The sequence below is a fragment of the Chryseobacterium sp. SIMBA_038 genome (assembly GCF_046535115.1).
Classification (GTDB): domain Bacteria; phylum Bacteroidota; class Bacteroidia; order Flavobacteriales; family Weeksellaceae; genus Chryseobacterium.
Genome location: NZ_JAWRXH010000012.1, coordinates 57,672 through 115,342 on the forward strand (window position 1 = coordinate 57,672; position 57,671 = coordinate 115,342).

Below are 57,671 nucleotides of genomic sequence, written 5' to 3' on the forward strand. Positions count from 1 at the left end.
TCAGCAGAACCTAGCCCTATATTATATTCATTCGGAAATCCTTTATTTTGTATCAGTTTAAGCAAGCTAGTAGACGCAATACTATCACCTTTAGTAAGTTCTTTTTTGTATGCCTGATAATTACCATTAGATAGTTTTCTGTAATATTGGTCTATTTCGACCAATGAATCTAAAGTCTTTTTATATTTTAAATCTATTGTATTTTGGCAAGGTATGACTTTATACTTTTCAGGATTTTTAAAATTTTCAATTAAAAAATCTTTACTGAAATTTTTTCCTAAGCATTTTAGCGTTTGATAATGAGTATATGCTGTTTCCAAATCCTTTATTTTCAAAGCAGTTTTCATACTATTATATAAATCTTTAGCATGTGGGTATTTAAATTCCTTGAAAGCCTCTTTATACAGGTTATTTGCATCCTTTAAATCATTATTGACGATTTTATTTTCAGCCCTATTAATAAAGTCATAATATTTAATAAGTTTTTCATTCTTTAATTCAAAACTTTGAGTTTTAGCAATTCCTGATAGAACTAAAAAGAAAATGAATATTATTTTCATATTTAAGTAAATATAAAGAGAGAAGTTTACACTTCTCTCCGATAATTAGAATTCTATTAACAAGGCTTATTTATAACTGTTACACCATGAAAAGCTATATTATTATTGCCAAAATCAGTATCACTAGTATATGAACTACATTGACAGCCCCACTCCGTAGGCATTGAAGTCTCTCCAGCACCTGTTGGACTACCGACACCAATACTAGTAGTCATGTGTGCAGGACCTCCTTGCCCTCCTAAAATACTCCCTAGTTTTTCATTTTGAATCTGGAAGCTTTGTAATTTTTCCAATTTTTTCATAATTTGATTTTTTATTTTGTTCTATGTCATTATTGACAATTCAAAAATATCAAACGTTATTGAAATAATTTCAAACTTTTTATGTGAATTTTATGTGAATTCAGCACATAAATAATATATTTGTCCCACACAAATAAGACACAAATGATAAACAAGAAATTAATTAAAGCCCGTAAGGCTATGTATACTCAGGAAAGTATAGCAAAGATTTTACATATGACCCAGTCTCAATATCAAAGAAGAGAAACGGGAGAAATAAAAATCTCTGACGAAGAATGGGAACGTATAGCAAAGGCATTAAATACTACTGTAGAAGAAATTAAGGAAGATCATCTATCATTAATTCACAATCATGATACTGTATCAAATAATTATTTAGAAAATAATCAACTTTATAATATTCCGGATTTTATTCTCAAAAATCAAAATGAATATATCGCGCTTCTAAAGGAAGAAATTGAAGAATTAAAAGAGGAAATTAAAAATTTAAAATCTCTAAATAATTTTTCCTAGCTAGAAATTCACTTTAATATTATTTACTGACAATAGTCTTTCTAAGGATTATTGTCAGTTTGCGTATGATAATTTGAATCCTCTTTTCTAAGCTCATCCGACAACAATTTCTCAACTCTTAATTTTCTAAGAGCCATATTGAGTTCGTTTCCAAACAGAAGAAGATAGACGTTTACATTTACCCAGACCATCAGTAAAATCATACTTCCGATTGATCCGTATAAAACGTTGTATCTGGCAATATTTTTAACATACAGCGCGAAAAAATAAGTCGTAACAACAAACAGGACAGTCGTCAGAATTGCACCCGGAACAGCTTGTCTGAATCTTGCAATTTTAACAGTTCCCAGCCAGTAAAATAATGCTAAAAGAATAAAATAAAACAATGGAAATGAGACAAATCCAATGATACTGGAAAGGTTTTCAACCAACCATGAAATGCTATCATCCGGAGCAAATAATTTCATTACAACTTCCACATAATACACCCCAAAAAGAGCCAGAAAAACGATTATTATAAAGCCTATTGTAATAAAAAATGACAGAATAAATTCCTTTACATCCGTTAATTTTTCATCGGAATTTTCGTTGAATCCATTGATAAGGGAAAAAGTTCCATTGGTAGCGAAAACTAAAGCTAAAACAATTGTCAAGTTACTGATTCCCTTCATATTAGGAATAATATTATTTTCAATATATCCTCTCACTTCATTTTCCATATGTGATGGAAAAACATTGTGAATCAATACTTCAAAAATATAAAACTGAAGTTTATCATAATGAGGCATATACGGTAAAACCGACAGCAAAAACAGAAGAAACGGAAATAAACTTAATGTAAAACTCCATGAAATGGATGCCGCTTTTCGTCCAATCTTACCTTTAAAAACTCCTGTAATATAGATCTGAAACATCTCCCAAAGCGATATTCCCAACACAGGAATATGTATATCATCAAAGAATTTTTGAATTTTTAGAATGAAGCTGGGAATTTTAAGATTCATAAAGTATATTTGCGCCTAGCAAATATAAGAAATGCGTATCAATTTACTCTGCATTGGCAAAACGGATGATAAAGAAATCACTTCTTTGATCAATTACTACCTTACTCGCCTCCCCAAACACTGGAATTTTGAAATTATAGAAATTCCTGATGTAAAAAATGCCAAAAACCTTTCTCCTGATCTTTTGAAAAAAGAAGAAGCAAAACTGTTTTCTAATCATATCGATAAAAATGATCTGGTTGTGATTTTAGATGAGAAAGGAAAACAATTTACAAGCAGAGAATTTTCACAAAAAATAGATACCTGGATGAATTCTTCGGTGAAAAAAATTCATATTTTGATTGGTGGAGCTTACGGTTTTTCAGAGGAAATTTACACGAGAGCAAACGAAAAAATGTCATTATCTAAAATGACATTTACGCACCAGATGATCCGGTTATTTATCGTTGAACAATTGTATCGCGCAGACCAGATTTTGCAGGGAAAACCTTATCATAACGATTAGATTTTAAATTTTAAACCAATCTGTCTTTTTGCTTCACCAACCACAAAGGCTACTGAATTTGCAATATTAAAACTTCTAATTAAATTTGACATCGGAATCGTTAAATGGTTATCAAAACGAGATAAAACATCTTTACTCAATCCAACACTTTCTTTTCCGAAAACGAGCCAGTCTCCGTCCTGAAAATCAGTTTCCAAATAAGATTTCTCAGCATGCGAACTCATTAAAAAAACACGGGATTTGTCCGGAATCTGTTGAATCCATTCATCAACATTTGCATATTCTGAAACATCAAGGTGAACCCAATAATCTAAGCCTGAACGTTTCAGATTTTTATCATTAATTATAAATCCAAAGGGATGAATTAAGTGTAATCTACTTTCTGTACCTACACATAATCGTCCGATATTTCCAGTGTTATTCGGTATTTCGGGTTCTACGAGAACAATGTTTAACATAATTATTTTTTACTGGTTTTTCAGAGAAAACCTTATCATAATGATTAATTATTTTGCAGGTGCTGTACATTTAGCATAATAATCTGCAAGAAGACCTTTTTCATATCCTAAACTTACGGCTTTATCCAACGTTGTACATGCTTCTTTTGGTTTTGCAGTATCAAACAAGATCAAAGCTTTTGTAACATAAGATTGAGAAAATTTCGGGTCTATTGAAATCGCTTTATTAACATCAACAAGAGCTTCTTTAGATTTTTTCATTTTAAGATAAACATCCGCTCTTCCGTTGTACAAAAGAGATTCGGGCTTTTCGGAAATTAATTGATTATAATCTTTTAAAGCACCTTCCAGATCACCGCTGTTCTTTTTTAGATTGGCTAATCCTGTTTTTGCGTAAATATTATCTCCCGCAAAACTTAAAATCTGATTTAAATCTTTTGAAGCCAGATCTTTTTTCCCTTGACTTTCATAAATTTTAGAACGTGTTAAATACATATCAACATTTTCAGGTTCTATCTGAAGACCTTTATCGATGTATTCCAAAGCTTTTGCCTTGCTTCCTCTCTGGCTGTTTAATGAAGCTAAATTTGCATAAACAGAAGCCGACATAGGATTTGCCCTCAAAGCAGCTTCATAGGATTTAAAGGCCAAAGCGGTCTTTCCTAATCTTCTCTGTGACGTTCCTAAGTTATTATAATAATCAGATTGAAATTTCTGAATCTGTTCTTTTTCAGCAAGTTTAGCATATTGCTCTTCTGCACATTTGTAGTCTGCTTTTTTAAAGCATTCTTCAGCTATTTTAGCATCCTGAGCGGAAAAATTTAATGAGGAAAAGGCTAAAGCCAGAATTAATAAATGTTTTTTCATGAGGTTATATTTTGTTTATTGATTACTTTTTTGGCAAGTGCACCAAATATCACTCCCAATAAAAGTCCAACAAACGCCCCCACCAAAATATCTATCGGGAAATGTACACCTAAATATATTCGACTGTATGCTACCACCACAGCCCACACAAATATAGCATAAGGAAACCAATTGAGTTTCTTTTTTAATAAAATACTTAAGTAAGTTGCTAAAAAGAAGGTGTTGGAGGCATGAGCAGAATAGAAACCGAACTGCCCTCCACATTTCACAATTCTCATGTGATGCTCTAAAGTTGGGTCATGACAAGGTCTTAATCTCGCCACCCCAAATTTGAAAACACTCGCTAACTGATCAGAAACCGTAGCCCCAATCGCTATAAATATGAGAATAAAAACTAAAGATCTTAGTTTGTAATTTTTATATAAAAAGTAAAGAAATATAATGTAAAGCGGAACCCAGATCCAAGTGCTGGAAATCAGCATCCAAAACTGATCAAAAGAAGAATTTCCCAAATTATTGAGAAACAAAAAGACCTTCTTATCTTCCTGAATAATTTCTTCCATGGATTATCTGCTTACCGGCCCTTCGTGAGTTTCGTCATCGGCAGGCTTTAGCTTAGGTGCTTCATTAGACTCATTTAGATTGGGTAAGAAGTCCTTTTCCATATCTTTCATTGGATTATACTCTTTTGCGGCATCTTTTACCTTCTCTATTTCACGTTTAATTTCAGAAACAGGGTTATCTGTTTCCTTCATTATCTCAGTTTTGATGTCTTCCACTGCGCCACGCATTTTTCTTATGCCCGAGCCTAAGTCACGTGCTATCGAAGGAAGTTTATCCGGTCCGAATAATACAACAATCGCAACTGCGATCAATGCCATTTCTCCAAAGCTTAATTCCATGATACAAAATTACAAAAGTTTATACATATCTGATACAGTTATATTATATTTTAAACAAATTTTAATTTTTCAGTAAGTGAAGTTCGAAATTAATGTTGATATAAATTTGATGAACTTCTACTCTATTTTTAATTTGAATATTGACTTTTATAATATTTTTTGATGATTAAACTATCATTTACACATTCGTTTTTAGTGTTTTATAATATTTAATAAATAATTAATTCTAATCAAAGAGAATTATATTACAATTTTAAGTAAATTTATTACACACAAAACATTTAAATATTTTATTATGAAAAAACTACTAACTACATGTAAGGTTTTTGCCGTTTTAGCGGTATTAACGCTTACCAGCTGTCAGGACGAAAACAATCAGGTCTTGCAGGAAAATCCATCAGAAAAAGTAAGTCTTTCTGATCTAAAAAGAGAAATTACACCTTCATCACAGGTAATTCCCGAGGCTGTTCAAATTCAACTTGATGAATCGAAAAAGAACATTGAAAAGTATCTTAAAAATGATCTTAAGATTGAAGGAATTGCTGTTTTGGGTAAGTTATCTACTGAAAAAGGAGTTTCTCTTTCACAAAATTTAATTTCTCAAAAAGACAATTTTGTTGCAACAGGAAATATTTTAGATCCTGAGTCTGTAAAGATCGGGAAATTAGAAAACTTAAATTCAGGTGAAGATTTATCGATCGCTCAAAAAGGATTAAAAGATATGGCGATTGAAGAAATTAAAGCAAAAGCAAATGTTCTTGAGATCAGCTGGAATCATAATGGAGAGAAATTCTCAACATTATGTTATTATAATGATTCGGGAATTATCTGGGACAACGTTCTTAGCGGATTGGTCATGATGGACAAAAGAGGAAACTCTGAAGTTTCAAATGACGCAGCTTCAAAAGTATCTTCCAAATGGTACAAACAATGGTGGACTGCCAATTGGCTTTGGGGATCTAAAAGAGGTGAAATCGGATACCAAATTACCATTTACTATACAGGTTCATCGGTTTCAAATGTTGATGTGAGCGATTGGGGGAACATAAGTTTAGGGAAGGCAAAAAGCGAAAGTAAAGTAACCAAAAAAACGGGAGCTTACGGACAGTGCAGATATGCTCTTGGACTTTGTACTCCTACGGGTTCTTTAAGCTTTAATTCAAGTAATTTTTCGGTATCATTCTCAGGATTGGGAAGCAATATCGTAAGCAACGGAACAAAATCACTTTATCCATAGTTACTAAATTCTTTCAAACGAAACAGGGAACCAAAATTTGGTTCCCTGTTTTTATTTATCTAAGTAGTTTTACTTTATTTTATTCTTTTTAAAAGCATAGTAAGTTGCAACTACACTCGCCGTCATCAATAGAAACGCTAAGAAAAATGGTGCTCCTGAGAACTTAAAAGGCGCTTCATCATGGGTAAAATAATAAAACAAATTCGTCATCATTGGAGGACCAACAATAGATGTCGCACTCATTAAACTCGTTAATGCTCCTTGAAGCTCACCCTGTTCATTTGCAGGAACACTTTTCGTGATCACGGACTGAAGAGCTGGACCGCAAATTCCACCTAAACAATAAGGTATTAAGAAAGCAAACATCATCCAGCCTTCTGTAGCAAAAGCAAATAACAACATTCCGAGTGCGTATAATGCTAATCCGTAATAAATACTTTTATGTTCACCTAATCTTGGGGTCGTCCATCGTATTAAAACTCCCTGAACCAATCCGACCAATAATCCGACTACACCAAGGGAAATTCCGACCATTCTTTCTGTCCAACTGAATTTGTACATGGTAAAGAAACTCCAGTTACTTTGTACGGCATGCCCTGCAATATAAATTAAAATTAAGGCAACAATTAATCCTGAAATTTCGGGGTGTTTTCCTAAAAATTTAAATGAACCTACGGGATTTGCACGCTTCCAATCAAATTCTCTACGTTTATCTTTATCTAAACTTTCGGGAAGAATGAAATATCCGTAAAGGAAATTAAGCAAACACAAGCCTGCAGCCGCATAGAAAGGCACTCTTGCTCCATAATGTCCTAAAACACCACCAAGAACAGGTCCGATAATGAAACCTAGTCCAAAAGCTGCTCCAATTAAACCAAAGTTTTTCGCTCGATCTTCATCTGTAGAAATATCCGCGATATAAGCACTTGCCGTTGTGACACTGGCTCCTGTAATCCCTGCAATAATCCGCCCTAAAAAGAGCCACCAAATTGTTGGCGCTAACGCAAGGAAAATATAATCCACTGCAAAGCCGAAAAGGGAGATCAAAATAATTGGTCTTCGTCCATACTTATCACTTAAATTTCCAACAACGGGTGAAAATATAAATTGAGTAAAAGCATATGCAAAACCCAGCCAACCACCATATTTGGCGGCTTCACTTATATCTGCATGAATAAGTTCCTCAATCAATTTGGGAACAACAGGAATGATGATTCCCCATCCTGTAATGTCAATCAACAGCGTTATAAATATAAAGCCTATGGCCGCTTTTTTCCTTGAATTTTCCATAATCCTGCAAAAATAATCAAATTGGGAAAAATAATGGTTCTAAATTATATTAATTAGATGTTAGATCTTAGAAGCTAGATATTAGTTTTAAAATAATAATCATTAAACTGACATATTAATCCACAAAAAAAGCCTTTCAAATTGAAAGGCTTTTTCTTATTTATTGTAGTAATACTTATTTTGAAGCAAGTACTTCTTTAGAAGTAGTCGTTTTTCCGTGTACTTCATCTTCTTTTCCAGATTTAAGGAAGTCATATGCAATTGCCGAAGCAATGAATATGGATGAATAAGTACCGAATCCAATACCGATCAACATTGCAAACATAAATCCTCTTAAGTTATCTCCACCAAAGATGAAGATCGCTAAAATTACAAGGATCGTTGTAAATGAAGTGTTGAACGTTCTACCTAATGTACTAGAAATAGAGTCATCGAATAATCCAGCTAATGTTAAAGCTTTCTTCTCTCTTAAATACTCTCTAATTCTATCGAAGATAATAACGGTATCGTTAATTGAATAACCCAATACTGTAAGAATCGCCGCAACGAAATCCTGATTGATCTCCATGTTGAAAGGCATGTACTTGTGAAGCAATGAATAAGCTCCTAAGATAATAACCGCATCATGGAACAATGCTGCAACAGCACCCAATGAGAATTGCCATTTTCTAAATCTTAATAAGATATATAAGAAAATACCTCCCAATGCAGCTACTACTGCAAGAATACCGTGAGTTTTGATATCATCTGCTACTGTAGGTCCTACTTTTTCAGAAGAAATAATTCCTGCATGTTCTTTATCTGCAGATTTGAAATCATGTAATGTTACATTAGCCGGTAAGCTTGATTTTAAACCTTCATATAATTTCTGTTCTACAGTCTGGTCAGCTTTTAAAGATTCGTCTTCGATAAGATAATCTGTAGAGATCTTTAATTGCATGTCGTTTCCAAAAGTTTTAGCTTCAACAGAAGAGTTTTTACCATCTTCAGTTTTGAAAACTTTTACTAAGTTCTGTTCAACCTCCTCAGCATTTACCGCTTTATCAAATCTTACAACGTAGTTTCTACCACCTGTAAAGTCGATTCCGTATTTAAATCCGTGGATTGCAATTGAAGCAATACAAACAACTGTTAATACAGCAGAAACGATATATGCATATTTTCTTTTCCCGATGAAATCGATCCAAGTATTTCTGAATAGATTTTTCGTTGGAGGAGTCCAAACAGAAAGGTGTTTTCCTTTATTCAATCTTGAGAAGATCATTACTCTTGAAAGTAATACTGAAGTAAAGAATGTCATTAAGATACCAATTCCTAGTGTTAAAGCAAATCCTTTAATAGGACCCGTTCCGAATAAGAATAGTACACCTGCCGTTAATAACGTCGTTAAGTGACCATCAACAATTGCACTTAATGCATGTTTGAAACCATCTTTATAAGCTTCTAAAATGCTCTTCCCTGCAAATAATTCTTCCTTCGTTCTTTCGTAGATAATTACGTTCGTATCCACGGCCATGGCCATTGTAAGAACGATACCCGCGATACCAGGAAGTGTTAATGTAAAGTCTCCAGAATCCATGATTCCGAAAATATAGAATAAGTTAATGATCATTGCAATTACCGCGTACACACCTGCACCACCGTAATAGAAAATGATATAAACGATAATAATCAAGAATGCAATAGCAAATGAAATAACCCCGGCATCAATAGACTCTTGTCCTAATGATGGTCCTACAACAGTAGCCTGAACCACTTTTGCACCTGCAGGTAATTTACCCGCTCCCAGAACGTCAACCAATTCTTTAGCTTCCTCCTGAGAGAAGTTACCAGAGATCTGAGTTCTACCGTTAGGAATTGCGCCTACAACGTTTGGTGCAGTATAAACTCTACCATCCAATGTTACAGCAACCGGTTTACCAACGTTTTTCTCAGTTAAAGTTTTCCATTCTTTAGCACCTTTAGAATCCATCTGCATGTCTACTACTACTCTGCTTAGCTCATCATAGCTAATGCTTGCAGTTTCAACAGCACCGTCTACAGGAGCTTTTTGGTTGATATTACCTCTGATAGCATACAATACTAAACTTTCAGTATCTGTAGCTTCAGGTTTGTACCCCCAAAGGAACTGTGTATATTTAATGTTTGAAGGACGTAAAGACTGTCCTACTTTGCTGTTTAAGATTTTGTTTACAGTAGCTGTATCAGATAATTTTACACTTCCAACAGCACTTTGACCCATAGATTTTCCACCCTGCATCAAATTCATGAAGTTGACATTCTTGGCAACTCCCATAGAATCACCTTTTGCAGCGATCATTGTAGCTAATGTTTGAAAATAAGGATAAACTTCCGGAGCTTGTTGTACTTCCCAGAACTGAAGTTTTGCAGAAGTCTGAAGCATTTTCTTCACTTTATCGATATCCTTCATACCAGGCATTTCAACAGAAATTCTTGCCGTACCAGGTACTCTCTGAACGTTTGGCTGCACTGCACCCATCTTATCGATTCTGGTTCTGATCACCTCAAAAGCTGTACCTACAGAAAGGTCAATTCTTCTCTTAATGATGCTTTTTACCTGCTCATCAGAAGTATTGTATTTAATCTCAGATAAGTTTGTATTTCCGAAAATTTCCGGATCTGCAAGTTTAAGATTTGTTCCTTTTGCTCTGTTTACAGCGTCAAACTGATCGAAGAAATTGTCGATGTAAGATTTTGTTGAACTCTTTTGAGCTTCATCAGTCTTGTTTAAAGCCTCGATAAGAACAGGATTTGTAGAGTAATTTGTAAGATCGTTCACCAAATCTCTTTGGTTGATCTCCAAAAGAACGTTAATCCCACCTTTCAAGTCAAGACCAAGTTTCATTTCCTTGTCTTTGGCTTTAGTGTAATAAAGTTTTGTGAATCCCAGGTTCAGTGTATCTTTAGAAAGCCTTGTAATTTCTTTCTGATACTTTTCCGGATTGTCTCCTGCAACAGCAGTTGCCTGCTTTTCAATTTTGCTGGCGTACCAAGTTGGTAATAGCTCATTTAAGCAAATTAACCCTAGTACAATAGCAACAATTGTAATAAGTCCTTTTCCTTGCATTTTGTTATAACTACGTTAAATTAAGTCGGCAAATATAATGATTTTCTTGATATTTTATGAATTTTTAAGAACAGAAATCGTTTATTTTCAGATATATCGGCTATTTCACTTCTATTTAAGATTTATCAATTTTTATGTTATATTATGATGATATTTTAAATTTGATTGGTACGGAATTTTCATTCACTTAATTCAACACACTAAATATCAAAATATTATGAAAAAACTACTTTTTACGGCAAGTATTTTTTCTTCCTTAATCCTTAATTCTCAAACAATTATTTTGGAAGAATTTGCCACCGGACTTACGGCTCCGGTAGAGATTACAAACGCTAACGACAGTAGGCTATTTGTCGTGCAACAGAACGGAATGATTAAAATTATTCAACCAAACGGGACAATTAATGCCACGAATTTCTTAAATATCAGTTCTAAAATTCTGTATGGCGGAGAAAGAGGACTTTTAGGTTTAGCATTCCACCCACAATACTCGACGAACGGGTATTTTTTTGTGTATTACAACAACACAGCCGGGAACATTATCGTTGCGAGATACACCGTAACTTCAGATGCCAATGTTGCTGATCCTAATTCTGAAAAGATTTTATTGAATATTCCAAAACCGTTTGATAATCACAATGGCGGAAGTATTCATTTTGCACCTGACGGAAATTTATGGATCGTCACGGGAGACGGAGGAAGTGGCGGAGATCCCAATAATAACGCTCAAAACAAAAATTCCTTACTCGGAAAAATGCTGAGAATTGATGTGAATGCAACAGGAGCTTACAATATCCCGACCGGAAATCCTTTTATTGGCTCAGCGGTTGATGGTTTAGACGAAATCTGGGCTTACGGACTTAGAAATGCCTGGAAATGGTCATTCGATCTTACAACAGGAAATGCGGTGATCGCAGATGTTGGACAGGGACAAATTGAAGAAATCAACAGAATACCGCTCACCCAAGCCGGAGTCAATTACGGATGGCGTTGTTATGAAGGAAACACAGCTTACAACACAGCAGGTTGTCAGGCTTCTTCGACAATGACTTTTCCAGTGGCGGTTTATGATCATTCCGGAGGAAGATGTTCTATAACAGGAGGTTACGTTTACAGAGGAACAACCTATCCCACTCTTCAAGGAAAATATATTTTCAGTGATTATTGTACTCCACAGATCGGAATTTTAGATTCTGGAAATTCAATTACGTGGACGACCTCATTTGCTGGAAATAATTTCTCAACTTTTGGAGAAGACAGTCAAAAAGAACTGTATGTTGCTGCAGTAAATAATGGGAAAATCTTTAAAATTAAAACAGATGCTTCTTTATCTACGAATGAAAATAATAATTTGAAGCAAATCAAAGTCTATCCGAATCCTGCTTCTAAAAAAGTTTTCATTGATGGCTTGAAAGATAAAAATATTTCTGCTGAAATTATAAGTTCAGAGGGAAGAAAAGTTCTTGAAAATGCGAAGATCAGCAGTGATAACAGCATTGATATTACTGGAATTCCTGCAGGGGTTTATTATATTAATTTAAAATCCGGTGAGTTGAAATCTTACAGCCAGAAATTGATTATTAAATAAAAATTTGGATAAAATCCAATTAATCCTAAAAATACATCAAAAAAAGCGATTCAAAATTGAATCGCTTTTCTTTTATATCGTCATTGAGAAAATTCTAGTCTCAGGTTTGTTTCTCATCATTCTAAGGTCAAAAACCATCGCTACGTTTCTCGTAAATGCTCTTCCTTTTTCGGTAATTTTTATTTGATTATCATGAATTTCAACCAGCTCGTCTTTTTCCATTTCTTTCAGCATTTCGAATGCATTTTCCAACTCAGGGAAAGAGTTTTGAACATCAAAAGTTGTTTCAAGCTGACACATTAAATTCAAAATATGTCTTCTTACAATCAGATCTTCTTCATTTAAAATATGACCTTTTACCACAGGAATTTCACCTTCTTCAACCTTCTTTTGATATTCTTCAACCGTTTTTACGTTTTGAGCAAAAGCATACCATGAATCAGAAATAGACGACATTCCAAGGCCAACCATCAATTGAGTGTTGCTTGAAGTATATCCCATGAAATTTCTGTGAAGTTTTTTCTGAATTAATGATTGGTATAAATCATCATGTTCCAAAGAAAAATGATCCATTCCCACCTCAATATATCCCAGATCTTCCAATAATTTTTTACCATCTTCGTACAAACGGCGTTTTTCTTCTCCGCTTGGCAGGTCATTTTCGTCGAAACCTCTTTGTCCGACACCCTTCACCCACGGAACGTGTGCGTAAGAATAAAATGCCAAACGATCCGGCTTCAATTCCATTGTTTTACGAATCGTGTATTCCATTGCTTCCCAACTTTGGTGCGGAAGCCCGAAAACCAAATCATGACTGATACCTCTGTAGCCAATTTCTTTAGCCCATTCCGTCACATTTTTCACATTTTCAAAAGGCTGAATTCTGTTGATCGCTTTCTGAACTTTAGGATCGTAATCCTGAACCCCAAAACTCACCCTTCTGAAACCTAGATCATACAAAGTTTGAAGATGATCTTTCGTTGTATTATTTGGGTGACCTTCGAAAGAAAATTCAGGATGTTCTGCAATTTCTACACTTTCAAAGATACCTTCCAATAAAGTTTTTAAATTTTTAGGAGAGAAAAATGTTGGTGTTCCGCCGCCTAAATGAAGTTCTTTTAATTTTGGTTTTTCATTAAAAAGTTCCAAATAAAGCTTCCATTCTTTTAAAACACTTTCTAAATAAGGTGTTTCTACGCTATGTTGTTTTGTAATACGCTTGTGGCACGCGCAAAATGTACACAAAGCCTCACAAAAAGGCAAATGAATGTAAATAGAAATTCCTTCCCCTTCATTACTTTCCTTAAATGACCTTACAACGCTTTCTTTCCATTTTTCAGGTGAAAAAGTGCTCTCGTCCCAATAAGGAACGGTAGGATAAGACGTATAACGAGGTCCCGGAATATTATATTTATCTATTAAAGAATTCATTGAAAATGTAAATTTTAAAATGGCACTCCAAAAGGAATTTCATATTGCAAAATTAAATATAACTTATGAATTTTAAATCATGAATTATATTAGGGTTTCTTTTCGAAATTTATAATGAGTCTAAATACCGCATCCGCAAAATTCTTTCCCAAATCGATGTAACCTGCACTGTCATAGTGCCAAGGATCATTTCCGTAATTATATTTTACCGTTGATCGGATGATCGCCGCATTTTTGTCATTCTTCACAAATTTTTCCTGAGCATATTGCACCAACTCCCCTGTCGGCCAAACTTTCCCGACTTCATTCTTTCCGGAATCTGAGATTTTTCCGATCACAACAGGCAGATCATCGATTAATAAAGTCGCTCTCATTTGATTCATCAATATTTTCAAGTGATCGTAATATTTATCGGCAATTTCTTCTGTGAAACCTGCGTCACTCTCGCCTTGCATCCAAAGAATTCCTGAAGGTATTAATTCATCTTTTTTGCCGTTTCCGTCGATATCTGTTTCTGATAAAGCATTTTTTACGGTTTTTAAAAAGTTATCGTATTGATTGATTCCATTCTTTCCGTTAAAATCTGCATCCCAGCATCCAAAATTGGCGGCTGCAAGACTGTCGATGGAAGTTCCTTCTCTTGCATATTTTATTAAAGCAATTTTATCATTCGGGAAAAGTTCCTTCATTCTTTTTGCAAAAGTAATTTCTAAACCGAATCTGTCTGACAATGTATTTGTTTTTCCATCTGTCTTAAATCCGGTTCCGTGTCCGGGCTTTAAAACATCCCATTGTCCGACTCCTCCATTCAAATCTCCATCCGGAACTGAGTTTCCCTGAAAAATATAAACGTCTTTAAAGTTTTTTAAATCATTCGGAAGATCTTTATTGTAACCGAAACCATTCATATTCGATTGTCCGGCAAGAATGAAAACTCTGATCTTTTGAGTATAAAATAAAGTCGGAATTAATAAAAGAAAGAATATTTTAAAATTTTTCATGCGGAAATTTTAACCAAAATTAAGTTGAAGAAAGTTTTAATGAAAAGTTTTTACAGAGATATGCTCTATATGAAAAATTTAAAATTTTAATTTCAGTAAAGATATTTTATCCTTACCAGCCAAAATAACGGTATTTTCATCAACCCATTTGCAGACAAAAAATCCTTTTTCATCTGAAATTTTATTCCAGGTTTTTCCAAAATCTGAAGAATAACTGATATGTTGATCTCCAATGGAAATAATTTCTTTTCCTTTTGAATTTGGTTTAATTTTTACGCAAGTTGTGTATCCGGCATTTTTTCCGGAAGCCTGAATTTGCCATGTTTTTCCACCATCAATAGTTGTTGCAATGTTATTGGCATTTGCATCTTGTTTTGTATAATCTCCACCAACTGCAACACCGAATTTTTTGCTGCCAAAATCTATCGAATAAATCCCTTGAGAAGACTCCCCTTGAATAAAAGGAGTTTCATAAACATCCCATTTACAAGATATCGCTCTCTTTTTATAAATTCTTGATTTTTTGCCACCAGTGGCAATCCATAACCTTCCTGCATAATTTGAAATATTGGTATTACTGGCAGCAAAAGCTGCTTCTCCTTTTTCTAATTTTGGCCAGTTTTTACAATCACAACTTGTCCATTTTGATCCCCCATCAACTGAAAATGCAAGGTTCAGTTTTTGGGTAGGATCAGGATCACCGAAAGCTATTCCGAATTTATTATAAACCAATAATGCATCATAAAATGCTGTTTTCGTAGTGTCGGTATGCACAATCTTGTATACCAAATCTTTTTTATCAATCTTAAAAAAATAAGCCGGGCTTTCAATATTAATTGCAAAAAATGACTCTTTATTCTGAGCCAAAGTTCTGAATTGAAGTTTCTTTTCTGATAATTTGATCTGTTTTTGATTATTAAAATTCTTTAAATCAACAAAACCAAACTTTGAATCTGTTCCGCTGTACCAGACTTTTCCATCGTAAAGTTCTAAAGCGCGAATGCTTATTTTATCATTTAAAATAGTTGTCAGACTTTCTACTTGTTGAGAAAATGTAAGTATTCCCAAGAATGAAAATAAAAATGGTAAAAGCTTTTTCATATTAGCAAAAATAAAAAATCCACAGAATTCTGTGGATTTTAAGTTGAATATTTTTTAATTAATCTAAGTCTGGTTTTTCTAAAGGCTCCTGTTCAGCTTTAAAAGTTTCTCCATAACCTCCGTTTTGAAGTTTTGAGTTTCTCTTACTGTATAGGAAATAAATAATGAAACCGATAATTAACCAAGCAAAAGAATATAATTTAGCTTCTCTACTCAAGTTAAAAATCAAATAAACATTAATTAAAATACCTAAACAAGCAATCAAAGGTAAAGCCGGAACTTTAAAGTTTCTCTGTAAGTTCGGTTCTTTCACTCTCAATACCCAAACAGCAACACAAACCATCGTGAACGCAAATAGAGTTCCGAAACTTGTCATGTGAGCAAGGTCATTAATTGGTGTTAAAGAAGCAACAACAGAAATTACACCTCCCAAAATAATAAGGTTTTTCGTTGGAACCCCCGTTTTAGGGTTTACTTTTGAGAAAGTAGCAGGGATAAGACCATCTTTAGACATTCCCAAGAAAATTCTTGACTGTCCCATGATCATTACCATTAATACTGAGATCAAACCAACTGTCGCTGCAATCGTAATGATGTAACCAGCCCAAGCATAGCCGGCAATATCAAATGCGTAAGCTACAGGAGCTTTGATAGCATCAGGATATTTACCAAGTGGATTGAAATCTGTATAATGCATCATTCCTGTCAAAACAAGAGATACTAATATGTATAAAAGTGTACAGATAATTAATGAAGTAATAATAGCAAAAGGAACGTCCTTTTTAGGATTAATAGCTTCTCCAGCCTGTGTAGAAACTGCATCAAATCCTACGTAAGCAAAGAAAATAGCAGATGCTCCCGCGACAACTCCGCCTATACCATATGCAGAATGCGAGACTCCGCCTTCCGTAATAGTTGTAGCTTCAGGGATAAAAGGAATCCAGTTTTTAAAAGGATCGGCTGAACCGAAAATAATAAATGCTCCAGCAATAATTACGAAAATAATAGCCGAAACTTTAAGGATAACGATAAAGTTGTTTGCTTTTGCCGCTCCTTTTGTTCCTCTAACTAAAATTGAGATTACAAATAAAACGATAAAAAATGCCGGTAAATTCATTGAAAAACCAGAGTTTCCTGCCGCCCAATACGTTTGTGGATCAGTTGTAAGCCATGCTGGCAAATGTAACCCAAACATTTTGAGAAGTTTTGCAAAATATCCCGACCAGGATACCGCAACGGTCATCGATCCCATTGCATATTCGAGAATCAGTCCCCAACCGATGATCCAGGCGAAGATCTCTCCTACTGTTCCATAAGCGTAAGCGTAAGCCGAACCTTCTACGGGGAGTATTGATGCAAATTCCGCATAACACAAAGCTGCAAATACACAGGCAATACCCGCGATCACGAAAGACAAAGCCAATGCAGGCCCTGCATTATAGTATGCTCCCGTTCCCGTCAGTACAAAAATTCCTCCTCCGATAATTGCTCCGATTCCAATAGCAGTAAGGCTCCATTTTCCAAGAACGCGTTTCAGCTCACTCTTTTTGATATCAGCTTCATAGGCGCTCATCGGTTTTTTAACCCAAATTTTAGACATATTTTATTATTTATTAAAGATTTACGAAAATATAAAAAATTTAGAAATAGTAACGTTTATTGACAAACTTTCGTCATTTATTTTAAATTTAAAAACTTAAAAATCTGATTCACATATAATTTAAGGCATTTTCAGGTGTCTGATTTTTTGTTTATTTTTGACCTCATGAATTTATACGATCTTTTCGTAAAACCGTATGAGAGCTATACTGATTTACAAATTCTGTTAGAAGCCGGCGGAACGGTCTTCGGAATTTTAAGTGTTTATTTTTCCATCAAGAAAAATATTTGGGTATATCCTACCGGTATAGTTTCTACATTAATTTATGTTTACATTCTTTTCAACTTCGGATTATTGGGAGATTGTATGATTAATGTTTATTATACGGCAATGAGTGTTTACGGTTGGGTCTTGTGGGCAAAGAATTCTAAAGATCATATTCATGTTGATGTAACGTGGGCTACCAAAAAAGAATGGATTTTTGCGACCTTTCTTTTCATCATAAGTCTACTTTTAGTTACCATCATATATTATTATAAACCTTACATCGATAATCAGTTTTCAATGGAGGGTACAAACCTAGGTTTATATCATCTTGATTGGGCAAATTGGCTTGATGTTATCACCACTTCAATATTTTTAGTTGGGATGTGGTTTATGGCCAAACAGCGCATTGAGAACTGGATTTTCTGGATCATCGGAGATTTTATTTGTATGCCTATGATGATTTTTAAGGGGCTTGGTATCACTTCGGTTCAATATTTGGTATTTACTATAATGGCGATCCTAGGATACGTCAGTTGGAAAAAAAGTTTTAAAGAAAAAAGTACAATAAAGTCATGAAAAATTTATTAAAAATAACATTCAGTATTTTCGCTATAGCAAGCTTAACATCTTGTCTTGCTTATTCAGACGGATACGCAAACAACGGATACGGAGACCCATACTATAACAACGGAAATTATTACGCTCCACAAGGATATTACGGCGGCGGCGGATATTATGGTAACGATGGATATTATTACAGAAATGATATCAATTATTACTACGACAGCGGTGTTCCTTATTATTATGGAAGTAACAGAAGAAAAGTGTATGTAGAAAGAAGAAATACGACTACTACTTCACAAAGACCTAATAACGGATTCCGAAATAACTCAAACGGTAACAATAACGGAGGCGGATTTAAGAATAACGGAAATAACAACGGAGGATTCCGAAACTCAAATTCCGGAAGCAACCAAAATAGCGGAGGTTTTAGAAATTCTACGCCACCAGCAAATAATGGTAATAATGGAGGTTTCAGAAATAGCACGCCATCAAATAATAATAGTGGCGGATTCAGAAATCAACAACCAACTACTCCGGCACCACAAAATAACAACAGTGGCGGATTTAGAAATGATAACAGCTCGTCAAACAGCAATAGTGGAGGATTTAGAAACAGCACTCCACAAACTACAACTCCAACCAGATCAACCGGAGGCGGATTTAGATAAAACGATTATAAATAAGAAAACGGACAGCTAACACTGTTCGTTTTTTGTTTTAAATATAGTAATTTTGCACGTTTATATTTTAGACAAGAAAAGTATGGAATTTTATAAATATCAAGGCACAGGAAATGATTTTGTAATGATCGATAATCGTGATCTACAGTTTCCTAAAGACAAAAATACAATCGAAAAATTGTGCGACAGACGTTTCGGAATCGGGGCTGACGGTCTTATTTTATTGGAAAATGAAGACGGTTATGATTTTAAAATGGTGTATTATAATTCTGACGGCGGAGAAAGCACCATGTGTGGAAACGGCGGAAGATGTCTTGTAGCCTTTGCTTTTTTCCTTGATATTTTTGAAGATAAGTGCAAATTCATCGCCATTGATGGTAATCATGAAGCTGAAATCCACAATGGAATCATTAAACTAAAAATGATTGATGTAGAAACTGTTTCCAATGACGGAGAAGACGCTGTGATGAATACCGGCTCACCTCATTATGTAAAATATGTGGAGGACTTGGTAAATTACAACGTTTTCGCACAAGGAAATGGCATCAGAAACTCCGAAAATTATAAAGAAAAAGGCATCAATGTAAATTTTGTTGAAAAAATTACCGATGATGAGATCTTTGTAAGAACCTATGAACGAGGCGTTGAGGACGAAACTTTCAGTTGCGGAACAGGAGTTACAGCTTCTGCTTTAACTTTTTTGCAAAAACATAATCTAATCTCTGTAAAAGTTAAAACTTTAGGCGGAAACCTTAAAGTTTATGCTGAAAAAAATGGAGACTCTTTCCAGAATATTTGGTTAGAGGGTCCTGCAAAACAGGTTTTTAGAGGAAAAGTAGATCTTATTTAAAAACAACGAAAACTTTTAATCAATTTTAATAATGAAAAAAGCTATTCTCATTATCATTCTGCTAATTATTGTGATTGCAGGATTTTTTGGTTTTAGATTTTATACTAAATATTACGGAAACAACGTAGAAAAAGACGGATATGTTTTGATCCCTCATAATGCGAGTTTTAAACAAGTATTAGATTCTATTGCTCCCTATATTAAAAATAAAGAATCTTTTGAAGATGTTGCAAAAGATAAAAATCTTGATAAATATTTAAAAGCCGGTCGTTACCACATCCAAAGCGGAACTGGGAACACGAACTTGGTGAATATGATCAAAGCCGGAAATCAGAGTGAGAATACATTTAGAATTGGTGATTTTGGAGATATTTATCAAATGGTTGGTAAAGTAACCAAGAAAACAGAGCTGGACTCTCTACAATTTGTGAATGATTTTAATAAGATCGCCACAGAAAAAGGATATAATAATGCAGAAGATTTGAAAAAATATTTTTTCATTGATACGTATAATTTTTTCTGGACGGTAACTCCAAAAGAGTTCTTTAACAAGTTTGACAGTCAGTATAACGAATTTTGGAACAGCGAAAGAAAAGCTAAAGAGCAACAATCAGGCTTAACAAGAGATCAGATTTATGCTTTGGCTTCTATTGTTTATAAAGAATCGGGAGGTAAGAAGGATGAAATGAAAACGATCGCAGGATTGTATTTAAACCGTTACAGAAAAGGAATGAAACTTCAATCTGATCCAACGGTAATTTATGCCATCAACAAGCAGACAAATTTTAAAGATCCGATAAAAAGAGTTTTATATAAACATTTAACGACCCCATCTCCTTATAATACGTATGCTAATAAAGGAATTCCGCCAGGACCAATTTGTGTTGTAGATAAAAGCTCTGTTGATGCTGTTTTGAATGCAGAAAACAACAACTTTATCTTCATGTGTGCAGATCCTAAAAGATTTGGATATCACAAATTTACAGCGAGTGCGGAAGAGCATGCAATTAATGCAAAAGCGTATCAGGATTGGCTAAATTCAAAAAATATAAAATAAGAAATAAATTTAACTTTATTTTAACAATCTAATAATTAACATTTAGGTTTAAAAAACGACATATACTTTATAAATAATAAACTAACCTTAATATATTGAAATGTATTCAATTAACAATTTCATAATATTAAGAAAGATTTTTCACGATTTTACACAAACAATACCTTATGAATCAGACGGAAATTATCAATATTTTCACAAAAAGAACTTTAGGGCTTACTTTTGTACTATCGGCGGCAGCGTTCGCCTTTGGACAGGAAAAAGCAGGTATTTCAGGAACGGTAGTTAATAAAAGTAACCAACCTGTTCCTTATGCTTCAGTGACTTTCAGTAATAAAGCAAATAAATTATTAAGTGATGCTACGCTTACCGACGAAAAAGGACAGTATAAACTAGACCTTACGCCGGGAAATTACGACATCACGATTGAGGCAATCGATTACAAGAAAAGCCTTATTAATAAGCAGATTTCAGCAGCCGGAAACATCGGAGCATTATCCATTGAACCTGAAAAAAGTGCTACAAATGTTAAAACTCAGGATATTGAAGGAATTGTTTTAACAGCTCCTACAACCAAAGCTTACAAAGTAGAATTAGACAAGAGAACTTATGATCCGTCTCAGGATATTGTGAGTAAGGGAGGGAATCTGCAGGATGTTCTCTCTAATGTACCTTCGGTTTCTGTGGATACTGACGGAACTGTTTCTATGAGAGGTAGTTCTAATGTAAGATTTTTGATTAACGGAAAACCTTCTGCCCTTCTTGGTATTGATGATGGTGCGAATGCTTTACAAAGTATACCGGCTGATCAGATCGAGAAAATTGAAGTAATTACCAATCCGTCTTCAAAATTTGAAGCTTCCGGAACTGCAGGTATTTTAAATATTATTTTAAAGAAAAGTAAGAAAACCGGTTTCAATGGTAGTGTTATAGGAACTTTAGGATATCTTCCTCAAACAAATCTTAACGCCAATCTTAACTGGAGAAAAGGAAACTTTACATGGTTTCTAAATGGTGGTGGAGGATATAGAGAATCAAAAAACACCAGTAGAAATAATGATTATTTCACCAATGCTATATTAGATAAGGATTTGGTACAAAGAAATACCAACTCTGAAACTAAAAGTAAAAATAACAACTATAATGCTTCTGCCGGAATAGTATATGATATAACTGAAAAAACATCGGTAAATGCATCAGGTACGGTAAGAACATTTGACAGTGAAAACTTCGGTAATATTGATTATGGTTACACTCCTTTAAAAAATCCTTTTTATACATCAAACAGAACTACGTTCGGCACAAACAACAATCTTGCTTTTCAGGGTGATTTTGGGTTAGATCATAAATTTGATGACAAAGGGCAAAATCTATCATTATCATTAAGTTTGCAGAGAAGCCGATCATACAATGATACCAATATTGATGATACTATTGATAATTTGAAAGATATCATAAATCAGAATACCATCAACAAATCTGTTATTGGTAAGATTGATTATGAGTTGCCTATTGGTGAAATTTCAAAATTAGAGGCAGGATACAGGATTGATATCAATACAAATGATTACAGCAATGATGTCCGTGAAAGCACTACAACAAAGCCTTTAGATTTCCTTAAGCCCTATACTTATGATGCGACATATAAAGAGACTTTCAATGCTTTTTATCTACAATTTAAAAGTAAAATTGGTAAACTAGCCTATCAAGTGGGAGTAAGAGATGAACTCTCTAATGTAGACATTAATTACCTAAGTCTTGATCCTAAAGTAGATCCTGTTGTTACTACTAAGAATTATAACAATTTATTTCCGAGCGTTTACTTAAGCTATGAATTTGCAAAAGACAATCAGTTTTTATTAAACTATACCAGAAGAATTGACCGCCCAAGATCATTCTTTATGATCCCTAACCCAAATTATAGTGATAATCAAAATATCTTTGACGGAAATATAAATCTAAATCCTTCTTACGTTGACTCTTTTGAATTTGGATATAGCATCTCTAAAAAGAAATTTACGCTAAATCCTACATTATACTACAGACATCAGACTGATGATACAAAAATGTTGGTTTACAACAAACTAGCTGTAGATGAAGATGGAATTCCCCTAGATCCTCAGCGTATAGAATCTCACACAAAACCTATCAATTTAGGTACTGACGACCGTTACGGTTTAGATTTAAACTTCAGCTGGGATGCAACAAGTTGGTTAAAATTCTTAGGAAACGTAGATGCATTTGGATACAACACGAAAGGAAGTAGTCTATATGATACTTTTGACGAAAAGGGAAATCCTATTCAGGCTGTTGCTAATTTTAATGGTAAAGGTTTCTCAACAAGAGCAAGACTTTCTACAACGGTTAAAGTAGATAAAACATTCAGCTTCCAAATACAGGGATCTTATAGAGGAGGTCAGAAAACGGCTTATCAGGATAGAAAAGATATGTATGGAATAAACTTTGGTGCTTCAAAAACAATTTGGAAAGGAGATGGAACTTTAGCATTTAATGTTCAGGATATTTTCAATACCAGAGCTATGAGATCTACAACTTATACAGCAAATAGTGTAAGAGATTCTTACATGCAATGGCAACCAAGACAGTTCTCAGTTTCTTTAACTTATAGATTTAAGCAAGGTGAAAAAGTAGAACAGCCTAAAAAGAAAAAGGATGTTAACGCAAACGCTACAGGCGGAGACGAACAAGGTCCAATGTAAGATAAAATATAATCACAAAAAATCCCGAAATAAAATTTATTTCGGGATTTTTTTATTTTGTAGCTTTTGCCATTTCGGCTTCAAAGATTCTTTTCCTTAAGTCGCTCGAGGAAAACCTGTGATCTCTTTTATTGTAAAAAATTTCGATGCCTTTTTCTTCGCAGTATTTTTTACCTGTGAAATCTTTATCCATATAATCATCACCGATGATTCTTACATCAATTACAAAAGATTTTAGAATATCTTCCAAATCCTGTTCTGTGTAATAAGGGATGATTTCGTCAACCGCATTTACAGCTTTCAACTGAATATAACGCTCAACAATAGTTTGTGTCGGCTTGTTTTTAGTCGGACGGTCGTGAGACGGGTCAATTTGAAGACCAACAATTAGATAATCGCAAACTGTTTTTGCTTCTTCCAGCATTTTGATGTGACCTGCGTGTAGTAAATCGAACGAGGAAAATGTAATGCCTATTCTTTCTGTTTTCATAATGTGTATTTAAAATTTCGCTGAATACGATATTCTAAGGGATTAAATCTAAATTCAGCAAAGTATTTTTAGTTATATATTAAATTAATTATTTCTTGATTCTAAATATTTCTGCCACTCCCAAGTGGTTCTTAAAGCTTCTTTCAAGCTCGTTTCAGACTTCCAGTTGAGTTCTTTTTCGGCTTTGTTCGGATTAGCGTAAGCGATCGTAATATCACCTTCTCTCCTATCACAAATTTTGTACGGTACCTCAACATTATTTGCGGTTTCAAAAGCTTTTACAACCTCCAAAACAGATGATCCTTTTCCTGTTCCTAAGTTATAAATATCAATTGTAGCTTTATCAGACTCTTTGCTCATTAAACTTTTTAAAGCCGCAACATGAGCTTTAGCCAAATCTACAACGTAAATATAATCACGAACCGCTGTTCCGTCTACCGTTGGATAATCATCCCCCCAAACACTTAGTTTTTCACGGATTCCGGCTGCCGTTTGCATAACATAAGGTACCAAATTATTAGGAACTCCAATTGGCAATTCTCCTAATTTTGCAGATGGATGCGCTCCGATTGGATTAAAATACCTCAACAAAGAGATTTTTCTGTTGTAAGCTTTAGCAAAATCGATCAGAATTTCCTCGCCCATTTGCTTGGTCTTGCCATAAACACTTTCAGGCATTTTCAACGGTGTATTTTCGTCAATTGGCATTTCATCCGCTTGGCCATAAACCGTACAAGATGAACTGAAAATAAAATTAGAAATTCCTCTGACTGTAAATTCCTGAAGAATATTAATTAAAGAAAATAAATTATTCTCATAATAATCCACAGGTCTTTCCTGACTTTCTCCAACTGCTTTATATGCCGCAAAATTGATACAACCCTCAATAGAATAAGCATCAAAAACTTGAGTTAAAAGTTCCTTTCTCTTTAAGTCAAAAGGATAAAAATCCGGTTTTTTACCCGTAATTTCCTCAATATTTTTCAAAATAAATTTTTCAGAATTGGATAAATCATCCACGATAACAACTTCAAAGTTATTATTCAAAAGTTCTACAACTGTGTGAGAACCAATATATCCAAGACCTCCCGTTACGAGTATCGCCATTTTTTTAGTAATTATTTTTTTTAATCATTGTGTTTTCCTATATTTTCTATCTCGTTCCCTATTGTACGAGTATGTTTAAAATAATTTATAAATACAACCGGACCTATAACAAATAATATGTTTGAAAATAGATATAAGAATAGATATAATGAATGATTTGTAGTTTTTTGATATTTAACATAAAAAATCAATGCATGAAAAATAATCATTAAGAATAAAGAAATGTTTAAACAAAAAAACATTTTTCCAGATTCTTTAAATATACTTACAAATGTAACAGTTAGTAATGGAAGTATTAAAAAATATAAAACATAAATAGGTACTTTAATTGCAATATACTCTTCTGCTAATCCATAACCTCTTAAAAAAATATTAAACATATTGTATGCGAAAAATATCATCCAGCAAAGGACAAAAATAATTGCAAGAAAATAAGCAAACTTATTTTTAAGTATTCTTTCGTCGTGAAGCATACATTATCCCATAAATTCCAACACAGCATCCGTAATATACTTCAACTGCTCTTCATCCAATTCTGTATGCATCGGAAGAGAAATTACCTGATCCAAAAGTTTATCTGTATTCACAAAATCAGCATCATTACTTTCCTGATAGTAGGCTTTTTGTTTTCTCAAAGCTACAGGATAATAGATCATTGCAGGAATTTCTTTTTCAGTTAAGAATTTTTGAAGATCGTTACGTTTTCCGTTCAAAATTCTCAATGTATATTGGTGAAATACATGAGTAGAGTTTTCTGCTCTTTTCGGAGTTAAAATATTTTCGTTTCCAGCGAAAGCTTCATCATAATAATCAGCAGCTTTTCTTCTTGACTCGTTGTAAGTATCCAAATGAGGAAGTTTTTTTCTTAAAACTGCCGCCTGAATACTGTCCAAACGAGAATTAACTCCAACCTCATCGTGGTAGTATCTTTCGTACATTCCGTGGTTAACGATTCCTCTTAAACGGTGCGCCAAATCATCATTATTAGTGCAAATTGCACCACCATCTCCGTAACATCCAAGGTTTTTCGAAGGGAAGAATGAAGTTGTTCCAACCGTAGACATTGTTCCTGCTTGCTTTACTGTTCCGTCTGAGAAAGTAAATTCTGCACCGATTGCCTGTGCGTTGTCTTCAATGACATATAAATTATGCTCTTCAGCAATTTTTAAAATCTCCTCCATATTCGCACACTGTCCGAAAATATGTACAGGAATGATCGCTTTTGTTTTTGGAGTGATCGCTTTTCTGATCGCTTCTGTTGAAATCGTGAATGTATCGTAATCTACATCTACCAAAACAGATTTAAGTTTAAGCAAATGAATAACTTCCACAGTTGCTGCAAAAGTAAAATCAGCAGTGATAATCTCATCCCCTTCTTTTAGGTCTAAGGCCATCAAAGCAATCTGTAAAGCATCTGTTCCGTTTGCACAAGGAATCACATGATTTACTTCTAAATAAGACTCCAATTCATTCTGGAAAGACTTTACCTCAGGGCCGTTGATGAAGGCCGCCGAATCCATTACATTTAAAACTGCATTATCTACATCATTCTTTATTTTGTAATACTGACTTTGTAAGTCAACCATCTGAATTCTTTTCATAAATAAATATTTGTGTAAAAATAAGGAATTTAAAATCCTGTCAAAAATTTTATTGATTTTGTTTTATCTTTATACAAAATAAATACATGAAAAAATTTTTACTCTTTTGTATCTTAACGGGTTACTCGACCGTTTCTGCACAAACACAGCTTGTTTTTGTTTATTTTAATGATAAACCGAACAAGACTGCATTTTACGCCAATCCGCTATCAGAACTGTCCCAAAAGTCTCTCAACAGACGTACAGCATTAGGAATTTCACTGAATGATCAGGATGCTCCGATTGAACAATCTTACATTCAAAACATTCAGAATCTGGGATTTACCGTTACCGATTATTCGAAATGGCTGAATGGAGTTGCCGTAAATGCTACTCCGGCACAAATCATTACGCTTCAGGCTCAGCCTTATGTTGGCTCGGTGGAAAGTTTTGCCAGAAATTCGTCCGGCGTTCCCAAAACTTCGAATGTTGATAAATGGGCAGATTTTAATTCCAATTATTCAACCAGCAAAACATTAACAACTTTTGATTATGGTTCTGGTTCAGACCAAATTGATCAAATCAATTTAAGGCAGCTTCACCTTGCGGGTTATACAGGAACGGGAGTTACCATTGCCGTGATCGACAGTGGTTTTCCGACAGTGGATACAGGTTCGGCTTACGCAAGATTATGGACCAATAATCAGATCAAAGGCGGATATGATTTTGCTGCAAAAAGTACAGATATTTATAATCCTTCATTAAATCCGCATGGAACCGTAGTTCTTGGAGCAATTGGTGGGTTTATCCAAAATACATTTGTTGGCTCTGCTCCGGATGCTGATTTTTATTTGTACCGAAGTGAAAATGCAACGGTTGAAATTCCTGAGGAGGAAATATACTGGATCGAAGCGGCCGAAGAAGCCGACAGAAAAGGAGTTGATGTTATTACAACTTCATTGGGATATAACGTATTCGACGATTCGAAGTACAATTATACCTATGCCAATATGAACGGAACCACTTCTTTTATCGCAAGAGGTTCTGAAATTGCCGTTAACAAAGGTATTTTTCTTATTACAGCTGCCGGAAACTCCGGGCAAGCGGCGTGGCATTATATCACAACGCCTGCTGACAACGCTAAAGTTTTTTCCATTGGATCAGTTGATTCTGCAGGAGTCTCTTCCGGGTTTTCATCTTATGGCCCCAATTCTGTTGGCGTCGTAAAACCAGATGGAAGTACAAGAGGAAGCGGATCTTTTACTGTTAATAATAATTCGACAACTACGGTTTCCGGAACTTCTATTGCAACGCCTATTGCTGCGGGAGGAGTTGCTTGTTTGGTTCAGGCTTTTCCTACGATGAACAGAGATCTGATGAGAAATAAATTAAGACAAACCGCTTCATTATCTCCAAGTCACACCGATCAAATGGGATTTGGAATTCTAAATTTTGGAAGTTTTTATAACGGAACATTGAATACCTCAGAAATTGTAAAACAAAAACATGTTGCCATTTTCCCAAATCCTGTGAAAAACATCTTGAATATTGCTACAGAAAGCAATGTTCTATCTTTGGAAGTGTATGATAATTTAGGAAGATTGATTACCAAAAATAACAATCAAAAATCTATTAAAGTTGAAGATTTTGCAAAAGGAACTTATTATCTGAAAATTCAGACTAAGGATAAGGTTTATTATGAGAAATTTATAAAAGAATAATTTAAAAAGAGCTGCCTAAGAAATTAAGCAGCTCTTTTTTATTTTTTTAAATGTTTTAAAATCCAATCCAGACATTCCTCGGAATCCATGATGCTCCAGGAGTGTGGATGTCTAAAACCTTCAGGTCGTATTCCTCTGTCATTGACAATCACTAAATCTGCATTTTTATGCCCTTTAAGTTTTAACAAATTGATCATCGCAGTAATGCTGATACAGTTGGTGTCGTACAAATCTCTTCCTCGGTTATTCATCTGCCACATAATTCCAGGCTCGGTATAAATGAGCAACGGAATATTCATTAAATATTTTGCATTTCCACCATCTTTTTCACTGTATAAAAACATAGACTCTTTGATATAATTTTCTTTATTTTTATCAGGATATCCAATGGCGTCGACCATTTCTTTACTGAAATATTTAGCTTCATTAACTGCTGCCTCAGAAAAATTCCTTTCTATATCTCTGTTAAGTTGATAATACATTTTTTCGTAATCAAGTGGCGGGTCTAATGCAAAAACAGCACTTGGTGTAAAATAGGTATTTTTATCTCTTATCGCTATTTCAGCATATTTTATTCCCAACATTCCACCGTAAGAAAGTCCTCCGATTGCAATGTTATCCTTTGAAATTTTATGCTTTTCAACAACGTCTTTTGCAATTCTGTCCAAGAACTTCTGTTCAATAGTCATTGTAAAATTACCGTCTTCAAATCCGGGAAATAAGACGATCAAATTTTTCTCAAAAGCCAGCTCATCCAAATATATCTGATTCATCACTCTTTCCGGTGTTTCTCCTCCACCCGGTAAAACAATGATCATTCCGACAGGTTTTCCTTCGGGTAGAATTTTATAATAAAAATTTTCAGTGTCTTTAAAGGTTATTTTTTCAGGTTTCTGAGAAAATACTTTGGAAAAGAGAAAAATAAAAAGGGTAAGAAAGAATTTACACTTCATCTGTTATTAGTTTTAATTGATAAAAAACTACCCGAAAAATGAGTAGTTGAAATAGGAAACGACGAATCTTATTTTTTATTTTATACTATTTTTTTTTATTTTAAAGGCTTCGACACTGCTCAGCCTGACATTTCTAATACTAAACATTTAGTTTATAGCGTTGTCAGGCTGAGCGGAGCCGAAACCTCTTAAGTATAATTTTGAATCCAATATTTGTCATTCCAGAGGAATCTAAACTCTTATAAAAAAGTATGCGTAGAGATTCCACGCTGCACTTCGTTCCGCTCTGAATGACAAACTTTATGTTTAAACTTAATATTCTTAACTTCTTAAAACAAACCTTAATGGTTCAAAATTTAATTTAAGCCGAGTTTCTACTCGCATTAATATTACCAAATAGAGAACGCGTTACCAATTTTTCATACGCTTCTTTATTGCCTTCTCCCTTTTGAATTTTCATTAAAGCATATTGTTGAATACTCAATAATGGTAGAACAATTTTCTCACGAATTTTTACCGATTTTCTTGACAAAGGGTCTTCTTCCTGAAGTAATTTAAAACCTGTTAATTCTAGCATAATATCTTTTGAAAGGTTGTATTCATCAAATAAAACATTCCAAAACGCTCCGAATTTTGGATTGCTTTTAATGTAATAGGTTAATGGAAAATAAGATTTATTCATACTCATCATCGAGTTCAAAACTAAAGTTTTAAAGAAGTCCGAACCTTTGTATAGATCTCTCACTTCTTCAAATCTTCCCTGCTTTTTCATTTCTTCCATCGCAAAACCGAAACCGAAGAATCCGGGAACGTTTTGTTTTAATTGAGACCATGATCCAACAAACGGAATAGCCCTAAGATCTTCAAACTTCAACTCACTGTCACCACCGCGTTTTGATGGACGGCTTCCGATATTGGTTTTACCGTAATATTCCAACGTACTCATTTCCTGCAAATATAGAACGAACATTGGATGAGCCTTTAGATCTGAATATTTTTTATAACTAATATCTGCCAGTTCAATGATTAGTTTTCTTTCTTTTTCGGTTAAATCTTTTTTAGAATTTTTGAAAACATCATTTTCAACTCCAGCCGTTAAAAGTTGTTCGAAGTTATATTTTGCCTGTTCTTTATTTCCAAAAATACTTGTGATCGTCTGTCCTTGAATCGTTAATTCAATTTTATTATTCGCAATTGTATTTCCTTGAGAAGCATAGAAATCGTGGGTTTTTCCGCCACCTCTTGCAGGAGGTCCGCCTCTACCGTCGAAGAACACTACTTTAATTCCGCTTTCTTCGGAAAGTTTGGTTAAAATTTCTTTGGCTTTATAAATTTCCCAGTTGGCTTTTAAATATCCACCGTCTTTTGTTCCGTCAGAGAAACCAAGCATGATCGTTTGCTGATTTCCTCTTTTTTCAAGATGCTTTTTATAGATTGGGTTTTGGTACAACTCACTCATCACATTTTCAGCGTTGGCAAGACCTTCCATTGTTTCAAAAAGCGGAACAATATCCATGTTGATCTCTTCATCTTTGTAGCCACAAACTTTGAAAAAAGCATAGACATTCATCACATCTTTTACGGCATCAGAATTAGAAATAATATAGCGGTTCATTCCTCTAAATCCGTTCGCTTGTTGGATTCCTGTGATTTGAGAAACCGTCAGTAAAGTATCCTGAACAATTCCTTCAAAATCATCCGTATTTACTTTATCTGAAATTTGAATTAACTGATTGAATTTCTCATCATTTGTTGCTTCAATATTTCCAAAAACCTTAGCATGAACTTCATTAATTACCTGTTGATGAATTCTGCTGTCCTGTCGAACATCCAAAGTCGCAAAATGCGTCCCGAAAATCTTTACACGATCTCTGAAATTCAACAATAGCTCTAGAAATAAAGAATTATGATGTTCAACCAAGATTTTTTCTGCTTCATTGGCTCTTTTTAAAATATCTTCTGTGGTGATTTTCTCATTATTAAAAATCGCACCGTATAACTCATCATTCAGTTTTTGTAAAACCTCTGAAACTCCTCTGAAACTCAATCTTCTTCGGATAAATTTCAAATGGCTGTAATATGATTTTAAAATAGCTGAACGAAGTTCTTCCGACACTCTTTTTGTAACATCAGCCGTCACAAAAGGGTTTCCGTCTCTGTCACCGCCCGGCCAGAAACCAAGCTGAATAATATCTTCATGAAGGTGAAAATGACCGTTTCCAAAAGTGTTTCTGATCTTCGTAAACAGTTCACCAATCGTATCATAATACACATATCTCAAATATGAAATAATGCTCAATGCCTCATCGATTGGCGTCGGTTTTTCTTTATTAACGAAAGGTGTTTTTCCTAATTGTTGAAGTAAAGTATCGATATTAGTAACAGAATCAGTCGTAATTGCCGTTCTCAAATCCTGAATAATTCTCTGAACCGAACTTGGATAAAACTGCGTTGGATGCGCTGTAAAAACAATTTTTACCGTAAAATCTTTCAATTTTTCACGTACTTTTTCTAATTTATGATCCAGAAGTGAACGTTCGAAAAGATTAGTCACCGTTCCGCTGTCACTTTCTGAATGCAGACTTGGGAAGGCAGCATCTTCAATACTGTCGAACAAAACGACCTGTCTTTCTATATATTGAATGATCTTGAAAAGGAGTTCGAGTTTTTGCTCTTCCGACTGTAAATCTGTATGACTTGTAAAGAATTCTTCGACGATCTGTTCAGGAGTTTTTCCTGCTTCATAGCCGTTCTTACTTTCTTCATACAAAAACGGAAGCAACATCCCGATATTCGTCATTTTATCATAAGGCAGGCTCATAAATAATGAATTGTAGATCTGGAATTTATTTTCAACGATCTGCCTGAATTTTTCTGCGCGTTGGTCGTGTATCATATAACAAATGTAGGGGATTTTGGTTTGAATTCAAATGGTGTTTCTTTTAAAAATTTATTAATTATACATTTAATATCCTTTCTTGGAATTAATTCAATAACTTTATTTGAAACTATTTACCATGAAAGAAGACTCTATAATTGATCCTTTTTATCTTCAGATACAAAAGGAAATTAACCGAATTGAAAGAAAAGCTGATAGTTATATTTGGCTGTTTTACATTATCCGAATTACTCAAATTATTTTTGCAGGAATAATTACTGTTTTGGCAGGAATGTCAGAAATTAATGATCTCAGTGAAGCTAAAATTATTTTGATTTTAGGAGCTGTAACAACCGCCATTACGGCATTTGACACGTTGTTTCAAGTTGACAATAAGAAAAATACTTATAAGCTTGTTTTATTTGAGCTCAGAACAATCAGAGCCGAAATTGTTTATGAGTTTATGAAAGAAGGAAAAATTAATGATGAATTTAAAGCAACATTTTTGGGGAAATATCAAAAGGCTACTTCTTATGCCAGAGACCTTATTAGTACTGATATTGATAAAACGAAAGAAGTTAAAAAATAATTTTTTTTCTATGAGTTTCTGTTAATTGTGTTTAAAATATATCTTTGCAAAAATTTAAAAACACAATGATAAAACAAAAATTTGGCACTGCTTTATTTTCAATTTTGGCAATTTTATGCTTTGGAATTTCCATATTTTGCTTAAAAGAAGAACTATTTTTCTCTATAATTTTATCTGCTGCTGCGGTGATATGTACATTATGTGCAATATCAGAATATTTGTATCACAAAAATAAAGACATTATAATAGATAAAAATAAACTCTCTCATGAAATAAATATTAATTACTCAAAACTGCTATCAGTCATTAGCTTAATTGGTTACTTAATATTTATAATCTTAGGAACCTATTTCATAAATATGATAGGATTTGATTATAAAAAATATGATAGAGGCCACTTCCTTATGATGGGTATAGGACTGTATCTAATCATTGCCTATTCCATTAAAATTGTAAAAATACTTAAGAAAATTTTAGAAATAGATGTTTTAGTTATCAGTGATAACGGGATTATTCTAAATTCCGATAAAATGATTTGGGCTGATATCAAAAAAGAAAAAATAATTGTTAAGCAAGAAACCACAGAGTTTTCAAAATATCAAAGCGATGTAAAATACCTCACCTTTAACTATAAAAATAAAAAAATTGAATTTAAAATTGATGATTTAGATGCTCCGGATTATTTTATTGAACAGTATTTAAAAATATATAGAAGTCGTACCGAAAAAAATAACTTTCGATCTATTTCCAGCCATCAAATAGAATTAGTTTCAATTTTTGAAGATATCATAAATACTGATGATTTATTTCTATTAGAAGAACAAGAACTTAACAAACAGCTTGAAGAAATAAAAAGCATTGCTAAAAGTAATCCACAAGAATTAAAAACATACTGTGCGAGTATCATAGATTTTAAACAAAATAACTTAGGATCTATTTTCTATGCTCTATCTGAAGAATCTGAAATTTGGGGAGATTTTCTTTCCAGTGAATTCATACGATTATTTGAACTTGCTAAGACAAGTGATGAATCTAAAGAAATTTTCAATGTTCTGGATGAGATATTATACGATTTTGAACCTAATCAAACTTCACAAAAGGTTGTTGATTATTTATATCAGGAATTAAGCAATAAAAATGATAAAATTAGATTAAAAGCATTATCACTTATTGATTTGTGGTTAGATGAAAACCATATGCAAAAAAGTAATGTCGTACTTCAAAAAATGGTAAAAATGACAAAAGATGAAAACTGGAAAATCAGGTGGGTAGCCAATGATACCCTTTCAAACTATGGAATTTTTAATGAAGATGAAATTGCAATTCCTTATAAAGATAAAATGAAAGCAAAATTTAATAATCAATATGAAATTGATTAAATAATGCAATGAAACTTAGTATTATTTTTCAGTTACTGTAGGAATAAAAGCTTTAATTACAGGAGTTTATTTATCACAATATTTTGAACACAACACATTAATGATTAATTTTACAAATCACAGAAATTAATCCAATGAAAAAAATATTCATATTCCTTGTAATGGCTTTTATTTTTACAGCCTGTGGTGACGATTGCTATAATGCTCCTCAGCCGATAGCTTTTGAATTCGTTAATGCTGATGGTGAAAATCTGATCACGAATGGAACTCTTAACCCTTTTTCAATTAGTGACGAAAATCACATCGGCGTACAGTTGACTAAAACATCTGACGACAGGATCATTTTGGAAAATGTGGGCGCTTATAATGGCACAAAAAACTATACTTTTTATTCTAATCTTAAAGTTTTTACTTTTTCAATACAATCGTCTGAATTTAAAGGAGGTTGTGATGGTTTTCAGATCAATAAATTAACGTTTACTGGCGTTGGTATTGATGTAACAGATGAAAAAGGATATTATAAAATTGTTTTGGAATAAAAATAGCTAATAGTAAAATTATCTCTGAGCATGGGAAAAATCTCATCCAGGAAAATAACAAGCATGAAAATTATTTTAATCATTTCTTTTCTAATACCGGGTTTATTCCTTTCCCAAAAAACGGTTTCCGAGGATTACAAAAAAATCCCCGAAATCCTCGACAACACTGAATTCCTCTACCCTTTCATCAAACCTGATACAAAATATCAATATTGGTCGGTTCTTCGCAACATTCAAGATCCTGATCCTGATAAATCCATCATTTACGAAAGTCAAATGCCAGACTTTATGACGCTCAATGATCCAGCACCGGAAAAAGGTTTCTTTCAGCAATGCACAACAAGCGATTGCTTTTCCTATATTTTAGCCTGTAAAAACGGCAAGACAGAATATTTTAATAATGAACAACAATTGAGAAATTTCATTGGATTTGTTGACAATTTACCGGAAGCGATTTTAGTTGCAGAAACGTATGGTTTTAAAGTTGATACAAGTAACAGATCAGCAAGTTCTTATAAAATTGATGATCAATATATTTCGATGTGTATTTCAAAACTGAAGAATGATACTCAAAAAGAGTCTTTTTTAGTGAAAATCAATAGAAAAACGGGGAAATTGGAAGCGAAAAGTAATGGTTTTTACTAATTTAGACTGCGTTTGTCATTCTGACAAAGGAAGAATCTATTGTTATTTAAATCAAACCATTAAGGTTGGATTAAGTAAGAATATTATGTTAGATTCTTCACTACACTTCGTTTCGTTCTGAATGACAATTCGTATATAATTCATAGTCCCGAAATTTCAATAGTTTTAATTAAACACAATCATAAGAATTTTAAAACTTCCTTAACTCAATTTTCACTTTGCATTGCGTAAATTTGGCTTAAATAAATTTAAGAACAATGCTTAATTTCGAGTTTAAAAATCCAACAAAAATACTTTTCGGGAAAGGCGAAATCGCTAAGATTTCAAAAGAAATTCCTAAAGATGCTAAAATATTAATGATTTACGGTGGCGGAAGCATCAAAAGCAATGGTGTTTACGATCAGGTACAAGAAGCTTTAAAAGGTTATGATGTGCATGAATTCGGTGGAGTTCCTGCCAATCCTGAATATGAGGTTTTAGTGGAAGCTTTAAAAGTTATCAAAGAAAAAAATATCACTTATCTTCTTGCTGTTGGCGGTGGTTCTGTGATTGATGGAACAAAATTCCTTTCTGCTGCGGCAAATTACGCAGGTGAACCTTGGGAAATACTGAAAAAACCTGTGAGAACTTTTGAAGGCGAAGGAATGCCTTTCGGTTCTATTTTGACATTGCCTGCAACAGGTTCTGAAATGAATTCGGGATACGTAATTTCAAGGAGAGAAACAAACGAAAAATTATCATCAGGAGGTCCAGGACTTTTCCCTGAATTTTCTGTTTTAGATCCGGAAGTGGTAAGATCAATTCCAAAAAGACAAATCGTTAACGGATTGACAGATGCTTACACTCATGTTTTAGAACAATACATGACCGCTCCGTCTTCTGCAGATTTACAGGAAAGAATTGCAGAAAGTATCCTTATCAGTTTACAGGAAACCGCTCCAAAAGTTTTGGCTGATGATTTCAATTATGAAGCAGCAGGAAACTTTATGTGGTGTTGTACAATGGCTTTGAACGGATTAATTCAGAAAGGAGTTATTACAGACTGGGCAGTTCATGCGATGGGACACGAATTAACAGCTTATTATGGAATTGATCATGCAAGAACATTGGCTGTAATCGCACCATCTCATTACCGTTATAATTTTGATTCTAAAAAAGGAAAATTAGCTCAATACGCAGAAAGAGTTTGGGGAATCAAAGACGGAACTGTTGAAGAAAAAGCTGAATTAGGAATTAAAAAAATGGAAGAATTCTTCCACAGCCTTGATATTAAAACTAAGCTTTCAGAATATACAGAAGACTATAAAGGAACCGCAGAAAGAGTGGAAAAAGCCTTTACAGAAAGGAATTGGGTAGGTTTAGGTGAACACAAAAAACTGACTCCTCAGGATGCCTACAAAATTGTAGAAATGAGTTATTAATAAGGCTGGAAGCTGGGAGTTTAAAGAAAGGAAGAGTTTAACTCTTCCGGCTTCTGACTTCCAGCTCCCAATTAAAATTCATTTATTTACAAACATTCGTTTAAAAAACCTTAATTTCATTATAAATATTTCAAATTTATTTATATTTTAGCATATTCTTAAATTTGTGATAATGAAAAAACAGCTACTTTTATTTGCCTTTTCCGCTTTGGCGCTTACTTCGCTTGCTTCTTGTGAAGATGATGATGTTCAAGCTTACGACTTAGACACCCTTCAAGGTGAATGGAAAGTCAGTAAATCAGAGATTATTTCAGGGAAAGACGGTAAAACTGTACTTGATACTTACAATCCTGCAGGATGTGAATTAAAAAATGTGACTTCGTTCAGTACTGATTATTCCACATCGTATACTTATTATGGTGGTGTAGGAGCTAATTGCCAGATCAGCGCACAAGAGCAGGGTAAATATACCTATGATGCGGAAACTAAGGATATGGTAATAACGTATGACGACAATGTTAAAGTAAAATATAAAGTAATCATCCTTTCAAGCTCGGAACTGAAACTAATGGACGTTCCTGGTGGTGGAGATTATAACGGAGATACAGTCAACGATCTTTATTATACTACTTTTAAAAGATAAAACAAAAACTCTCGATTTTATCGGGAGTTTTTTATTAGAATGAATTTTAATTAACTAAAAATTATTAAAAAATGAAGAAGATGTTATCAGCATTTTTATTGCTGACCTTTGCCCTTTTCTTTTCACAGGAAAAAAAACCGATGTATTGGCAGGACATTCAAAATTTCAAAAAATTAGATCAGGAAAATGCACCTCCGAAAGATGCTATTCTTTTAGTCGGAAGTTCATCTTTTACAAAATGGACTGATGTTGCCAATTATTTTCCCGATAAAACGATCATCAACAGAGGATTTGGAGGATCAAGATTAACGGATCTTAATTATTATGCTAATGATTTGCTTTCTCCTTATCAGCCAAAGCAGATTATTGTTTATTGTGGTGAAAATGATTTTGCAGACAATCATAAATTAAAAGCGAAAGAAGTTGTTAACCGTTACAAAACGTTCTACAAAAAGATTCGAGAGAAATTCCCGAATATTGAAGTTGATTATATCTCTATAAAATACTCGCCAAGCAGAGAAAGTCTTTGGCCTCAAATGAAGGAAGCCAACAAAAAAATTGCTGCTTTTATGAAGAAAGAACCGAATGCAGAATTCATTGATATCACAAAAGCAATGGAAGACGCCAACGGAAATGTAAGGAAAGAGCTTTTTGTAGAAGATATGCTTCACATGACTCCGGAAGGCTATCAGATCTGGACGAAGGTGATGAATCCTTATATCAAATAATTTTCAACCATGATAAAAAAACGACTAACCATTTTAATTCCTATTTTTCTTTGTTCTTTGATGTTTGCCCAGAAAGACACCAAAAAGCAAGTATTGAAGGAACTTTCAGAAAAAGCTTGTCAATGTACAGATTCAATCAGATTACTTAATCGGAATAAAAAAGATATTCTGAAAGATGTGCACGGCTGTATCGACAAATATACAGGAGCATTACAAATTTCTACTCTTCTTTCAAGCGCAGAAGATGTAGCAAAGACCGCTCCTGAAGTGAATGGAAAAAAGCAAATAAATCTAAATTTCAATACCAGCAAAGACTCCAAGCAATATATAGACAGCTACAATGATATTGAACGATATCTGATGGGTAACTGCCAAAGTGTTAAAAATATTACAGAAACTTCTGAAACTAATGATGACGGATTTTCTAAAGATAAAGAAGCTATGGATTTTTATCATGAAGGACGAGAGCTAACGGAAAAAAAAGATTGGAAAGGAGCTATTGATAACTATGAAAAAGCAGTTAAAAAAGATCCTGAATTCCTTTATGCTTGGGATGCTCTAGGAATCAATTACAGAAGAAACGAGGAATTTGATAAAGCAATTTCGGCATATGAAAAATCGCTGAAACTAAATCCTAAAGGAAAAATGGCTTTACAGAATATCCCTGTGGTATATATTTATAAAAAAGAATATCAAAAAGCAATTGATTCTTATATGAATCTTGATAAGGTATATCCCGGAGATCCTGAAGTTTATTACGGAATTGGTAATGTATATTTTAACGCATTAAAAGATGATGAAAAGGCATTAGATTATATCTGTAAAGCTTACAGAATTTATAATGATCAAAAATCTCCTTACAGAACAGATGCAGAATCCATAATGTCATCTATTCATAAAAGCATGAAAGAAAAAGGCCAAACTGAAAAATTTAAAGAAATTCTGAAAAAGAATAACATGCAGTTTGATTAAACTAAAAGCTCCTAAACAAGGGGCTTTTTCTATTTTAAACAATCAAGAAAATATTTTGAAGCAATAGAAAATTTTTCATTTCTTTGTGAACTTTAAAAAAAATTAAACTAACCATGAAGAAAATCTTATTTCTAGCTGTTTCGGCGGCCTTTGTATTCAGTTCGTGTAGTAACAATGATGATGATGACAACTTAGTAAATATTGTCGGAGTATGGAAACCATCAAAAACTTTAAAAATTTCAGGAAGTAACGGGAATCTAATTTCTACTGAAAATTCATCTACATGCAACAAAAAAAGTACTTATGATTTTAATGCAAACAATCAGTTAACGAGTCATATTTTTGAAGATGATTCAAATACCTGTACAGATTTCGGTTCGCAGACAGCACCTTATTCTTATGATATGAACACCAAAAAGATCGTTATTGATGGAGATAGCTATGACGTAGCAAAACATACTTCAAACGAAATTCAAATTGTTGTAGATTACGGACAATTTAATAGTGACAATATTGAAGATCAAATGATACTTGTTCTTACAAAATAAAAAAGCTCCCAAAATTGGGAGCTTTTTCGTTTATTTCTTTCTTTTGGATTTTGAGATCGCTTTTTGTTGCGCTCTGTTGGCTCCAAATTTCTTAGGTTCTTTTCTTTTTGAAGGCCCACCCCAGTTTTCTTTTTTGTTTTTATCCTTTTTCTCGTGGAAAGCTCCTCCTCCATCAAACAGTTTCGCTTGTGCAGGATTTTTCATTAAGATTACATCTTCTTCTGAAATGATCTTTTTAGGATTAATTTTAACTCCTTCAGGGAAATCAACGAATTTTAATTCTCTGTCCATCAATAATTCGATGTCTAGAACAGGACGTTCTTCTTTTTTAGCAACAAAAGAAACAGCCTTACCGTCTTTATCTGCTCTACCCGTTCTACCTATTCTGTGAATATATTGTTCCGGAACCTCTGGAATTTCAAAGTTAATTACATGAGTAATATTTGAAATATCCAAACCTCTCGCCATAACGTCTGTCGTGATCAAACCTCTGATTTCTTCATTTTCAAAGCGTTTCATCGCCTTCAATCTGTAGTTTTGAGATTTATTTGAGTGAATTACATCAAACTGTTCAGGGAAAAGCTCATCAATTTTAGTAAATAATAAATCTGAATGCTTTTTATTATTAGCAAAAATCAAGACCTTAGACATATCTGCGTCTGATTTCAATAAATGCTCCAATAAGTTGATCTTCGTATTGAAGTTTTCAACTTTATAGGCAGTCTGTTCAATTTTTTCAAGTGGAGTTCCTGATTTCGCTAATGAGATTTCGATTGGGCCAGCAAAATACTGAGCCAACATTTCATCCACAGCATCTGTCATGGTTGCAGAGAAAAGAATGTTTTGTCTCTTGTCTCTCATCATTTCGAAAATATGCGTTAACTGTGGTCTGAAACCTAAGTTAAGCATTTCATCAAATTCATCAATGATCAGTTTCTGAACTTCTTTCAGAGAAATAGCGTTATCAATCGCTAAATCCATAATCCTTCCCGGCGTTCCTACTAAAATATCACAGCCATTGTTAAATAAAAGCTTCTGCGTATTGATATTTTTTCCACCGTAAATTCCGATAACTCTTGCAGTAATATTTTCCGTTAATTTTTCAACAATTTCAGTTACCTGAACCACTAATTCTCTTGTAGGAACCAAAACAACAACCGTTGGATTTCCGGTTTTGTTGTATTTCCAAGTTTTAAGAACAGGCAGCAGATAAGCTAATGTTTTTCCGGTACCTGTTTGTGCAATTCCCATCACGTCTCTTCCGGAAAGTATAGGTCCTATACTCTTTTCCTGAATAGGCGTTGGTTCAAACAATTCCAGGTCTGCTAAAACATCTAGAACTTTAACCGGTAAATCAAAATCTGCAAAAGTTATTTTATCCATTTTGCAAAGATAGGCAATTAATTTATTTATGTATTAGAATGGGAGTCGGAAGATGGAGGTCGGAAGTTTAAAGCTTAATGTTAAAAATTTACATATTTACTAACTTCACTCTTCATGCTTCTAGCTTCAAGCCAAAAATTACTAAAGCTTAATACTTTTACTGATCACTTTAATATCATCATCCTTCCAGACGCTTGTTGTGATAATTACATTTCCTTTCTTTTTGGGATCTTTCTTAATTGGGAATTTTTCGTCTTCCCATTGTGAACAATGTGTAGAAATAGGCGATACCAAAGGTTTCCAAATATTTTTGCTTAAAGTGTAGACATATAATGGATGCCAGCAGCTTGTACACCAATTCGGGTAAAATCCGATGTCGTCTTTTCCGTCATTGTTTAAATCTTTGAGATTGTATAAAGTTCCGTCCTTAGCGGGTGAAATCGTAAATGGTTTTATCTTTTTATCACTAAAATAAATGATGGTTTCGCATTTTCCGTCGCACTCATCACTGCAGTCGCTGACTTTGGTGTAGGCGTATTCTTTTGTTCCGTTTCCGTCGTAGTCGCCTAGAATGCCTTCGCTTTTTTGTGCGGAGATTAAGGAACTGAAGAATGTGAGGAGGAATAAGGTTACTGTTTTCATGATTAGTTTTTAATTTTTTCTGTCATTCTGAACGAAACGAATGTGTAGTGAAGAATCTATTTTGAGATTGCTTCGTCACTTCGTTCCTCGCAATGACAAAATTGTGTTTTATTTTCGAGTTATTCTTAACAAAATGATGATAACCAATAAAATAGAAAAGATAAATCCAAGCAAAGCAACTAATGATATCTCCCCGATTCTAGGGCCGGATTCGGAGACAAAAACAATCGCTGTTGCAATGATATTTGCGCCCAAAACCATGGCTAAAATCAAATTGACAATACTTGATTTGATGATTTGATTGGTTTTTTCAATATTCTTAATTTCACTTGAAATGGTGAATTTATTTTCATCTAATTTTTGAAGAACAGAACGAAGCTCTTTCGGAATTTCATCGATATTATCTGTGAAATTCATCATTTTATCCATCCCATTTTTGAGGATCGTTTTTGGACTGATCTTTTTGGTGAGAATTTTTTTGGTATACGGATTAAGACTTTTAACGATATCCAGATCAGGGTTGATGGTGCGTCCTACCCCTTCGATCAAACCAATTCCTTTGAATAAAAGATAGAAATAATCCGGCATATAGAGACGGTTATCTTTTAAGACATCTTTCATTTTATTAATGATCGCCTGAGGATCGATCTCTTTTAAAGAAGTACTGTGAACGAAATTAAGAATATCGTCCACATCATTTTCGAATCTTCTTTCATCGGGAATCTCATAGCTTATCGCCATCTTTTTTAGAGATCTTACGATTTTATGTGCATTTTTTGCGACAAAACTTACAATTAAACTTTCAAGGATTTCTTTATCATTCGGTTGAATTTTTCCTACGGCACCAAAATCAATGAAAACAACTTTTCCATCTTTTTTAACTAAAATATTTCCTGCATGAGGATCGGCATGGAAAAATCCATAATCCAGGATTTGAGATACAAATAGGCGCAACCCAACTTCGGATACTTTTACAGGATTTATATTGTTGGCTAAAAGTCCGGCTTTATCGGTTACTTTTATTCCGTCAATGAATTCCATACAAAGGACGTTGTTGTTACAAAATTCTTCGTAGATCTTCGGAACATATGTCTCTTTATTATTTTTAAAGTTTCGGGCGAATTGTAGGATATTATTCTTTTCATTAATTAAAGAAACTTCCTCTAATAATGATCTTTCAAATGTTGAAATTGCCTGTTTCAGATTCAGTTTTTCTCCTATTTCAGAGTAAGATGAAATCAGTTTTTCGAGATCTTTGATTAAAAGAAGATCATCTTCAATAACAGTTTGGACATCGGCTTTTTTTATTTTTAAAATAACTTCATCACCATTCAATAAAGTAGCTTTATAAACCTGTGCGATTGAAGCTGTTGCCAATGGGTGTTTCTGAACTTCAAGGAAATGATCATTAACTGAAATATTAAACTCATTTTCAAGAATTTCATGTACATTCATTTCGACTGTATCTACCTTGTCCTGCAGTTTTTGAAGTTCCTGCACCAATTCCGGCGGAAGAAGGTCTTCCCTGTTGCTGAATGTCTGTCCAAGCTTCACAAAAGTGGGTCCAAGTTCTTCTAAAACGAATCTTATTCTTTCATACACTGTTCCTTTTGAGATGATCTCGTCTGAATTTGAGGAGTATTCTTCCTGTTTGTTGTTCCCGTTCATTCTTGCGAGCATGTCTTTAAATCCATATTTACTTAATACGGAAATTAATCTCGCGGATCTCTTAAACTTTCTTTGTTGCTTGTCGAACATAATCTATTTTCAATAAAAAATGGAGTTGCAAAGTAACTCCAAAAATTATTCCTATTCTATATTTTTATAGGTCTTTATGAATATTGTATAAGTCATCTGCAATTTTACTATTGCCAGTGCCATTATTGAAACTACCATTGATAATATTATATTCGTCGTTGCTTATTTTGAAACCACCAACGCTTATACTGTAATCGCCTACACTAATATTAAACCCGACATTGCTTATACTGAATCTGCCAACGGTTATATTGTAATTGACAGCAGCAATTTTGAATTTGCCATCGCTATAATTAAACCCGCCAACGCTTATATTTAAATAGACCTTGGTTCATTATTTATCTCCTTTACGAACTTTGAATTCTATCCCGCTAATTTGTTTGTATTGCGGACTGGATGCTCCGAAAACACTTTTCACATATAGTTTAACTTCTTTCGCTGTCTGCAAAAGCCCTGACAGCGGATTGTACATTAACTGATTTCTTTCCAACATCGCATTGCTATACTGGGTGTATGAATCTATAAGTTCTGTATTTTTTGTTTTCAGATCTGAGAGCTTATTCTGTAAAGCTGTAATCTTCAAGTCATTTTCATTGGGGCTGTAAGATGGATTCTGAACCAGAATTTCTATGATCCCTGAAAAATGATCTACCATTTTGTCATATGACTGCTGAGAGTTGGAAATCTGTTTGGTTTCAGGTTGTTGCTCTTCTGCCTGTACATTGCTTTTCTTTGAAGGTGAACCCTGTATTTTTCTATTAACAGACTTCATGTTATTTATCCCAAGCTGGTCTGCACCGGACACAGAATAGGCATTTACTATTTTGGTGGAAAGAGATCTTAAATCTGTAAAAGCATTTCTGCGGTTATTGGTCGCATTGTCAAAGCCTGTTTTTTTGGTTTTCGTATTATCGAGCTTACTTTGTACGCTTAGTAAAAGATCCTGAAGCATTTCTACTTTAAGGCTGTCTTTTATAGGATTGTAAGCCGCTCCGAATCCTATGCAAAAAGAAATGAGACTTTGAAAATTAGCTGCATTTTTGGCATGTCCTGTTTCACTTACAGCGCTTTTAACAGCTTAGAATTTGTGTTTTGATTTTTTGACTCCATATTATATAAATAATTATGATTAATACAAACAAATTTACAAATCACAACACATATACCAAATAAAAATACAATAATTTATCACATTGAAAAATTTAAACAAACATAAATTAAAAATATTAATTTGTTAATATTCAAGCTTTAATTCTATGAATAAATTTAATTAAATATATAATTTACCTTAAAAAGGCCATTGCTCAGACTTTTATTCACAAGTAAATTCTTTAACAATTTTTAAAAAATATATTTATCTTCGCAGCAGATTTTAACAAAAACAAAAGCGTAAGCTATCATTAGGTTAAAGAAAACTCGGAATCTTCTAATACAACCACAAAATGATAGACTTACGCCCGTGTATCCTATATGGGCACGGGCGGAGTCTTTCTGGTTGTAGGGCATCCGAGTGCCTCTTTAACGGATTGACTTTTGCTCGTGCCTTTTGTTTTATAAATTAATTTCCAACCTATTGATAAAAAAATGCATCCCTATATAATACGACATAGTTTGTCGTGTCTGAGGATTAATTTTGAAAATAGATAATAAAAAAGTAAAGTAAGGAAATCCACATTTTCCGAAACATAACAGTTTATAAATTTGAACACAATTAAAAAGCTAATGCTTATGAAAAAAAACTATTCGGGCGCACTTCTGGTGTGTGCATTATTTAATTTTTCGGCTCAGGAAGTAGTCTGGCAGAAAGATATAAAATCTAATACTCAGGATTTTCTGAGTCAGGTTACTACGACGATTGATCAGCAATATTTAATTACAGGAAGCAGCATTCAGGGCGATAAGCTTCAGGCTGGAAGCAGTAAGCAGAATAATGGTTACGATTTCCACTTGGTTAAACTTAATCAACAGGGAGAAGAAGTTTGGGAAAAGTATTTCTCCGGACAAAATCATGATTTCTTATCTGCGACTGTAGCTACTCAGGAAGGAGGTTTTCTTCTCGCTGGAACTTCTTATTCTGGAAAAGGTTTAGACAAAAAAGAGGATTCTAAAGGTGGATCTGATATCTGGCTGATTCGTTTGAATGAATTTGGGGACGAGCTATGGCAAAAAACTATTGGAACAAGTTCTGATGAGGAAGCAAGATCTGTAATTCAAACTACAGATTTAGGATTTTTTGTAGCCGGAAATGTTCAGAATTCAGCTAAAGGATATGGATCTAAAGATGTTGTTATCATAAGACTTGATAAAAACGGAAAAGAATTATCACAATTAATTTTAGGAGGAAAAGGTCTTGATGAAGTTGAAAAGATGATTCCAACAAAAGATGGCGGCGCTTTGTTAGGAATGTATTCAAGAAGTGGAAAGATAGCTGGAAGTGGGAAGATGGATGCTGGAAGTAAACAAACTGAAAACTTTGGAGAAGGAGATTATTGGATCATCAAACTTAATAAAGAAGGAAAAGTTGAATGGGAAAAAAATTTCGGTGGAAAAGGTGATGATCATTTGAGAACACTCGCTTTAACTTCTACCGGATTTTTAATTGGTGGAGAATCCAGATCTGAGAGATCAGGAAATAAAACCGTTGGAATTGAAGAAGGAACCGATGTCTGGTTAATTTCTTTGAATGAAAAAGGAGATGAAGTTTGGCAAAAGTCTTACAACTTCAAAAACAGAGACGTTTTGATGGGAATGAGTGTGATTAACAGGGAGTCGGAAGATGGAAGCGGGAAGTCTACAAAAGGAGTGCTGATCGGCGGATATACTCAAGCTGAGGGAAGAATTGAAAGTGATGATGAGAAATTTTGGATGCTGTATTTAGATGAAAATGGAAATGAACAGTGGAGAAAGCATGTAAAAGGAGAATCCAGTAAGAAAGAGGAAAGATTATCTGATATAAAATTAAACCGTGACGGTTCAATCATTTTAGCAGGAACAAGTGCTGAGGAACTTGGAAAAGAAAACTGGAAAATCGTTAAGCTTGGTGATAAGCAAATTGATCAGTTGATTGTAAAACAAGACATTAAGATTTATCCGAATCCGGTTTCAGATTATGCTTACGTGGAGATTGGGTTTGAGGGCCTGAGAGAGGGAGCGTTTGAGGCGGAGATCAACCTTTATGACATGAGTGGGCGTCAATTGCAAAGTTTGAAAACGAAGAATAAAGTAACTAAAATCAATACTCAGAGTTTAATTCAGGGAGTTTATCTGGTGACTGTAAAAACCAATACGAATAAAACGGCTAATGCTAAATTGATTAAAAAATAAACACAACTTATGAAGAAAACAATTAAAATGATGAGTATTGGTTTGGGAATTGTCTCCTCAACTCTTTATGCTCAAAACGATATAAACTTTGGAGATTTTTCAAATCCGGTGCCTTCCGTTTCATCTTTGGCAACGTACTCCAATGCTCCCCAATCCAACGCTTCAGGCATTCCGAGCATTACTTTACCTTTATTAACATTGCCTACCAGCAATAGTAGCGTAAGTTTAAATACAGGCTTATCCTATAATCCTATGAATACTTCTGAATCTGAACCTGCGAGCCAGGTTGGTAATGGATGGTCGCTGTTTGCAGGAGGCGTTATTTCTAGAAGTATTGTTGGAGATATTGATGAAGTATTTGATAATGCCGGTTCAAGTAATTATACTAAAAATGATTATAATGATATTTATTATTACAGTCTGCCCGGAGCTTCAGGAAAATTAAAGTTTAAAAGAAATATCCAGAATAATACTTTTGAACTCGTTAACCTGTCTTCAAATAAAGTTAGAATTAATTATGTCCCTGAGAGTAATAATGCAACACTTATCATAAAATCATTTACTATAACAGATACTAAGGGGATACAGTATATTTTTAATGATTACACAAGAAGCAATAAGAATACAACAAATTATATCCCGGGTGGTAAAATTTATAAATCGGCTTTCTTTTTAACACAAATAAAAGATGCCAACAATATTGAACTGGCCAATTTTTCTTATCAGAAAGATATAAAATACAAGAGTAATGGGTCTACTCTCTTATATGAAACCTGCAAGCTAAAGACCATTACTTCTCCGGGATATGGAAAAATAGAGTTTGATAATGTATATGAATCTTCGATGGAAGGTACTATGAATGATCCTTATAAAGTAAATAAAGTTATTTTAAAAGATAATTACAATCATATTATTTCAGGGTATTCTTTTGAATATGTTAATGCTTTTAACAGAACATTAGACAAACTGAAAAAACTCAATAGAAATTCTATTGCCACTGAAACTACTGCATTTGAATATAGTACCGTTTCTTATGACAGCCCTTCTTATTATGGAATCGACTTAAGTTCTTTGTGCCCCGGTTATGCCACTACATTACCAAATAATCCCGGAGTTTTAAAAAGAGTGATCAACCCTTCGGGAGGAGTTGTTGAATATAACTTCGAACACCATCAGGTATATTTTAACAGAGCAGATCCTGCTTATCTTAATTCCATTATGGATGGGGATAATTATGTAGATTCGGCCGTGCAATATCTGGAACCAATAAGCGATATATTATATGATACCAATCATGCAACGGAATACTCATTTACCGTTTCCGGAACCAAACCAAGAAAAATATTTATAGCATTTGGTTATGACGAGTTATTTACCCCTCCTCTATATTGGGACACCAATACCCCTCCTTATGTTGACTATCTTGTTAATGATGGAGGGCAGTTTCTTTTTGGAACAACATGCGGAGCCAATACTATTACAAGAGAGTTTTTCTTATCTCCGGGAACTTATAAGTTAAGAATTACAGGTTCAGGAGGAAGAGGGCTGGCACATGTATTTCAAATTGCCCACCTTCCGCTCCCTCTTAAAAACACTGCTCAAATTGGAGGAGTAAGAATTGCCAATATAAAATACTATAATAGTAAAACAGACACTACTCCTATAAAAACCACTAAATTCGAGTATAACAGTTTTTCAGACAGCAACACCTCTTCCGGATATGCTTTTTCTCCTGAAATAGATATGAATGGCAGCACTTATATACTTTATAAAAATGTTAAGATTACTAATACTGATGATGGGAACGGGTACGTGAAATATTATTATAAAACCCCTGATGATTATCCTCAGGTTCCCTATACTGTAGACGGAGTCAGTAAAATGTACTGGCCTTATTACGCCTTTACAAGCGGAGGACTATTAGATAAAAAAGAAGTTTATGATGCTCAGAATAAGCTGCTGGCATTAGAAAAAAGCGAATATACATTTGCGGATATTCCCGGAACCGCAGACTACTCTGCTTTTGAAGATATCTATTCTAAATTGGGATGGCTGAAAAAAATTGTGAATACTTCAACTTCTTACTTTGAAAACAACCAAAGCTTAGAAGAGCAGGCTGAAACTAATTTCAGTGAATATAATTTCGAAATGTCATCTACTAAAAAAATATCGGATGGCAGTATTATAGAACAGTTTTATACTTATCCGGAAACCGGATATTCTAATCTCTCCAGTGCTCATATTATGAGTGTTCCTGTAGTAATTCAGGAAAAAAATGATGGAAAACTGGTTTCTAAAACAGAAACGAAATTTGATAATCCAAGCTCTACTTTTCCGACCTCTGTAGTTACTTCCAATATCGATGATAACTCAACAAAAGCCATTACTATTAACCAATATGATGATAGAGGGAATATTGTTCAGTTTACATCTGCTGTAGGCATTCCTTCGGCGGTTGTATATGGTTATGACAAAACAAAGCCTCTTGCTAAAATTGAAGGTGCAACCTATGCACAGGTTTCATCGCTGATACAACCAATCATTGATGCCTCCAATGCAGATGCAGCAGATCCGTCAAAGGAAGGCTTACTTCTTATAGCGTTAGATAATTTCAGAAAACTGGATCCGTTAAAAAGTTTCCAAATTACTACTTATACTTATGATCCGCTGATCGGAAGTACCACTGCAACCCAACCCAACGGAATAAGAGAAATTTATAAATATGACACCAGCAACAGGCTTGAAAGAGTGATTGACATGAATGGAGTTACATTAAAAGAATACAAGTATAATTACAAAAACTAACACACGATGAAAAAAATACTATTAATAACTAATTTTCTGTTAGTTGGTTTTACCTATGCACAATCCGGGCTTACCACAACAGAAAACTATGTATACGAAAAAAACTGTTTAACGGAAGACTGCTCCAGGAAAGTAGAAAATGTAAAATACTTTGATGGTCTTGGAAGACTGAAACAAAACATATCTTTAAAAGCAACACCCGCCGGAAAAGACATTGCTCTACCTGTAGAATATGACAGTTACGGAAGACAGATAAAGGAATATCTTGCAGTTCCTCAGACAGGAACGCAGGATGGGGCAATATATCCTGATCCGCTTTCCAATGCTACTGCTGTATATGGCAATGAGAAGATCTATACTGAAAAAACGTTTGAGACTTCACCATTAGATAAGGTTTTACAACAAAAGCAATTGGGAAATGCATGGTCTGCTCACCCTGTGAACTTCTCATACTCTGCCAATACTGCCAATGAAGTAAAAAAATATACTGTTGAAACTACATGGCAGGATGGCAGAACAAACAGTGAACTGAGTATTTCAGGAAATTATCCTGCCAATTCATTGTTCAAATCTACCGTTATCGATGAAGACGGAAACAGCAGTATTGAATTTAAAAACAAAAAAGGGCAGACTGTCTTAATCAGAAAAAAAGACGGGACTCAAAATGTTGACACCTATTATGTGTATAATGAATATAATCAGTTGGCATATACCATTCCTCCACTGGCTTCTCAGTCTGGATTAGTAGATGACATAACGCTTAATAATCTTTGTTATCAATACAGATATGACGGTTGGAACCGTGCTGTAGAAAAGAAACTTCCCGGAAAAGGCTGGGAATATATGCTGTATGATAAACAAAACAGATTGGTTGGAAGTCAGGATAGTGTTTTAAAAGCCAAAGGACAGTGGATTTATACCAAGTATGACCAATTCGGAAGAGTGGCTATATCCGGAATCTCAACGGGATATGATAGAAGTGTAGAGCAGGCAGAAATAGATGGATTGGGAGCTAATAACGTCAACAGATTAACGATTCCACCATTTAACAGACAAGGGGTAGATGTTTATTATGGAAATCAAGATATAACCTATCCTAATTCTACTAAATGGGTGACATTATTATCTTTGAATTATTATGACACCTATCCGTCTTACAGTTTTAATCCGTCATTTCCTCCTAATGCTTTAACAGATAATTCTACAGGAAATAATACAAGCACAAAAAGTCTTCCTGTAATGAGTCTGATAAAGAATATTGAAGATGATAACTGGACAAAAAATTATAATTATTATGATGCCAAAGGAAGGGTTTTAGAAACCTATTCTATCAACCATTTGGGAGGATATACTAAAACAGACCTTACAGTGGATTTTGCGGGAGTACCGCAAAAAACAGAAATGTATCATGTAAGAAAACAAGGAGAAGTGGGAGTAACGATTAAAGAACGTTTTGATTATGACCTTCAAAACAGACTGTTGAAACATTGGCATCAGGTAGGCAGTAAACCTGAGCAGCTCTTGGTTGAAAATTCATATAATGAATTATCACAGCTTACCAATAAAAAAGTAGGAAACAATCTTCAAAGTATAGATTATGCTTACAATATAAGAGGTTTAGTAACGGATGTTAACAAAAACCAGATGGGGTTAGCCGATCTGGGAGGAAAACTGTTTTCATATAGAATTAATTACAACCAAAAAGAAGGAATTACCAATCCTGATTCGGCATTATTTCCTAATAAAAATGTAAGTCCTAAATATAATGGGAATATTACAGAGGTAGACTGGAGGGCAGTTGAAACGATAGGCACCAATCCATCTCTTACTCCAAAAAGATATGGTTATGCTTATGATGGTTTGAATAGAGTTACCGCAGGATATTATCAGAATCCCAATAATCCGTATAGTAAAGAAAATATAGAATCTATTGATTATGATCTTAACGGAAATATCTCAAAGCTCTACAGAACTGCCGTACTGGAAAGCGGAACCAATACTGCAACAGTAATTGATAGATTATCTTACAGTTATACAGGAAATCAAGTGACAAATATTATTGATGCCTCTCAAAACTCTACTGGATATGAAGGTGGAGGAAACATGATCTCTTATGATGTCAACGGGAATATGACAACAATGCCTGACAAAGGTATTTCTTCTATAAAATATAACTATCTGAATCTTCCTAATTACTTACATGTCAATAAGAACAGCATTGAAGATGTTACTATTAATACCAAATATAGAGCAGATGGAACTAAGTTAACAAAGGAAAATACTACTGTTTTAATAGGAGTTGCAGGACCTACAATAACCAAAAGAACCACAGATTATCTGGATGGTTTCCAGTATTTTAAATTAGAAAATATCAACGGTGGAGGTTCTTCGGAAATGCTAATGAGCAATTCATTATCTATCAAAGCCATGCAGCCACAGATATTCAGTCTTGATGGTCCTGTCGTTACCGATCCAACAATTGACCCTCCCTTTGGAGGTGGAGGTATTATTGTAGATGTAAAGACTGATGATTTGCAGTTTTTTCCAACGTCAGAAGGTTTTTATGATTATCAGAAAGATCAGTATATTTACCAGTATAAAGATCATTTAGGAAATGTAAGAATAAGTTTCGCGAGAAACAGCACAGGAGCTCTTGAAATCACCGATAAAAATGATTACTATCCCTTTGGGATGAATCATCTAAAGACGGGTACAGCATTCTTTGGATTAGGAATTTATCAAAACTATAAGTATAATAATAAAGAACTTCAAGAAACAGGAATGTACAGTTACGGATGGCGAGATTATATGCCGGATATAGGAAGATGGAACGGAATCGATCAGTTAGCTGAAAAATATCTTTCTACGAGTACATATGCATATGTAGCTAATAATCCTGTTTCTTTATCTGATGTAGATGGAAGATGGTTTGATCAAGATGGACATATTGTAAATACTTCAGGACAGACAATGGCGTTCTTGGGGAAGAAATTTATGAGTAGCTTCATAGGAAGAACAGCTGATGAAGGTGGTGGTGGAAATGCATTAAACTTTACTAATCCTTCAACTTTTGACTTCTTACAAGAGGTATTAACAAAAGATGGAGCAATTGGAGCAATGTTTTCTTTAGTAGAGCAATTAAAAAAGGCTGGGTTTAGAGATCCTGCAAATGATAAAGCAAAATTTGGAGATTGGGAAAAATTGATGAATATTGACGCAATATCTGAGCTAGTAGGGGTGTTGCAGACGGCTGCAAATACATCTAGGGGGCTTGATTTTAAAGAAACGAGTAATTTTTTAATAAAAGGTAAATCTAACGGTTTTAATGTCTTAATAAATATGAAAAACATATCAGGAATTCTCGATTATGCATTTACTATCGGACACGAAATAGATCATTCAATATTCTATTATTTTAAAGATGAATTTTACAACGTTATTAAATCAAATAGTAATAATGCAACTAGTAGAATGGCATATGGTTTTTATGATGAATATAATTCTTATAGTTGGGAAGTAAAATTTGGTAATTCTAAATTTTCCAATGCTTGGGATATTACATATGAAAAGCATGGTCCACAATCAAAAATATCATATCATAGCCCTGAATCAATTAAAGTGATAAAGTCAAACTTGATAAATTTAAATATAGCATGGGCTAATTTTTATAATAATCTTTTAAAAAAGCAATAGTATGAATAAGTGTTTAATTATATTTTTTACATTTTTTATTAATCTGATATCTTCTCAAGTAAACCTTAATGTAGTAATATTAAAAAAAAATAGTAGTGGTCAGTATGTATTAGGGATTACGGTTACAAATGAATCTAAAAATAATTATATAATTCCAATTGATACAACAGGGTTTAAAGCATATTATCCCTCAGAAGTTTGTAGTAAAATCGAAAATACAGATTATCCATATAAGTACCTAGGGCCATCAATAATAATTAAAGATATAAATACTGATAAATATCTTGAAGCCAATCCTGCTGCATTTGATGTTAATGAAAAAATGGCGATAGAAATTGAAAAAAAGATAGATTCTAGTCTACAAAAAAAGAAAAGTATAATTGATATTTGGAGATCTAAAGAAAAAATTGAAAATTATAAAAGTGCAGAAAAGAACCACTATTTAATGACTAATATAATTCTATTAAAGGCTAAGCATAGTTTTACATATGAAATTCAAATGGATATTTTTGATATTAGACGATCTGAATTTTCTTTAAATCATGACAAATATATTTTAGATGAAGATAAGAGCTATGATTTTTCTTTACTGATTTGTATAGATAGAATATTATATAATTATTTGACATCTACACAAAAGAAAAAATTGAAAAATTACAAATTTTTTGAAGGTAAAATAATTAGTAATAATATATCGTTTAAATAACTGTAATATTCCAAAGTTAGTGATGAGAACAATTTCAAAACTAACTCATTGAAATTCAAATAAAATTTAAAACAATAAATTCAAAAACCAGAGTAGAACTTATCTACTCTGGTTTATTTTTATCTAAAAAAACATATTTAAATGATTGAGAATCATACCAAGTGTTTCAGATTTAGTGATGAATGAGTTTGATTAAAAATATTTAAGATGATAACTTTGCGGGTATTATAAAACAATCCAAAACATACCATAAAAGGCTGAATACAGATACCGAAAAAATAATCATCCAAACTTTTACCTACGATAATCAAAACAGATTATTGGTTCAGAAACATAAAGTTGACAATAACACAGAAGAGATCTTAGCACAAAATGAGTATAACGAGCTTTCACAATTAAAAAATAAGAAAGTTGGTGGAATAAATACCGCAACACCTCTTCAGAGTATAGATTACTCCTATGATATCCGAGGTCAACTGACCAAGATTAACGATCCTGCCAACCTGAACGGAAAACTTTTCGGATACGAAATAAAGTATAACAATCCTGTGAATCCCAATATTGCATCACCTAGGTACAACGGAAATATTTCAGAGGTTGACTGGAAAAACTCATCCGAAGATGTATTAAAAAGATACGACTATTCATATAATAGTCTCAACAGACTGCAGGATGCTGTTTATTCTGAGCCCAACTCTACGACTCCGTTTAATAATAACTTTAACGAAAGTCTTACGTATGATCTCAACGGAAATATTTCTACTTTAAAAAGAAATGCTTTCCCTGTTTCAGGAAACACGTCAACGCTCGTAGATGATCTTACCTACCAATACACAGGAAACCGTCTGGATAAAGTTATTGAAAATTCATTCAACGATACCGGATATGAAGGCGGAAACAATGTGATATCTTATGACCTAAACGGAAATATGACCAATATGAAAGATAAAGGTATTCAGACCATTAATTATAATTACCTGAATTTAGCTAACCAACTTTCTATCAAATATACCAATCCGCTGGGTAAGGTTTCCAATACAAGTATTAATTATCTTTATCGTGCTGACGGAACAAAACTTCGTAAAACATACGATAATATAGGCGACATGGGAGCGAACATCAGCCGTATGACAGATTATCTGGATGGATTTCAATATTCTTATGAAGATAACGGTACCGGTGGCATCTGTATGACATGCAGAACAGAAGTTGCCTATGAGACACAAGCCTATAAAAAAGGACTCATCGGAGGGCCTGTTCTTCCTGCAATGCCGGAATGGAAACTTAGTTTTCTACCCACAGCAGAAGGATTTTATAGTTTTACAGAAAACCGTTATATTTACCAATATAAAGATCATTTAGGTAATGCAAGAGTAAGTTTTGCAAAAAACAGCGCAGGTGTTCTTCAGACTACAGATACCAATAATTTCTATCCGTTTGGATTAAGTCATATTGGTGGTTCAGCGGCTTCTAATTTTGGAAACTATTATTCTTACAAGAATAGCGGAAAAGAATTGCAGGAAACCGGATTCTATGATTACGGATGGAGACAATATATGCCGGATATTGGAAGATGGAACGGGATCGATCAATTGGCTGAAAAATATCTTTCTACAAGTACGTATGCGTATGTAGCTAATAATCCTATCTCATTATCTGATGTAGATGGAAGATGGTTTGATGAAGATGGTCATATTATCAATACTTCCGGACAGACAATGGGATTAGTAGGAAAAAAATTGTTGAATAGTTTTCTAGGACGTACTGCCGATGAAGGCGGTGGCGGAGACAGCGGCGGTATAACTATAGGAGATATTTTAGATGCACAAGCTGCTAATTCTGTAGATTTTTCACAGTTTGATTTTACTAAATATGGAAAACTAGATACTGATGAAGAACCTGTGAATTTCTTTGGGAAAACGGGTGCTGATGCTCCTTTTTATCAAAAATTTCAAGAAATGTTTGAAATGTTTAAAGGAACGGCAGGAGATGGAATTTTTAGAGCGTTTGGACATGGTGGTTATGGTAATATCTATGATGGCGAAACTGCGATCCATACAGCAGATAAATTTGATACATTGATGAATAAACGAAATAGTAATTGGAAAAATGTAGATAAAATAAAAGATGCCATTTTAATATTATATGTTTGTCGAACAGCCACAGATTATCCGGACTTAAAAAACTATAAAACTTTTGGTGAAAAAGTTTCTAGAGCGCATCCTAACCTTACAGTTATTGCTTTTGATGAATATGTAACTTATGATAATTCTGTGAAAGGAATGCGAAATGTAAATTTAAAAGAAAATACAGGAGATGGTTTGGGTTCTATTATTTTTTATAGAAATGGTCAAGTTTTAAAAAGACAAGAGTATAAAGAATTTCTAAAAAAATACCCTAATTTTCAATAACAAAAACTTTATGAGAAAAATAACATTATTATCAATACTTCTTTTAATTGCTAATTGTAACAAAAGTGATAAACAATTAAAAAATATTTCAACTAAAGATTCTACTGCGAAATCAAATTTTGTAAAATTTGATTTTCATGATAAAGAGCTTCAAACTAATTTAAACAAGGCTATTTTAAATGGTGATACATTAGCATATATAAGAAGCTATAAAGCTTATACAACTAATGGTAAGGACAAAGAGTTTTTATATTATGCTATACTAATGGCTGAGAAAAATAATTATAAGAAAGCTTATTATGATATTGCATTAATTCTGTCACTTCCTCCTACTGATTCACTAAAAGGAAAACATAAATATAATAGCAAATTCGGAGAATATTCATTTTCTAAATCTTATGAAATGGGAGATGAAGCTGCAAGAGAAATTGCAAAATATTATAAAGAAAAGAATGAAACAATACCAAAATCTTCATCAATATATTGTAAAGAATAGTATGAAATTTAATACCGTAATGCTCTTTAGTATTTCTTCGATTATGATATTTTCTTGTAATAAACAAGTGATAAATGATAAAATAAAAGAAACTGAATCAATTATTTCTGCTAAAGAATCAGCTTTTCTTACTGATTCTTTAAAAAATGTTTTAAACGTTGTTTTAAAAAATAATGATACAACAGAATATCAAAGACTTTATAAAGAATTTGTAGTCAGTGGGCATAAGAAAGAGTTTCTATATTATTCAATGAAAATGGGAGAATTAAATAATTTTGGCGAAGCATTTTTTGACACATCAACAATATTAGAAAAATATAATTATGATAGTAAGTTCCCTCATGAAAGCAAAATAACATTATATTATCTTTTAAAAGCTTATGAAGTTGGTAATGAAAATGCAAAAATATTTATAAAAGAAATGTATTTAGATAAAGGATTGAAAGTACCAAGTTCAATATCTGTTTTAGAAAATAATTAAATTTAAATAAAAAATAGGATTGAAACTTCAATCCTATTTTTTCACATAAAACACAAAACAAATATGAAAAAAATAATATTATTTTTAACTATATTCTTATTATTTAATTGTACTAAAAATAATAAAAGAGTAAACGATTCTGCAAAAGACATACATGAAAAATCTGAAAATCCGAAGTTTGATTTTCATGATAA

At 33.5% G+C, this 57,671-nt stretch carries 49 protein-coding genes (2 of these 49 cut by a window edge); 27 read left to right on the forward strand and 22 right to left on the reverse strand.

Translation table 11 applies throughout. The features are described from left to right. A protein-coding gene (locus tag SB689_RS22175) for a hypothetical protein (protein ID WP_410694250.1) crosses the window boundary here: on the reverse strand, positions 1-560 show its 5' portion. It extends 481 nt beyond the left edge of the window; only the first 560 of its 1,041 coding nucleotides appear in the window; the start codon lies at positions 558-560; its stop codon lies off the left edge, out of view. A 56-nt stretch (positions 561-616) separates the two neighbouring features. Beyond that, a complete protein-coding gene (locus tag SB689_RS22180; RefSeq protein ID WP_410694251.1) occupies positions 617-862 on the reverse strand; it encodes a hypothetical protein in 246 nt (81 codons plus the stop codon). 144 nt (positions 863-1,006) lie between these two features. Here SB689_RS22180 and SB689_RS22185 point away from each other — a divergent pair, with 144 nt between their 5' ends. Further along, on the forward strand, positions 1,007-1,375 hold the full coding sequence (locus tag SB689_RS22185; RefSeq protein WP_410694252.1) for a helix-turn-helix domain-containing protein: 369 nt from the start codon (positions 1,007-1,009) through the stop codon (positions 1,373-1,375). A gap of 41 nt (positions 1,376-1,416) precedes the next feature. Here the strand turns inward: SB689_RS22185 and SB689_RS22190 are convergent, their stop codons facing one another. Further along, positions 1,417-2,379, reverse strand: coding sequence for a YihY/virulence factor BrkB family protein (locus SB689_RS22190; protein WP_410694253.1), 963 nt, complete (start codon positions 2,377-2,379; stop codon positions 1,417-1,419). Positions 2,380-2,410: 31 nt separating this feature from the next. Between SB689_RS22190 and SB689_RS22195 the strand changes: the two genes are divergently transcribed. Further along, on the forward strand, positions 2,411-2,884 hold the full coding sequence (locus tag SB689_RS22195) for a 23S rRNA (pseudouridine(1915)-N(3))-methyltransferase RlmH (protein ID WP_123983972.1): 474 nt from the start codon (positions 2,411-2,413) through the stop codon (positions 2,882-2,884). Here SB689_RS22195 and SB689_RS22200 read toward each other — a convergent pair. The 4 genes from SB689_RS22200 to SB689_RS22215 are packed head-to-tail and all read right to left on the reverse strand — an operon-like array spanning position 2,881 to position 5,111. Next, complete coding sequence (locus SB689_RS22200) at positions 2,881-3,342, reverse strand: tRNA (cytidine(34)-2'-O)-methyltransferase (protein WP_410694254.1); 462 nt, start codon at positions 3,340-3,342, stop codon at positions 2,881-2,883. The genes SB689_RS22195 and SB689_RS22200 overlap by 4 nt on opposite strands. A 48-nt stretch (positions 3,343-3,390) precedes the next feature. Beyond that, positions 3,391-4,209: a tetratricopeptide repeat protein gene (locus SB689_RS22205; protein ID WP_410694255.1), complete on the reverse strand. Its 819-nt coding sequence runs from the start codon at positions 4,207-4,209 to the stop codon at positions 3,391-3,393. Further along, positions 4,206-4,772, reverse strand: coding sequence for a phosphatase PAP2 family protein (locus SB689_RS22210; RefSeq protein WP_066750217.1), 567 nt, complete (start codon positions 4,770-4,772; stop codon positions 4,206-4,208). The genes SB689_RS22205 and SB689_RS22210 overlap by 4 nt, the downstream gene beginning before the upstream one ends. Positions 4,773-4,775: 3 nt before the next feature. After that, positions 4,776-5,111, reverse strand: a complete 336-nt coding sequence (locus SB689_RS22215; protein WP_410694256.1) for a twin-arginine translocase TatA/TatE family subunit — start codon at positions 5,109-5,111, stop codon at positions 4,776-4,778. A gap of 295 nt (positions 5,112-5,406) precedes the next feature. Between SB689_RS22215 and SB689_RS22220 the strand changes: the two genes are divergently transcribed. Then, on the forward strand, positions 5,407-6,348 hold the full coding sequence (locus tag SB689_RS22220) for a hypothetical protein (protein WP_410694257.1): 942 nt from the start codon (positions 5,407-5,409) through the stop codon (positions 6,346-6,348). Between the two features lie 69 nt (positions 6,349-6,417). Here the strand turns inward: SB689_RS22220 and SB689_RS22225 are convergent, their stop codons facing one another. Both SB689_RS22225 and secD read right to left on the reverse strand, forming a co-directional pair. Then, entirely contained in the window at positions 6,418-7,638 is a 1,221-nt protein-coding gene (locus SB689_RS22225) for a TCR/Tet family MFS transporter (RefSeq protein ID WP_410694258.1), read from the reverse strand. Positions 7,639-7,813: 175 nt separating this feature from the next. Beyond that, positions 7,814-10,726 carry a protein translocase subunit SecD gene (secD, locus tag SB689_RS22230; RefSeq protein ID WP_410694259.1) on the reverse strand — a complete coding sequence of 971 codons (2,913 nt, stop codon included), beginning with the start codon at positions 10,724-10,726 and terminating at the stop codon, positions 7,814-7,816. A 217-nt stretch (positions 10,727-10,943) separates the two neighbouring features. Between secD and SB689_RS22235 the strand changes: the two genes are divergently transcribed. Further along, complete coding sequence (locus SB689_RS22235) at positions 10,944-12,314, forward strand: PQQ-dependent sugar dehydrogenase (RefSeq protein ID WP_410694260.1); 1,371 nt, start codon at positions 10,944-10,946, stop codon at positions 12,312-12,314. A gap of 72 nt (positions 12,315-12,386) precedes the next feature. On the opposite strand, the gene hemN is transcribed toward SB689_RS22235, so the two are convergent. The 4 genes from hemN to SB689_RS22255 all read right to left on the reverse strand — a co-directional run bounded on the left by hemN (position 12,387) and on the right by SB689_RS22255 (position 17,447). Next, complete coding sequence (gene hemN / locus SB689_RS22240) at positions 12,387-13,745, reverse strand: oxygen-independent coproporphyrinogen III oxidase (RefSeq protein ID WP_410694261.1); 1,359 nt, start codon at positions 13,743-13,745, stop codon at positions 12,387-12,389. 89 nt (positions 13,746-13,834) lie between these two features. Continuing rightward, complete coding sequence (locus SB689_RS22245; protein ID WP_410694262.1) at positions 13,835-14,746, reverse strand: sialate O-acetylesterase; 912 nt, start codon at positions 14,744-14,746, stop codon at positions 13,835-13,837. A gap of 78 nt (positions 14,747-14,824) precedes the next feature. Further along, positions 14,825-15,847, reverse strand: coding sequence for a WD40/YVTN/BNR-like repeat-containing protein (locus tag SB689_RS22250; RefSeq protein ID WP_410694263.1), 1,023 nt, complete (start codon positions 15,845-15,847; stop codon positions 14,825-14,827). Positions 15,848-15,905: 58 nt separating this feature from the next. After that, positions 15,906-17,447 carry an APC family permease gene (locus SB689_RS22255; protein WP_410694264.1) on the reverse strand — a complete coding sequence of 514 codons (1,542 nt, stop codon included), beginning with the start codon at positions 17,445-17,447 and terminating at the stop codon, positions 15,906-15,908. A gap of 165 nt (positions 17,448-17,612) precedes the next feature. On the opposite strand from SB689_RS22255, the gene pnuC reads away from it, so the two are divergent. The 5 genes from pnuC to SB689_RS22280 all read left to right on the forward strand — a co-directional run bounded on the left by pnuC (position 17,613) and on the right by SB689_RS22280 (position 23,585). Further along, on the forward strand, positions 17,613-18,290 hold the full coding sequence (pnuC, locus tag SB689_RS22260) for a nicotinamide riboside transporter PnuC (protein ID WP_410694265.1): 678 nt from the start codon (positions 17,613-17,615) through the stop codon (positions 18,288-18,290). After that, positions 18,287-18,946, forward strand: a complete 660-nt coding sequence (locus tag SB689_RS22265) for a hypothetical protein (RefSeq protein ID WP_410694266.1) — start codon at positions 18,287-18,289, stop codon at positions 18,944-18,946. Before pnuC ends, SB689_RS22265 begins: the two co-directional genes overlap by 4 nt. Before the next feature lie 94 nt (positions 18,947-19,040). Then, positions 19,041-19,808, forward strand: coding sequence for a diaminopimelate epimerase (dapF, locus tag SB689_RS22270; protein ID WP_410694267.1), 768 nt, complete (start codon positions 19,041-19,043; stop codon positions 19,806-19,808). A gap of 31 nt (positions 19,809-19,839) precedes the next feature. Continuing rightward, positions 19,840-20,865 carry an endolytic transglycosylase MltG gene (mltG, locus tag SB689_RS22275; RefSeq protein WP_410694268.1) on the forward strand — a complete coding sequence of 342 codons (1,026 nt, stop codon included), beginning with the start codon at positions 19,840-19,842 and terminating at the stop codon, positions 20,863-20,865. A gap of 167 nt (positions 20,866-21,032) precedes the next feature. Next, positions 21,033-23,585: a TonB-dependent receptor domain-containing protein gene (locus SB689_RS22280; RefSeq protein ID WP_410694269.1), complete on the forward strand. Its 2,553-nt coding sequence runs from the start codon at positions 21,033-21,035 to the stop codon at positions 23,583-23,585. A 52-nt stretch (positions 23,586-23,637) separates the two neighbouring features. Here the strand turns inward: SB689_RS22280 and SB689_RS22285 are convergent, their stop codons facing one another. The 3 genes from SB689_RS22285 to SB689_RS22295 all read right to left on the reverse strand — a co-directional run bounded on the left by SB689_RS22285 (position 23,638) and on the right by SB689_RS22295 (position 26,783). Next, positions 23,638-24,075 carry an adenylyltransferase/cytidyltransferase family protein gene (locus SB689_RS22285; RefSeq protein ID WP_066750249.1) on the reverse strand — a complete coding sequence of 146 codons (438 nt, stop codon included), beginning with the start codon at positions 24,073-24,075 and terminating at the stop codon, positions 23,638-23,640. An 84-nt stretch (positions 24,076-24,159) separates the two neighbouring features. Continuing rightward, positions 24,160-25,182 carry a UDP-glucose 4-epimerase GalE gene (gene galE / locus SB689_RS22290; protein ID WP_410694270.1) on the reverse strand — a complete coding sequence of 341 codons (1,023 nt, stop codon included), beginning with the start codon at positions 25,180-25,182 and terminating at the stop codon, positions 24,160-24,162. 476 nt (positions 25,183-25,658) lie between these two features. Further along, a complete protein-coding gene (locus tag SB689_RS22295) occupies positions 25,659-26,783 on the reverse strand; it encodes a DegT/DnrJ/EryC1/StrS family aminotransferase (protein ID WP_410694271.1) in 1,125 nt (374 codons plus the stop codon). Between the two features lie 86 nt (positions 26,784-26,869). On the opposite strand from SB689_RS22295, the gene SB689_RS22300 reads away from it, so the two are divergent. Then, the gene (locus SB689_RS22300) at positions 26,870-28,483 is read left to right on the forward strand and encodes a S8/S53 family peptidase (protein WP_410694272.1); all 1,614 of its coding nucleotides are present in this window, start codon (positions 26,870-26,872) and stop codon (positions 28,481-28,483) included. Between the two features lie 38 nt (positions 28,484-28,521). On the opposite strand, the gene SB689_RS22305 is transcribed toward SB689_RS22300, so the two are convergent. Then, positions 28,522-29,436 carry a hypothetical protein gene (locus SB689_RS22305; RefSeq protein WP_410694273.1) on the reverse strand — a complete coding sequence of 305 codons (915 nt, stop codon included), beginning with the start codon at positions 29,434-29,436 and terminating at the stop codon, positions 28,522-28,524. Between the two features lie 361 nt (positions 29,437-29,797). Beyond that, entirely contained in the window at positions 29,798-32,332 is a 2,535-nt protein-coding gene (locus tag SB689_RS22310; RefSeq protein WP_410694274.1) for a phosphoenolpyruvate carboxylase, read from the reverse strand. Positions 32,333-32,453: 121 nt separating this feature from the next. On the opposite strand from SB689_RS22310, the gene SB689_RS22315 reads away from it, so the two are divergent. The 9 genes from SB689_RS22315 (at position 32,454) to SB689_RS22355 (ending at position 39,778) form a co-directional block, all read left to right on the forward strand. Continuing rightward, positions 32,454-32,903 carry an SLATT domain-containing protein gene (locus SB689_RS22315; protein WP_410694275.1) on the forward strand — a complete coding sequence of 150 codons (450 nt, stop codon included), beginning with the start codon at positions 32,454-32,456 and terminating at the stop codon, positions 32,901-32,903. A 65-nt stretch (positions 32,904-32,968) separates the two neighbouring features. After that, a complete protein-coding gene (locus SB689_RS22320) occupies positions 32,969-34,282 on the forward strand; it encodes a hypothetical protein (protein ID WP_410694276.1) in 1,314 nt (437 codons plus the stop codon). A gap of 134 nt (positions 34,283-34,416) precedes the next feature. Then, positions 34,417-34,821 carry a hypothetical protein gene (locus SB689_RS22325; protein WP_410694277.1) on the forward strand — a complete coding sequence of 135 codons (405 nt, stop codon included), beginning with the start codon at positions 34,417-34,419 and terminating at the stop codon, positions 34,819-34,821. A 63-nt stretch (positions 34,822-34,884) separates the two neighbouring features. Further along, entirely contained in the window at positions 34,885-35,466 is a 582-nt protein-coding gene (locus SB689_RS22330) for a hypothetical protein (RefSeq protein WP_410694278.1), read from the forward strand. A gap of 257 nt (positions 35,467-35,723) precedes the next feature. Beyond that, entirely contained in the window at positions 35,724-36,887 is a 1,164-nt protein-coding gene (locus SB689_RS22335) for an iron-containing alcohol dehydrogenase (RefSeq protein ID WP_410694279.1), read from the forward strand. Between the two features lie 172 nt (positions 36,888-37,059). Further along, complete coding sequence (locus tag SB689_RS22340) at positions 37,060-37,530, forward strand: lipocalin family protein (RefSeq protein WP_410694280.1); 471 nt, start codon at positions 37,060-37,062, stop codon at positions 37,528-37,530. Positions 37,531-37,601: 71 nt separating this feature from the next. Further along, positions 37,602-38,258: a GDSL-type esterase/lipase family protein gene (locus tag SB689_RS22345; RefSeq protein ID WP_410694281.1), complete on the forward strand. Its 657-nt coding sequence runs from the start codon at positions 37,602-37,604 to the stop codon at positions 38,256-38,258. Positions 38,259-38,267: 9 nt separating this feature from the next. Beyond that, positions 38,268-39,230: a tetratricopeptide repeat protein gene (locus tag SB689_RS22350; protein ID WP_410694282.1), complete on the forward strand. Its 963-nt coding sequence runs from the start codon at positions 38,268-38,270 to the stop codon at positions 39,228-39,230. Between the two features lie 113 nt (positions 39,231-39,343). Next, the gene (locus tag SB689_RS22355) at positions 39,344-39,778 is read left to right on the forward strand and encodes a lipocalin family protein (RefSeq protein ID WP_410694283.1); all 435 of its coding nucleotides are present in this window, start codon (positions 39,344-39,346) and stop codon (positions 39,776-39,778) included. 30 nt (positions 39,779-39,808) lie between these two features. Here SB689_RS22355 and SB689_RS22360 read toward each other — a convergent pair whose 3' ends face one another. The 4 genes from SB689_RS22360 to SB689_RS22375 form a co-directional block, all read right to left on the reverse strand. Then, complete coding sequence (locus SB689_RS22360) at positions 39,809-41,161, reverse strand: DEAD/DEAH box helicase (RefSeq protein WP_410694284.1); 1,353 nt, start codon at positions 41,159-41,161, stop codon at positions 39,809-39,811. 141 nt (positions 41,162-41,302) lie between these two features. Next, on the reverse strand, positions 41,303-41,803 hold the full coding sequence (locus SB689_RS22365; protein WP_410694285.1) for a hypothetical protein: 501 nt from the start codon (positions 41,801-41,803) through the stop codon (positions 41,303-41,305). A 108-nt stretch (positions 41,804-41,911) separates the two neighbouring features. Then, positions 41,912-43,561 carry an ABC1 kinase family protein gene (locus SB689_RS22370; RefSeq protein WP_410694286.1) on the reverse strand — a complete coding sequence of 550 codons (1,650 nt, stop codon included), beginning with the start codon at positions 43,559-43,561 and terminating at the stop codon, positions 41,912-41,914. Between the two features lie 334 nt (positions 43,562-43,895). Further along, positions 43,896-44,513 carry a hypothetical protein gene (locus SB689_RS22375; protein ID WP_410694287.1) on the reverse strand — a complete coding sequence of 206 codons (618 nt, stop codon included), beginning with the start codon at positions 44,511-44,513 and terminating at the stop codon, positions 43,896-43,898. A gap of 776 nt (positions 44,514-45,289) precedes the next feature. Here SB689_RS22375 and SB689_RS22380 point away from each other — a divergent pair. The 8 genes from SB689_RS22380 to SB689_RS22415 all read left to right on the forward strand — a co-directional run. Further along, the gene (locus SB689_RS22380; protein WP_410694288.1) at positions 45,290-46,885 is read left to right on the forward strand and encodes a T9SS type A sorting domain-containing protein; all 1,596 of its coding nucleotides are present in this window, start codon (positions 45,290-45,292) and stop codon (positions 46,883-46,885) included. Positions 46,886-46,894: 9 nt separating this feature from the next. Further along, the gene (locus SB689_RS22385) at positions 46,895-49,690 is read left to right on the forward strand and encodes a hypothetical protein (protein ID WP_410694289.1); all 2,796 of its coding nucleotides are present in this window, start codon (positions 46,895-46,897) and stop codon (positions 49,688-49,690) included. A gap of 6 nt (positions 49,691-49,696) precedes the next feature. Beyond that, entirely contained in the window at positions 49,697-53,383 is a 3,687-nt protein-coding gene (locus SB689_RS22390; protein WP_410694290.1) for a DUF6443 domain-containing protein, read from the forward strand. A gap of 1 nt (position 53,384) precedes the next feature. Continuing rightward, on the forward strand, positions 53,385-54,089 hold the full coding sequence (locus SB689_RS22395) for a hypothetical protein (protein ID WP_410694291.1): 705 nt from the start codon (positions 53,385-53,387) through the stop codon (positions 54,087-54,089). 320 nt (positions 54,090-54,409) lie between these two features. Continuing rightward, the gene (locus tag SB689_RS22400) at positions 54,410-56,500 is read left to right on the forward strand and encodes an RHS repeat domain-containing protein (RefSeq protein WP_410694292.1); all 2,091 of its coding nucleotides are present in this window, start codon (positions 54,410-54,412) and stop codon (positions 56,498-56,500) included. A gap of 10 nt (positions 56,501-56,510) precedes the next feature. Then, positions 56,511-56,996: a hypothetical protein gene (locus SB689_RS22405; protein ID WP_410694293.1), complete on the forward strand. Its 486-nt coding sequence runs from the start codon at positions 56,511-56,513 to the stop codon at positions 56,994-56,996. Position 56,997: 1 nt separating this feature from the next. Beyond that, positions 56,998-57,477, forward strand: a complete 480-nt coding sequence (locus SB689_RS22410; protein WP_410694294.1) for a hypothetical protein — start codon at positions 56,998-57,000, stop codon at positions 57,475-57,477. A gap of 63 nt (positions 57,478-57,540) precedes the next feature. Beyond that, a protein-coding gene (locus tag SB689_RS22415) for a hypothetical protein (RefSeq protein ID WP_410694295.1) crosses the window boundary here: on the forward strand, positions 57,541-57,671 show its 5' portion. 355 nt of this gene lie beyond the right edge of the window; 131 of the gene's 486 nt are visible here — the first part of the coding sequence; its start codon is at positions 57,541-57,543; the stop codon falls past the right edge of the window.

Coding starts and splice junctions, on each gene's coding strand:
- SB689_RS22300 (WP_410694272.1), top strand. CDS start 26,870: ATGAAAAAATTTTTACTCTTTTGTATCTTAACGGGTTACTCGACCGTT.
- SB689_RS22395 (WP_410694291.1), top strand. CDS start 53,385: ATGAATAAGTGTTTAATTATATTTTTTACATTTTTTATTAATCTGATA.
- SB689_RS22330 (WP_410694278.1), top strand. CDS start 34,885: ATGAAAATTATTTTAATCATTTCTTTTCTAATACCGGGTTTATTCCTT.
- SB689_RS22355 (WP_410694283.1), top strand. CDS start 39,344: ATGAAGAAAATCTTATTTCTAGCTGTTTCGGCGGCCTTTGTATTCAGT.
- SB689_RS22310 (WP_410694274.1), bottom strand. CDS start 32,332: ATGATACACGACCAACGCGCAGAAAAATTCAGGCAGATCGTTGAAAAT.
- SB689_RS22370 (WP_410694286.1), bottom strand. CDS start 43,561: ATGTTCGACAAGCAACAAAGAAAGTTTAAGAGATCCGCGAGATTAATT.
- SB689_RS22345 (WP_410694281.1), top strand. CDS start 37,602: ATGAAGAAGATGTTATCAGCATTTTTATTGCTGACCTTTGCCCTTTTC.
- SB689_RS22225 (WP_410694258.1), bottom strand. CDS start 7,638: ATGGAAAATTCAAGGAAAAAAGCGGCCATAGGCTTTATATTTATAACG.
- SB689_RS22315 (WP_410694275.1), top strand. CDS start 32,454: ATGAAAGAAGACTCTATAATTGATCCTTTTTATCTTCAGATACAAAAG.
- SB689_RS22405 (WP_410694293.1), top strand. CDS start 56,511: ATGAGAAAAATAACATTATTATCAATACTTCTTTTAATTGCTAATTGT.
- hemN (WP_410694261.1), bottom strand. CDS start 13,745: ATGAATTCTTTAATAGATAAATATAATATTCCGGGACCTCGTTATACG.
- SB689_RS22385 (WP_410694289.1), top strand. CDS start 46,895: ATGAAGAAAACAATTAAAATGATGAGTATTGGTTTGGGAATTGTCTCC.
- SB689_RS22215 (WP_410694256.1), bottom strand. CDS start 5,111: ATGGAATTAAGCTTTGGAGAAATGGCATTGATCGCAGTTGCGATTGTT.
- SB689_RS22320 (WP_410694276.1), top strand. CDS start 32,969: ATGATAAAACAAAAATTTGGCACTGCTTTATTTTCAATTTTGGCAATT.
- SB689_RS22220 (WP_410694257.1), top strand. CDS start 5,407: ATGAAAAAACTACTAACTACATGTAAGGTTTTTGCCGTTTTAGCGGTA.
- SB689_RS22245 (WP_410694262.1), bottom strand. CDS start 14,746: ATGAAAAATTTTAAAATATTCTTTCTTTTATTAATTCCGACTTTATTT.
- SB689_RS22335 (WP_410694279.1), top strand. CDS start 35,724: ATGCTTAATTTCGAGTTTAAAAATCCAACAAAAATACTTTTCGGGAAA.
- SB689_RS22325 (WP_410694277.1), top strand. CDS start 34,417: ATGAAAAAAATATTCATATTCCTTGTAATGGCTTTTATTTTTACAGCC.
- SB689_RS22205 (WP_410694255.1), bottom strand. CDS start 4,209: ATGAAAAAACATTTATTAATTCTGGCTTTAGCCTTTTCCTCATTAAAT.
- mltG (WP_410694268.1), top strand. CDS start 19,840: ATGAAAAAAGCTATTCTCATTATCATTCTGCTAATTATTGTGATTGCA.
- secD (WP_410694259.1), bottom strand. CDS start 10,726: ATGCAAGGAAAAGGACTTATTACAATTGTTGCTATTGTACTAGGGTTA.
- dapF (WP_410694267.1), top strand. CDS start 19,041: ATGGAATTTTATAAATATCAAGGCACAGGAAATGATTTTGTAATGATC.
- SB689_RS22375 (WP_410694287.1), bottom strand. CDS start 44,513: ATGCTTCAGGATCTTTTACTAAGCGTACAAAGTAAGCTCGATAATACG.
- SB689_RS22380 (WP_410694288.1), top strand. CDS start 45,290: ATGAAAAAAAACTATTCGGGCGCACTTCTGGTGTGTGCATTATTTAAT.
- galE (WP_410694270.1), bottom strand. CDS start 25,182: ATGGCGATACTCGTAACGGGAGGTCTTGGATATATTGGTTCTCACACA.
- SB689_RS22360 (WP_410694284.1), bottom strand. CDS start 41,161: ATGGATAAAATAACTTTTGCAGATTTTGATTTACCGGTTAAAGTTCTA.
- SB689_RS22305 (WP_410694273.1), bottom strand. CDS start 29,436: ATGAAGTGTAAATTCTTTCTTACCCTTTTTATTTTTCTCTTTTCCAAA.
- SB689_RS22250 (WP_410694263.1), bottom strand. CDS start 15,847: ATGAAAAAGCTTTTACCATTTTTATTTTCATTCTTGGGAATACTTACA.
- SB689_RS22180 (WP_410694251.1), bottom strand. CDS start 862: ATGAAAAAATTGGAAAAATTACAAAGCTTCCAGATTCAAAATGAAAAA.
- SB689_RS22285 (WP_066750249.1), bottom strand. CDS start 24,075: ATGAAAACAGAAAGAATAGGCATTACATTTTCCTCGTTCGATTTACTA.
- SB689_RS22280 (WP_410694269.1), top strand. CDS start 21,033: ATGAATCAGACGGAAATTATCAATATTTTCACAAAAAGAACTTTAGGG.
- SB689_RS22390 (WP_410694290.1), top strand. CDS start 49,697: ATGAAAAAAATACTATTAATAACTAATTTTCTGTTAGTTGGTTTTACC.
- SB689_RS22235 (WP_410694260.1), top strand. CDS start 10,944: ATGAAAAAACTACTTTTTACGGCAAGTATTTTTTCTTCCTTAATCCTT.
- SB689_RS22265 (WP_410694266.1), top strand. CDS start 18,287: ATGAAAAATTTATTAAAAATAACATTCAGTATTTTCGCTATAGCAAGC.
- SB689_RS22255 (WP_410694264.1), bottom strand. CDS start 17,447: ATGTCTAAAATTTGGGTTAAAAAACCGATGAGCGCCTATGAAGCTGAT.
- SB689_RS22340 (WP_410694280.1), top strand. CDS start 37,060: ATGAAAAAACAGCTACTTTTATTTGCCTTTTCCGCTTTGGCGCTTACT.
- SB689_RS22195 (WP_123983972.1), top strand. CDS start 2,411: ATGCGTATCAATTTACTCTGCATTGGCAAAACGGATGATAAAGAAATC.
- SB689_RS22410 (WP_410694294.1), top strand. CDS start 56,998: ATGAAATTTAATACCGTAATGCTCTTTAGTATTTCTTCGATTATGATA.
- SB689_RS22185 (WP_410694252.1), top strand. CDS start 1,007: ATGATAAACAAGAAATTAATTAAAGCCCGTAAGGCTATGTATACTCAG.
- pnuC (WP_410694265.1), top strand. CDS start 17,613: ATGAATTTATACGATCTTTTCGTAAAACCGTATGAGAGCTATACTGAT.
- SB689_RS22365 (WP_410694285.1), bottom strand. CDS start 41,803: ATGAAAACAGTAACCTTATTCCTCCTCACATTCTTCAGTTCCTTAATC.
- SB689_RS22350 (WP_410694282.1), top strand. CDS start 38,268: ATGATAAAAAAACGACTAACCATTTTAATTCCTATTTTTCTTTGTTCT.
- SB689_RS22190 (WP_410694253.1), bottom strand. CDS start 2,379: ATGAATCTTAAAATTCCCAGCTTCATTCTAAAAATTCAAAAATTCTTT.
- SB689_RS22295 (WP_410694271.1), bottom strand. CDS start 26,783: ATGAAAAGAATTCAGATGGTTGACTTACAAAGTCAGTATTACAAAATA.
- SB689_RS22200 (WP_410694254.1), bottom strand. CDS start 3,342: ATGTTAAACATTGTTCTCGTAGAACCCGAAATACCGAATAACACTGGA.
- SB689_RS22210 (WP_066750217.1), bottom strand. CDS start 4,772: ATGGAAGAAATTATTCAGGAAGATAAGAAGGTCTTTTTGTTTCTCAAT.